General features: G+C 36.0%; 45 protein-coding genes, 3 tRNA genes and 7 pseudogenes (2 of these 55 only partly in view). 40 read left to right on the top strand and 15 right to left on the bottom strand.

Annotated features, from left to right (window positions below; genetic code table 11):
• Window positions 1-1,585: the 5' portion of a DNA mismatch repair endonuclease MutL gene (gene mutL, locus ACFIML_RS01550; RefSeq protein WP_375608065.1), read on the bottom strand. 269 nt of this gene lie to the left of the window's left edge; only the first 1,585 of its 1,854 coding nucleotides appear in the window; its start codon is at window positions 1,583-1,585; the stop codon falls past the left edge of the window.
• 278 nt (window positions 1,586-1,863) lie between these two features.
• Here mutL and ACFIML_RS01545 point away from each other — a divergent pair, with 278 nt between their 5' ends.
• Window positions 1,864-2,952: a 2'-deoxycytidine 5'-triphosphate deaminase gene (locus ACFIML_RS01545; protein WP_375607382.1), complete on the top strand. Its 1,089-nt coding sequence runs from the start codon at window positions 1,864-1,866 to the stop codon at window positions 2,950-2,952.
• A gap of 1,023 nt (window positions 2,953-3,975) precedes the next feature.
• A complete protein-coding gene (lldD, locus tag ACFIML_RS01540) occupies window positions 3,976-5,127 on the top strand; it encodes an FMN-dependent L-lactate dehydrogenase LldD (protein WP_375607383.1) in 1,152 nt (383 codons plus the stop codon).
• 1,070 nt (window positions 5,128-6,197) lie between these two features.
• On the opposite strand, the gene ACFIML_RS01535 is transcribed toward lldD, so the two are convergent.
• Window positions 6,198-6,320, bottom strand: a complete 123-nt coding sequence (locus ACFIML_RS01535) for a hypothetical protein (RefSeq protein WP_375607384.1) — start codon at window positions 6,318-6,320, stop codon at window positions 6,198-6,200.
• Between the two features lie 429 nt (window positions 6,321-6,749).
• On the opposite strand from ACFIML_RS01535, the gene ACFIML_RS01530 reads away from it, so the two are divergent.
• Both ACFIML_RS01530 and ACFIML_RS01525 read left to right on the top strand, forming a co-directional pair.
• Window positions 6,750-6,914 carry a hypothetical protein gene (locus ACFIML_RS01530; RefSeq protein WP_375607385.1) on the top strand — a complete coding sequence of 55 codons (165 nt, stop codon included), beginning with the start codon at window positions 6,750-6,752 and terminating at the stop codon, window positions 6,912-6,914.
• Window positions 6,915-7,214, top strand: a complete 300-nt coding sequence (locus ACFIML_RS01525; RefSeq protein ID WP_375615345.1) for a hypothetical protein — start codon at window positions 6,915-6,917, stop codon at window positions 7,212-7,214. It abuts the gene before it with no gap.
• A gap of 1,528 nt (window positions 7,215-8,742) precedes the next feature.
• Here the strand turns inward: ACFIML_RS01525 and ACFIML_RS01520 are convergent.
• From ACFIML_RS01520 to ACFIML_RS01510, 3 genes are read right to left on the bottom strand one after another with little or no spacing between them, the layout of a single operon-like run.
• The gene (locus tag ACFIML_RS01520; RefSeq protein WP_375607387.1) at window positions 8,743-8,958 is read right to left on the bottom strand and encodes a hypothetical protein; all 216 of its coding nucleotides are present in this window, start codon (window positions 8,956-8,958) and stop codon (window positions 8,743-8,745) included.
• Entirely contained in the window at window positions 8,891-9,118 is a 228-nt protein-coding gene (locus tag ACFIML_RS01515; RefSeq protein WP_375607388.1) for a hypothetical protein, read from the bottom strand. Before ACFIML_RS01515 ends, ACFIML_RS01520 begins: the two co-directional genes overlap by 68 nt.
• Window positions 9,115-9,777, bottom strand: coding sequence for a lysozyme (locus ACFIML_RS01510; protein WP_375607389.1), 663 nt, complete (start codon window positions 9,775-9,777; stop codon window positions 9,115-9,117). Before ACFIML_RS01510 ends, ACFIML_RS01515 begins: the two co-directional genes overlap by 4 nt.
• A gap of 1,031 nt (window positions 9,778-10,808) precedes the next feature.
• Here ACFIML_RS01510 and ACFIML_RS01505 point away from each other — a divergent pair.
• Window positions 10,809-11,009 (top strand): annotated as a pseudogene (locus tag ACFIML_RS01505) (helix-turn-helix transcriptional regulator).
• Between the two features lie 83 nt (window positions 11,010-11,092).
• Here the strand turns inward: ACFIML_RS01505 and ACFIML_RS01500 are convergent.
• Window positions 11,093-11,168 (bottom strand) — tRNA-Thr (locus ACFIML_RS01500).
• Window positions 11,169-11,624: 456 nt separating this feature from the next.
• Between ACFIML_RS01500 and ACFIML_RS01495 the strand changes: the two genes are divergently transcribed.
• Window positions 11,625-11,720 (top strand): SlyX family protein, encoded by a 96-nt coding sequence (locus ACFIML_RS01495; RefSeq protein ID WP_375610831.1) that lies wholly within the window; start codon window positions 11,625-11,627, stop codon window positions 11,718-11,720.
• A gap of 605 nt (window positions 11,721-12,325) precedes the next feature.
• Here ACFIML_RS01495 and ACFIML_RS01490 read toward each other — a convergent pair.
• Window positions 12,326-12,658, bottom strand: coding sequence for a hypothetical protein (locus ACFIML_RS01490; protein ID WP_375687212.1), 333 nt, complete (start codon window positions 12,656-12,658; stop codon window positions 12,326-12,328).
• A gap of 164 nt (window positions 12,659-12,822) precedes the next feature.
• Between ACFIML_RS01490 and ACFIML_RS01485 the strand changes: the two genes are divergently transcribed.
• The 5 genes from ACFIML_RS01485 to ACFIML_RS01465 all read left to right on the top strand — a co-directional run bounded on the left by ACFIML_RS01485 (window position 12,823) and on the right by ACFIML_RS01465 (window position 16,983).
• A complete protein-coding gene (locus ACFIML_RS01485) occupies window positions 12,823-14,250 on the top strand; it encodes an amino acid permease (RefSeq protein WP_375607397.1) in 1,428 nt (475 codons plus the stop codon).
• Between the two features lie 40 nt (window positions 14,251-14,290).
• A complete protein-coding gene (locus tag ACFIML_RS01480; RefSeq protein ID WP_375607391.1) occupies window positions 14,291-14,971 on the top strand; it encodes an energy-coupling factor ABC transporter ATP-binding protein in 681 nt (226 codons plus the stop codon).
• A complete protein-coding gene (locus ACFIML_RS01475) occupies window positions 14,968-15,624 on the top strand; it encodes an energy-coupling factor transporter transmembrane component T family protein (protein WP_375607392.1) in 657 nt (218 codons plus the stop codon). The genes ACFIML_RS01480 and ACFIML_RS01475 overlap by 4 nt, the downstream gene beginning before the upstream one ends.
• Window positions 15,621-16,178, top strand: a complete 558-nt coding sequence (locus ACFIML_RS01470) for a biotin transporter BioY (protein WP_375607393.1) — start codon at window positions 15,621-15,623, stop codon at window positions 16,176-16,178. The genes ACFIML_RS01475 and ACFIML_RS01470 overlap by 4 nt, the downstream gene beginning before the upstream one ends.
• Before the next feature lie 238 nt (window positions 16,179-16,416).
• Entirely contained in the window at window positions 16,417-16,983 is a 567-nt protein-coding gene (locus ACFIML_RS01465) for a biotin transporter BioY (RefSeq protein ID WP_375607394.1), read from the top strand.
• 27 nt (window positions 16,984-17,010) lie between these two features.
• On the opposite strand, the pseudogene ACFIML_RS01460 reads toward ACFIML_RS01465, so the two are convergent.
• Window positions 17,011-17,182: pseudogene (locus ACFIML_RS01460) on the bottom strand (single-stranded DNA-binding protein); the annotation flags it as partial.
• 727 nt (window positions 17,183-17,909) lie between these two features.
• On the opposite strand from ACFIML_RS01460, the pseudogene ACFIML_RS01455 reads away from it, so the two are divergent.
• A pseudogene (locus ACFIML_RS01455) lies at window positions 17,910-17,963 on the top strand (hypothetical protein); the annotation flags it as partial.
• A 619-nt stretch (window positions 17,964-18,582) separates the two neighbouring features.
• Here ACFIML_RS01455 and ACFIML_RS01450 read toward each other — a convergent pair.
• The 4 genes and pseudogenes from ACFIML_RS01450 to ACFIML_RS01435 all read right to left on the bottom strand — a co-directional run.
• Window positions 18,583-21,177 (bottom strand): annotated as a pseudogene (locus ACFIML_RS01450) (DEAD/DEAH box helicase family protein); the annotation flags it as partial.
• A 614-nt stretch (window positions 21,178-21,791) separates the two neighbouring features.
• Window positions 21,792-23,394 (bottom strand): annotated as a pseudogene (locus tag ACFIML_RS01445) (YfjI family protein).
• Between the two features lie 105 nt (window positions 23,395-23,499).
• Window positions 23,500-23,700, bottom strand: a complete 201-nt coding sequence (locus tag ACFIML_RS01440; protein ID WP_375687210.1) for a helix-turn-helix transcriptional regulator — start codon at window positions 23,698-23,700, stop codon at window positions 23,500-23,502.
• Between the two features lie 173 nt (window positions 23,701-23,873).
• Window positions 23,874-25,031, bottom strand: a pseudogene (locus tag ACFIML_RS01435) (tyrosine-type recombinase/integrase).
• Between the two features lie 172 nt (window positions 25,032-25,203).
• Here ACFIML_RS01435 and ACFIML_RS01430 point away from each other — a divergent pair.
• The 3 genes from ACFIML_RS01430 (at window position 25,204) to ACFIML_RS01420 (ending at window position 27,099) form a co-directional block, all read left to right on the top strand.
• Window positions 25,204-25,845 carry a hypothetical protein gene (locus tag ACFIML_RS01430; protein ID WP_375687208.1) on the top strand — a complete coding sequence of 214 codons (642 nt, stop codon included), beginning with the start codon at window positions 25,204-25,206 and terminating at the stop codon, window positions 25,843-25,845.
• A gap of 11 nt (window positions 25,846-25,856) precedes the next feature.
• The gene (locus ACFIML_RS01425; RefSeq protein ID WP_375687206.1) at window positions 25,857-26,672 is read left to right on the top strand and encodes an alanine-zipper protein; all 816 of its coding nucleotides are present in this window, start codon (window positions 25,857-25,859) and stop codon (window positions 26,670-26,672) included.
• 214 nt (window positions 26,673-26,886) lie between these two features.
• Window positions 26,887-27,099 carry a hypothetical protein gene (locus tag ACFIML_RS01420; protein WP_375606919.1) on the top strand — a complete coding sequence of 71 codons (213 nt, stop codon included), beginning with the start codon at window positions 26,887-26,889 and terminating at the stop codon, window positions 27,097-27,099.
• 394 nt (window positions 27,100-27,493) lie between these two features.
• On the opposite strand, the gene ACFIML_RS01415 is transcribed toward ACFIML_RS01420, so the two are convergent.
• Together ACFIML_RS01415 and ACFIML_RS01410 are read right to left on the bottom strand one after the other, a co-directional pair.
• On the bottom strand, window positions 27,494-28,123 hold the full coding sequence (locus tag ACFIML_RS01415; RefSeq protein ID WP_375687204.1) for a hypothetical protein: 630 nt from the start codon (window positions 28,121-28,123) through the stop codon (window positions 27,494-27,496).
• A 216-nt stretch (window positions 28,124-28,339) separates the two neighbouring features.
• Complete coding sequence (locus ACFIML_RS01410) at window positions 28,340-28,813, bottom strand: ATP-binding protein (RefSeq protein ID WP_375686551.1); 474 nt, start codon at window positions 28,811-28,813, stop codon at window positions 28,340-28,342.
• Window positions 28,814-29,080: 267 nt separating this feature from the next.
• Between ACFIML_RS01410 and ACFIML_RS01405 the strand changes: the two are divergent.
• Window positions 29,081-29,482: pseudogene (locus tag ACFIML_RS01405) on the top strand (XRE family transcriptional regulator).
• Between the two features lie 102 nt (window positions 29,483-29,584).
• Here the strand turns inward: ACFIML_RS01405 and ACFIML_RS01400 are convergent.
• A tRNA-Val gene (locus tag ACFIML_RS01400) sits at window positions 29,585-29,660 on the bottom strand.
• A gap of 174 nt (window positions 29,661-29,834) precedes the next feature.
• Between ACFIML_RS01400 and ACFIML_RS01395 the strand changes: the two genes are divergently transcribed.
• The 24 genes from ACFIML_RS01395 to ACFIML_RS01280 all read left to right on the top strand — a co-directional run.
• A tRNA-Asp gene (locus ACFIML_RS01395) sits at window positions 29,835-29,911 on the top strand.
• 300 nt (window positions 29,912-30,211) lie between these two features.
• Window positions 30,212-30,577 (top strand): NADH-quinone oxidoreductase subunit A, encoded by a 366-nt coding sequence (locus tag ACFIML_RS01390; protein WP_375606830.1) that lies wholly within the window; start codon window positions 30,212-30,214, stop codon window positions 30,575-30,577.
• On the top strand, window positions 30,568-31,149 hold the full coding sequence (locus ACFIML_RS01385; RefSeq protein ID WP_375606831.1) for a NuoB/complex I 20 kDa subunit family protein: 582 nt from the start codon (window positions 30,568-30,570) through the stop codon (window positions 31,147-31,149). Before ACFIML_RS01390 ends, ACFIML_RS01385 begins: the two co-directional genes overlap by 10 nt.
• A 17-nt stretch (window positions 31,150-31,166) precedes the next feature.
• Window positions 31,167-31,775: an NADH-quinone oxidoreductase subunit C gene (locus ACFIML_RS01380; protein ID WP_375606921.1), complete on the top strand. Its 609-nt coding sequence runs from the start codon at window positions 31,167-31,169 to the stop codon at window positions 31,773-31,775.
• Between the two features lie 120 nt (window positions 31,776-31,895).
• Window positions 31,896-33,086, top strand: a complete 1,191-nt coding sequence (locus ACFIML_RS01375) for an NADH-quinone oxidoreductase subunit D (RefSeq protein WP_375687202.1) — start codon at window positions 31,896-31,898, stop codon at window positions 33,084-33,086.
• Complete coding sequence (gene nuoE, locus ACFIML_RS01370; protein ID WP_375606833.1) at window positions 33,086-33,757, top strand: NADH-quinone oxidoreductase subunit NuoE; 672 nt, start codon at window positions 33,086-33,088, stop codon at window positions 33,755-33,757. The genes ACFIML_RS01375 and nuoE overlap by 1 nt, the downstream gene beginning before the upstream one ends.
• A gap of 143 nt (window positions 33,758-33,900) precedes the next feature.
• Entirely contained in the window at window positions 33,901-35,208 is a 1,308-nt protein-coding gene (nuoF, locus tag ACFIML_RS01365) for an NADH-quinone oxidoreductase subunit NuoF (protein ID WP_375606834.1), read from the top strand.
• Between the two features lie 63 nt (window positions 35,209-35,271).
• A complete protein-coding gene (gene nuoG, locus ACFIML_RS01360; protein ID WP_375686542.1) occupies window positions 35,272-37,341 on the top strand; it encodes an NADH-quinone oxidoreductase subunit NuoG in 2,070 nt (689 codons plus the stop codon).
• Window positions 37,342-37,363: 22 nt separating this feature from the next.
• The gene (nuoH, locus tag ACFIML_RS01355) at window positions 37,364-38,410 is read left to right on the top strand and encodes an NADH-quinone oxidoreductase subunit NuoH (RefSeq protein ID WP_375687222.1); all 1,047 of its coding nucleotides are present in this window, start codon (window positions 37,364-37,366) and stop codon (window positions 38,408-38,410) included.
• Between the two features lie 14 nt (window positions 38,411-38,424).
• A complete protein-coding gene (gene nuoI, locus ACFIML_RS01350) occupies window positions 38,425-38,916 on the top strand; it encodes an NADH-quinone oxidoreductase subunit NuoI (RefSeq protein ID WP_375606836.1) in 492 nt (163 codons plus the stop codon).
• 94 nt (window positions 38,917-39,010) lie between these two features.
• Window positions 39,011-39,631 (top strand): NADH-quinone oxidoreductase subunit J, encoded by a 621-nt coding sequence (locus tag ACFIML_RS01345; protein WP_375606837.1) that lies wholly within the window; start codon window positions 39,011-39,013, stop codon window positions 39,629-39,631.
• A gap of 14 nt (window positions 39,632-39,645) precedes the next feature.
• Window positions 39,646-39,954, top strand: a complete 309-nt coding sequence (gene nuoK, locus ACFIML_RS01340) for an NADH-quinone oxidoreductase subunit NuoK (protein ID WP_015856359.1) — start codon at window positions 39,646-39,648, stop codon at window positions 39,952-39,954.
• A 6-nt stretch (window positions 39,955-39,960) separates the two neighbouring features.
• Window positions 39,961-41,925, top strand: coding sequence for an NADH-quinone oxidoreductase subunit L (nuoL, locus tag ACFIML_RS01335; RefSeq protein ID WP_375606923.1), 1,965 nt, complete (start codon window positions 39,961-39,963; stop codon window positions 41,923-41,925).
• A complete protein-coding gene (locus ACFIML_RS01330; protein ID WP_375606838.1) occupies window positions 41,925-43,394 on the top strand; it encodes an NADH-quinone oxidoreductase subunit M in 1,470 nt (489 codons plus the stop codon). The genes nuoL and ACFIML_RS01330 overlap by 1 nt, the downstream gene beginning before the upstream one ends.
• Window positions 43,395-43,411: 17 nt before the next feature.
• Window positions 43,412-44,866, top strand: coding sequence for an NADH-quinone oxidoreductase subunit NuoN (gene nuoN, locus ACFIML_RS01325; protein WP_375687200.1), 1,455 nt, complete (start codon window positions 43,412-43,414; stop codon window positions 44,864-44,866).
• Between the two features lie 5 nt (window positions 44,867-44,871).
• Window positions 44,872-45,678 (top strand): biotin--[acetyl-CoA-carboxylase] ligase, encoded by an 807-nt coding sequence (locus ACFIML_RS01320; protein WP_375614585.1) that lies wholly within the window; start codon window positions 44,872-44,874, stop codon window positions 45,676-45,678.
• A 49-nt stretch (window positions 45,679-45,727) separates the two neighbouring features.
• On the top strand, window positions 45,728-47,404 hold the full coding sequence (locus tag ACFIML_RS01315; RefSeq protein ID WP_375606841.1) for a ribonuclease J: 1,677 nt from the start codon (window positions 45,728-45,730) through the stop codon (window positions 47,402-47,404).
• Between the two features lie 200 nt (window positions 47,405-47,604).
• A complete protein-coding gene (gene proS / locus ACFIML_RS01310; protein ID WP_375606842.1) occupies window positions 47,605-48,930 on the top strand; it encodes a proline--tRNA ligase in 1,326 nt (441 codons plus the stop codon).
• Window positions 48,931-48,941: 11 nt separating this feature from the next.
• Window positions 48,942-50,210: a lipoprotein-releasing ABC transporter permease subunit gene (locus ACFIML_RS01305; protein WP_375614586.1), complete on the top strand. Its 1,269-nt coding sequence runs from the start codon at window positions 48,942-48,944 to the stop codon at window positions 50,208-50,210.
• The gene (locus tag ACFIML_RS01300) at window positions 50,210-50,890 is read left to right on the top strand and encodes an ABC transporter ATP-binding protein (RefSeq protein WP_375606844.1); all 681 of its coding nucleotides are present in this window, start codon (window positions 50,210-50,212) and stop codon (window positions 50,888-50,890) included. Before ACFIML_RS01305 ends, ACFIML_RS01300 begins: the two co-directional genes overlap by 1 nt.
• A 65-nt stretch (window positions 50,891-50,955) precedes the next feature.
• A complete protein-coding gene (locus ACFIML_RS01295; protein ID WP_375606845.1) occupies window positions 50,956-51,243 on the top strand; it encodes a succinate dehydrogenase assembly factor 2 in 288 nt (95 codons plus the stop codon).
• A 5-nt stretch (window positions 51,244-51,248) separates the two neighbouring features.
• Window positions 51,249-54,749: a transcription-repair coupling factor gene (gene mfd / locus ACFIML_RS01290; protein ID WP_375687197.1), complete on the top strand. Its 3,501-nt coding sequence runs from the start codon at window positions 51,249-51,251 to the stop codon at window positions 54,747-54,749.
• Between the two features lie 264 nt (window positions 54,750-55,013).
• Window positions 55,014-55,598: a hypothetical protein gene (locus ACFIML_RS01285; RefSeq protein WP_375615190.1), complete on the top strand. Its 585-nt coding sequence runs from the start codon at window positions 55,014-55,016 to the stop codon at window positions 55,596-55,598.
• Between the two features lie 1,871 nt (window positions 55,599-57,469).
• On the top strand, window positions 57,470-57,671 hold the 5' end (the start) of the coding sequence (locus ACFIML_RS01280; protein WP_375610352.1) for an invasion associated locus B family protein. 410 nt of this gene lie beyond the right edge of the window; the window shows 202 of its 612 coding nt (coding positions 1-202); its start codon is at window positions 57,470-57,472; the stop codon falls past the right edge of the window.

Below are 57,671 nucleotides of genomic sequence, written 5' to 3'. Positions count from 1 at the left end.
TCTCTCCTAACATGGAAGGGGTTTCACGCACAACAATTGCTCCTGGTCCAAATGATTCTATTCCTAATCCAAATTTTTGCAAAGCATCTTTATGCGTTAAAAGGCATGTTGCATCCTCTTCAGAGAGTTCTACAATTTCAGGAATAAGTAATAACTGTGAAGGAAGTGGTTTGGAATAAAGTGCATTTTTGAGTGCTTCATAAACTAATCGTTCATGAGCTGCATGCTGATCGACAATGATCAAACTATCTTGTGTTTGGGCGATAATATAGTTTTTATGAATTTGTGCTCTGGCCGCTCCTAGTGGATAAGATAACTCTTCTGATGAAGGTATAGTGCTTGGAATGTATGCATCTCCACTTGGTATATTTAAGCCCTCCATAATAGGAGTAGCATCTTCTTTTAAATCAAAAGAGCTAGTAATATCTAGGGGTTTGTGAACCATTGAAGCGCTGGTAAAATGATGAGGCTGTGGGTTATAAGAAGAGAACAGGTGCGTGTTCTTAAAATTGCCTAATGGTTGTTGTGCCAATGGTTGTTGTGTTTGAAATGCAGTAAGCATTGCTTCAGAACGGGTTGAAGTTGGACGAATACCAGATTGCTGCAATGCTTCACGAATAGCTCCAACAATTAAACCACGAATTAATCCTGGATCACGGAATCGTACATCAGCTTTAGCTGGGTGAACATTAACATCTACTTCAGCAGGTGGGAGATCAATAAAAAGAATAGCGACAGGATAACGATCACGGGGCATAACATCAGCATAAGCACCTCGGAGTGCACTCCATAGAAATTTATCACGCACGGGACGCCCATTAACATAAGCAAATTGATGTAGGCTGTTATTTCGGTTAAAAGATGGCAAGCAAGCAAAACCCGTTAAGCGCACTGCTTCGCGTTCAGCATTCAGTGCAATGCTATTAGGGGCGAATTCCTTTCCCATAATTTGCGTAATACGTTGTAATTGTCCTTGAGTATTATTTTCTGTAGCAGACAGTTCTATAGAAGTTCTGTCTAGTCCTGAAAGAGAAAAGCGGATATGTGGAAATGCGATAGCAATTCGCTTAATCATGTCGCTAATAGCATTTGTTTCAGCCCGATCAGTTTTCATAAATTTTAATCGTGCCGGTGTGACAAAGAAAAGATCACGAACTTCAACAATTGTTCCAGGATTTGCAGCAGCTGGCTTGGGACCTACAATTTTTCCTGCAGTAACGGAAATTTCAGCAGCGCTCTCAGCATTTTTTGTTCGTGAAGTGAGTTTAAGTTTTGCAACAGAACCAATAGAGGGGAGGGCTTCTCCTCTAAACCCAAGGAAGCAGATATTGTGTACATCATCGGTAATCTTTGAGGTACAATGACGAGAAACTGCTAGAGTTAACTGATCTGCAGGAATCCCACAACCATTATCACTAACTTTGATAAAATTTTTTCCACCATTTGCTGTAATGATTTCAATGCGCGTTGCATCAGCATCAATAGCGTTTTCAACAAGTTCTTTGACAACATTTGCTGGTCGTTCAATAACTTCACCAGCGGCGATTTGATTAATAATATTTTCGCTAAGATGGCGTATAATCATAATAAATTCTAACAGGAATCTTAAGGGTTTATAAGAAATTATGATAACACCATTTGCGCGACATTCAAGAATAAGAGAGCATGAAAATATTATTTTTACAATACCTCTTGTTTACTTTTAAAGAGAGGCAAAATGTTCTTCATTATTCAAAGTATTTTATTTTATGTTAACAAATCAGTTTGAAAAAACAAAAAAATAGTTTTTATCACCTTAAAAATGGCTTGCACCAACGGATCATCTGGGTCAAAAAGAAATACAGTAAAAAGGGAAGGCAATATATGGCGCGTATAAGCGGTATTTTAGCAGATAGTGATATACAAGCTTTGATTGATAATAACTTTCTCAAGGCTCAGTATCCATTTGATAGATCTCAAATACAACCAGCAAGCCTTGATCTTCGTTTAGGGGAGAAAGCTTATCGTATACGTGCTTCTTTTATGCCGGGTTCTGATGCAAAAGTTTTGGATAAGCTTGAACGGTTAAAGTTGCATGAGTTTGATTTACAAGACGGAGCCGTTTTAGAAACGGGGTGTGTTTATATTGTTCCTCTTTTGGAAACTTTAGCTTTACCAGAATTTTTATCTGCTGTTGCCAATCCCAAAAGTTCTACGGGGCGGTTAGATGTTTTTACACGTGTCATTACGGATAATGCTCAGGAATTTGATAAAATTTGTGCTGGTTATCATGGTCCACTTTATTTGGAAGTTAGTCCACGAACATTTCCAATTTTGGTGCGTACTGGCTCACATTTATCACAGCTTCGGTTTAGAAAAGGGCAAAGTTATTTAAATGAAATTGAGTTGCACACTTTGCAAAGGCAAGAAACACTGATATCGGAGGATCTTCCTAATATTAGTGCTGATGGTATTGGACTTTCTATTAATTTAAAGGGAGATGAAAACGGGCTTATAGGTTATCGTGGTAAACATCATACAAGCGTTATTGATATTGATAAACGCGCCGTTGCTCACGTTTTAGATTTTTGGGAACCTCTTTTTGATCGAGATCACAGAGAGCTAGTTCTTGATCCTGATGAGTTTTACATTTTAGTTTCACGAGAGTCTGTTCATGTGCCTCCGCTTTATGCCGCAGAAATGACTCCTTTTGATCCTTTAGTTGGTGAGTTTAGGGTGCACTATGCAGGCTTTTTTGATCCAGGATTTGGGCATATGGAAGCGGGTGGAAAAGGAGCAAGAGCGGTTTTAGAAGTGCGAAGCCATGAAGTTCCTTTTATCTTAGAGCATGGCCAAATGATTGGTCGTTTGGTCTATGAACATATGCTTAATCGGCCCTCAACCCTTTATGGACATGATGTTGGATCACATTATCAAGCACAGGGTTTAAAGTTGTCTAAGCATTTTAAATGAGTTGGAAACCACAAATTTTGATAACATGTACGCAGGAAATATATTGTGAATAAAAGAAAAGTTTTTGTTCTTTAAAAAACCGGCGCCATGCATTTTCCAAGATTAGGGCTTTGTATTTGAGAGGATATGAGAGGCATTTTTATTTCTTTTTTCAAGAGATTCTATCTATACGAACTCCATTTATGATTGTGCAAAAGAATAGTTTTGATTATTTCATCATGACAAAATTTACAATGAAAGAAATTTACTATATTCAATATGTTATTCATATTTACTATTATAATAAATCAATAGGTTACTAAAATTCAATAGAGCTAATAAATAAATTTTTAATCCAGTTTAGTAACAATTATTTTCAATAAACATTGTTCTAATTTTAGTAACTCATTTATAGCCTCAAGATATAATATTGCTAGAAAATTATTCAATTAAATATGAATAGTTTCTATTGGTATGAACATTAAAAGTTTTTATGCTTTATGTGCATTAGGCACTATATATTTTTATAAACTTTTATGAATAAGTAAAATATCTCAATTTTGAATATTGATATACGAAGATTTCTGCATGTATGCGACAGCTTTATTTCCAGTATTAATAAAGGATTTTTTCATCTTTTGGGGGGGGATGATTTATACTTAATGACACTCTATATTCTTAATAACTGATAATGTAAGGATCTTTGGGGAGAGACGCGACTTTAAATTATAACTAATTAAGCTACGGAGCAATCGCTTTCGAAGAGGGATTGCTTTAAAGAGAGTATAACATTTTAATTGCACATGAAGAATATATGAGTAGATACGTTATTAATGATACTTCATACTGTGAGATTTTAAATTTGGATAAGAGCAATAAAGACGTTGTTTTTATCAATTAGTTTTTTTAGAAAGTTGCAGTCTCTGTTGCTTCTATCTATTCAATAGAGTGCTTTGGGAGAATAGCGAATAGGTAGGTACATGGATTCGCTTTTATGCGTTTTAGGATGTTTTCTCTTTTCATTTAGGAATAATGGTGCCATCAATGATTATTTCTTCAACACTTGATTATCGTAAGGCAGCAAAGCGTCGTCTTCCTCCCTTTCTTTTTCACTATATTGATGGTGGGGCTTATGCTGAAGAAACGATGCGACGTAATTGTACAGATCTTCAAGCACTTGCACTGCGTCAAAGGATTCTATGCCACGTTGGTGAAGTTGATCTTTCAATCAAGCTTTTTGATCAGACACTTGGTCTACCGATTGTGCTCGCACCTGTTGGGCTAACGGGCATGTATGCACGTCGTGGAGAGGTAAAAGCAGCGCGTGCTGCAGTGGCAAAAGGGATTCCTTTTACACTATCCTCTGTTTCAGTTTGTCCTATTGCGGAAGTGCAAGAAGCGATTGGAGGTGCATTTTGGTTTCAACTTTATGTTCTCAAAGATCGCGGTTTCATGCGTGATGCACTAGAACGGGCTTGGTTGGCTGGTGTACGCACGTTGGTTTTTACAGTTGATATGCCAATTCCTGGTGCACGTTATCGTGATGCGCATTCGGGTATGTCTGGTCCTTATGCTGGTTTACGTCGTTTTTTACAAGCTTTGACTCATCCATATTGGGCTTGGAACGTTGGTGTTATGGGGCGCCCTCATGATCTTGGAAATGTTTCCATTTATCTCAAAAAGAAGATTGCATTGGATGATTATGTTGGTTGGCTTGGTGCAAATTTTGATCCCTCAATTGGTTGGCATGATCTACAATGGATTCGCGATTTTTGGAAAGGAAAAATGATTTTGAAAGGTATTCTTGATCCAGAAGATGCGCGAGAAGCCGTACGATTTGGTGCTGATGGTATTGTTGTTTCCAATCACGGTGGACGCCAGCTTGATGGTGTATTATCAACAGCACGAGCGTTGCCTGAAATTGCAGATGCTGTAAAGGATCATTTGACTATTTTAGCGGATTCTGGTGTTCGTTCTGGTCTTGATGTTGTACGCATGATAGCACAAGGTGCGGATGCTGTTATGATTGGCCGTGCTTTTGTTTATGCGCTTGCAGCAGCAGGTAAGAAAGGTGTTATGCATCTCCTTGATCTTTTTGCCAATGAAATGCGGGTAGCTATGACACTGACTGGTACTCAGACAATCAAAGATATTACACGCAAGAGTTTAGTAAATATAGATGTTTTTAAGCAATGAAAGAAATATGTTATACTTCTTTCAGAAAAAGAAAGTATTTTTATAGAGGAGCATAATTATATATTTTAAAAATATGTTGACAGTTAAAGTTAAATAGAAAATATCAATAAGCTCCTCTATAAAATCACAGAAAATACTCAGTAACTACAGTAATATTAAATATTAATAATAATAAACACGAAAAAAAACAATAATAACATTGCATACATATTTTATTTACTTTATTAAAAGCTCATTCTACGGATAAAAAGGAACAAGCGCTGATATTAAAGGTAAAACAACTGTTGATATAGAAAAAGTAGCTATAAATAATGCTGTGAGCATTTTTCCCTCCTGTATATAAAAAAACATTAAAATATAATATATTAATTACTTCTTTTCCACATTGGCATAAAACGTAAATTTATAAAATCCATTTAGTTTTATTTTAATATAGAATAATATTAGTTATTGTATATAAATAAAACTACCAAAAATGTCAATATGTATTTATTTTAATCTATAATTATAATAAAAATGTATCTAATAAATAATATTTCTATAATCTATATATTATTTATATTAAGTTCATTGGATAATATATTATATGGATATGATATTGTTTTTATGGAGTACGTTTTTAAGCAATGAAAAAATATCCGTACTATCTTTAAAAAAGCTCGTTTACTGAGAGAAAAACTGCGTGAATTAATGTGCTTTTCTTTCTTATTTTCTTGCATCCTCAATGATTTATGATGTTTTTGAACTGGCGAGCATATTAGGAAGCAGTTGAATATTTTTTGTATAGTATGTCATTTCTAACACTATTTATGCGTCCTCGATTGATTTTATAACTTGTTAAAATATCCAGTTCGTTTTTATTGCAGATGGGGATGGTGGGGGGCTTAATGATACAAATTGGCATAGAATGTTTTGTTCCATAAGCGATTTAACAATTGCATCTCCAAGTTTCTCCTTTGATACTATGCTCTTCACAGACAACAACAGATTGGTGAGATTGGCATAACTCTAGCACTGATCTATTATCTCAAAGTTGAATTGTTGGCACACTTGTAAGCGTTGGGATAACTTCATGTTTTTTGAAGCTCTTCAGCAACATCAAGACAAATCTGAACAGTTTCTTCAGTAGCAGGTAAGAGAACATCTTTTCCTTTTTTAAACAGAAGTTTTGCTGATATCAATTTTTGAAGCATTTTTATGAATATTCATAACAGAACGCTTTCCTAAACCTATATAAATGGGTACAAGATTACTTAGAGTAGAAAGAATTACAGTTTCCATTTGATCGAATTACTACTCATAAGTAATTGGATAATATTTACTTTATCGCTGAATAAAAAAGAAAAGTTTTTCTCTCTTTAAATAGAGGATGGATTGTTATCTAGCCAATCGGGATAGTTTGCGAGAAATTTGTTCGATGCAAAACGACTTAACATTGCAGTTACTTTTTATCATTTGAAGCTGTGAAAAGAAGGCTAGATAGATGAAAGAATGTAAAAAATGATGGATACATTTTAAGATAAAAAATTATAATTTTGTTAATTCCACACAAGTTGCTGCTGATATTGGTGACAAAAGAAATTCGATCAAAAAAATATCAAAATTATTTGAGGACATTCCTCATGGCATGTAGACTAAACCTTTTTGTTGGTATGAGTGATATTTTCTTTGAACAAAAATTGATTCTATCCCCTGAAATCAGCAATAATCTCTCAGGTTATGTCGTAAACTTTTTAGGGATGTTACAACGCCACTATCGTCCTTTTGTAAAAATGTTAGCATTTTAGATGAGCAGTTGTGAGGAATTTCAACGTTTAATACAGCAAGATCCAGAAACTCTCACGGATTTAGAATGGGCTTCAAGATTTTTATATTTACAGCGATTAAGTTTTAGAGGGAATGTAAATCGTACGATGAGAGTAGAAACCCATCGTAGCGCGCGGGGGCTTAAGCTCTTCCAATTTGAAGGCGTGCTAAAACTTATTTTCCACTGTTTAGCAGGTGTTAGCATTGAACATTTAGACTGGTCTTATTTTATTGTGCGTTATGATCGCCTAAAAATCTTGTTTTATCTTTCACCACTTTAATTGTGGTTTTGAGGGTTATTAAAGAAAAGATTTTTATAAGTGGAAGGATTATCAGCCGATGTCTAAGCTGCTTGTATAAATTAAAAGGGAGTTTTTTGTCTTTAAACAATATGCTAGAAATTCAAAAAACTTTAGTTAACTTCATAAAAGAGGTTACACCATCTTATACAGACTGCTCTGCAAATAACACAATTTCTGGTAAGGAATGTGGCATCACCAATTTTGATTTCTAGAAAAGAAACAATACGTATTAAATAGTCTTTAACTTGCAGACTTTTTGAGAATCCTTTCAGAATCTTTTGAAAAAAGTGAACTGATAGAAGATATTTCTATCAAAATATAAAAACTTTTCTAACAAGTTAGGAATAAATCTAGAAATATATATTAAATATAAAAACAGTGCGATATGCAGGATGTCTGGGCTTTAGAAATAAGAATCAAAGCGTATAAAGATGCATAGAGGTGAGATTGAGACATATCATTTTTATGATTCAATAAAAAATAAAAATTAAAGAAAAAATTCTATATCAAAAATTTAAGGTGGTTTAAAAGGTGGACGGGCAATGCATGGAAGGATGAGTGAGAAGGTGAATTAGGGGAGAGTGATTTATAGATTATCAGTATCTTTATAAAAGTATCTTCTCAAGATAAATATTGGGATGAAATAAGATTGTGGTTGAATGTTCGAAAAGATAATACGCGCTCTTAACTTTTCCGTTATACACATCACAATAAACGCCGTGAAAGAAACGGTCCTATTACAAACTTTCTCTAAAAGCAGTACATGAGTTTGCAAGATATTACAGTAATATTTTAAAAGAAGGATTTTATTTCAGGAAAAAATTATCTTAAAATAGTAAAGCAATATTTTTCAAGAAATTGCTAGGCAACTTTTGAAAGTAAAAAAGCTAAGTTAAAAAATAAAAGCAAAAATGGTTGTTGGTTTTCTCAATTGGAGTTGCATGTCATTTCCCATATAGGGAATTTACCTATAGAAAAATTAACAGCCAAGATCATTCACAATGTTTTCCCGCCACTTTAGCATGAAAAAGCAGATAAAGTGCGAAAGTATTTTCCTTATCGTCAACATCATTATTATAATTAGGAAGCTGAAGCAACGTCATTTACAAATCACATAAAAGCCTTACCATTATTCATTATATAGCTCCATAGATTGCTTTTCTTCAAGCATGCAAGCTTCTAGATGTTATTTTTGTTGAAAACAGAACCTTTGTGTATGATCAGTTCTTTGAACGACGATAGTAGTGCAATCCATAAAATCTTTTCTCATCTTCTTTTGATAGGATAACAAAGATGCCCATAGAATACATCAATAGACTCAATCATTTTACACAAACATAATCTGTTGAATCCTTTCGCTTCAACTCAGACATCTCCGTTACTCTAATAAAATCCAATCGATCACCAGAGTGTTTTAACCTTTTAAGTTCTTTTACTTTTAGTCTGAATATATCCACCTTTTTCAAATCGTTTCATTAATTAATGTTTCAGAGGAGTTGTATCTTTATCACTTTATTTTCCGTTTATCTCTCCAACCACATAAACGTTCACCTTGTTCGTTATGTTTTAAAATATCTCTCGCCAAATTTGAACTAATGACATTGATATCTTGTCGATTCAAATAAATTGGCAGCCATCCAATACAAGAAGTTCGTTCATTCGTCGCGCAACCAGCTAGAAAGCTTAGTGCGCACATCAGCATCACTTTTCTTATTAATTTCATTTTCTACCTCAAGCCGTGTTGTCGCTATCTTGAAATCTTCTTTTGTTTGCTTTTGCTTCTCAATTTTTTTCCCAAGAAAAAAGGCTTTGACTAAAGCTATAAGAAAAGCTGCTATGAGCGCTGACGTCATTGTCAGATATTTTTTTATCCATAAAATCATAGGCGGTGTTCCTGAAAACGTTTAGCAATGTATATCATAGCTGTACAAGCAGCTAAAACCATAATGCCTGCTAGAACCCATTGAACAGGACCATTTCCTGCAAAAAGACCTCCAAGCCCTGAAAAAGAACCTATGATTGGTGCAAGAGCTTCTACTTTGCAAATACCTGTTACACCTTCTGGTTCTACTACATGATAATTGGGGGCAACATGAGCTCCTTTTGCCCACAATCCTGCTTCGGTTGCTCGGCGATTGACAAGACCTTGGATACGTTTTCCTCCCACTCTTGTCCATTTTTGCAATTCGGTTGGTATCGCTTCATATTCACCTTTATTAAGCTTTTTTAAAAGTGTAGAACTGCGAAATGCTGTGATTCCTACATTATAGCAAAATGATACTAATGCCGCGAATTGTTCATCGTTTAAAGGAACGGTAACGGCTTTTTCAACAACAGCTTCATACTCCCTCAAGTCCTGACGAAGGATTTTTTCAGCTTCTTTTTCCGTAATTTGCATATCTTTGTGAACGCTTGGAGCACCAGCAGCACTTGTATGTCCATAACCAATTGTCCAGACACCACCAGAATCTTCATAAGCTGATAAACGCAAGCCTTCCAATTGCTTAATCAATACAAGCCCTTCTTTTGATATTTTTCGCATTATTTTTACCTATAAAAAACTACACAAAGCAGGATATGAATTAAAAACTTACATCTACTCATTTTTAAGAACAGAACAGCGAAAGGGCATAATAAATTCAAAACATCCATAGTGAATTATTTTAAGATCCATATCATTTTTTGAATAAAGATTATGCTAAATACTATTCATTTTTCAGTAATTGATCTCCATCTAAAGACAATAACTTTATAATAATTCCATTTATAATCAGATAGATTTCACTCATAAATTCTTACAGTTGATCTAGAATGATTTAGAAGAACTTTACTTGAAAAAACTTCAATAATTCCGATGACAAAAAGCACTTTTAATAAAAAATAAGAGACATAATAATTAATGAAATAATTAGGTGTTGATTTTTAAGTAATTTCAAAAGTCATAAATTGCACCACAGAATTTTTTTTATAAAAACAAAAAAACATTATAATTTAACATTATATATCTAAAAATTATCTTAGAATCAATAAAGCGTATACATAACGTGTTATACATATTTAATAAAAAAATCTATAGTTAAATTAACTATTCTTTGTTTTTTCCCCTAATTGCTTAATTCCATTAAAAAGTACCTTTACGAAGGATTTTAAATAAACTGTTACATAACAACATAATGGATATTTCTCCTCTCTTACAGTCTGTTTCCAACTGAAACAATATATTAGTGGAGCATATTCAATATATAGACCAATGGTATTTGATAGTTTTTTTAAGAATATTGTACTGTAATAATTTTGAACAAGTAGTTCGGTTTCATATATTTTCTTTTTCATATGAAGCATTTGGTGGGGCGTTTGGGGTTGGGTCCAATGGTGTCATCTTTGTCTGGTGTTGTATTGGCTACGTTTCCAGCAGCCTCTTAAACAAATCAATCAAGCTATTGAAATCTTTTTAGAGGCAATAGCACAAGAGACACAAAAGATTTTGACAAAAAGCTGCTTGAAAATATAGGAAGTTCTCTCCTCATAGCATCCCAGCCCATTTACATAACATAAAAAATAAAAAGGCAATGGATGATATTTGATGATGGCAATAGATATGTAACAATCCATGAGTGTGCACAGCTTTTTAGTATATCCACAACAACGATTCGCAATTAGATGCTTCAGAGGGGGCCGGAGCCATATAAGCTAGGGTGAGCAGTGAGGTGGAGAAAGAAAGAGGTTTTAGCATTTACTCCAGAGAAAAATACGGAGCAAATAACAACAGATTAGATAAAATTGTATAAATCCTAGAAGGTGGTCTTTAAACAGATAGTTAAATAAAAAATATATATATTTCAACACCTTAAGAAAGGTGGTGCCGCATGCCGGATTCGAACCAGCGACCCCATCATTACGAATGATGTGCTCTACCAACTGAGCTAATGCGGCATAGGTTTGTAAGTCAATGAGACAAAACTAATTTGAGGGTAATAGCTAAAAGTACGTATAAAAGCAAGAATGCATTTTTTCAATAATTTATACATATGATAATAATTTGAAGGAGAAGTATGTAAAAGTCAGAGAAAAGTATTCTTTGACCTTAATGCTATAAAATGCTTTCCAATTTACGATAGCACTTAAATTAAGAAGCTGGGAATGTAGATCTTTAGAATGAAAAATGGTGTTAAGATAACTTAATCAAGATAAAAAACTTTTCTGATTTTTAAGAAAGAAATTTGTTGCATAGAGTGATTGGGAAAATAAAGATCATCATAAACCTTTTATAATGTGCAAATAGATGAGTAGAATTAGTTGAAAAGTTACTTCTCATTTTTATGGGAAGAAGAAGGGAGGAAGATTAATAACATTAATCACGTTTTTTTTATTTAAGGGGAAGTAAAAATCATGTCGGATGAAGATCGGCTGATAGAACTAGAAATGAAGCTAGCTTACCAAGAAAAATTCATTGAGGAACTTTCTCGAGAGGTAACTAATCAATGAAAAAGTTTGGATGAGATATCTAAAAAGTTGATATTTTAGCGAGACGATTTTCAGATTTAAAAGAACAGAGTGTTACTGAAGCTGTTATCTTACCATTTTCTCAATAGGGAGAAGGTGCGAAATATTTTTTATCACAATTGCAATTATTTACAGATGAGTTTTTATTTCACGCATTTTGTTAGACTTGTAGAATAATTTTTATAAGCTTCTTCATTAATTTTAATAAGTTCTAATCTTATAAGGAGTGCTGATATTAGAAGACGTTTTTTATATGGGGTTTTTAGTACGAAAATTAAGAAAAGTTTTTGTAGAGTATAAAGAAGCAGCCGTAGAAGAATATATGAACTGCAATATTTTAAGTTTTTTCTGTACAGAGTTTTCTTATAGGTGGGAGGTAGATTTATTCGCTAATTTTTTAAAATTGATACAAATAAAGTGATGTTATCGTTATCTATAGAAATCATAAGTGAGCGCCTATATTTATAATAAAGCGTTTTAATTTGTTCTGATGATCAAGTGATTTTCAGTTGTTTTAATAGAGTGAGGGGGGTTAAGCAACATCGATTATGTTATAGTACACAGAGCTCTAGAAGTTTTTTTCAAGATCAAATGGACTCTTTATTATATGATGTTTTGTGAAAAGGCTTTTGTTTTTCGTAATTTAAGATACAAAATACTATTGCTAAAGCCCCAAAGATAGACCATGCGGGTAAATAAGTAAGAGTAATGCAAATTGAGGACAGAAAATCAGGCATTACCTTGCATAGAGATTGATTAAGGTGATAGATATCTGTTTGCAGAAGGTTTGTTAAAATTTTATTAAAGGGGGTTGTTGTCCAATGTGATGTGATTACAGAGTGTGCGTTATCAATGACCAATGCTATAATGGTTAGTGTAACGAAAATGAAGGACATTAATTTAAATAAAGGGTGGAGCATATTTTTTCTTAAAACTTCAACGGGACATACGTATAATGCACAAAAAAATAAGGAGTTGCATTATGATAAGAAAATAAGTTTACGTTTGTTTTGTGTTTTTTGAAAGAGGTGCCTAATTTTTCAATAAAAGTTGAGGTTAAGTTCAACAAAAGTAGTGAGGCATGATGTCTGAAAAAAAGCACGAGGAATTGAAGCGTAGCCTTCAAAATCGCCATATTCAAATGATTGCTTTGGGTGGCGTTATTGGGACAGGACTTTTTTATGGGTCAACCGAGGCAATTCAATTAGCTGGTCCCTCAGTTATTTTATCTTATCTTGTCGGCGGGCTTATTATGTATTTCATTATGCGAATGCTTGGTGAAATGTCAGTAGAAGAACCGTCTTCAGGAGCATTTAGTTTTTTTGCTTATAAATATTGGGGGAGATTAGCTGGTTTCATAACAGGTTGGAATTATTGGTTTCTTTATATTCTTGTGAGCATGGCTGAACTTACAGTGATAGGGTTTTACCTTGATCATTGGACTTTGATTGATCATTGGAAGACATCTTTCATTGTTCTTTTATTTGTTACATTTGTTAATTTGTTTAATGTTCGTTTTTATGGAGAATTTGAATTTGCTTGCGCTTTGATCAAAGTGGCTGCTGTTATTGGTATGATTATTTTTGGAATTTTTCTCATTGTCACTGGACTAGGGGAAAATCAAGCGAATATTCATTATCTTTGGGACCATGGCGGTTTTTTTCCTTATGGAGCAGTAGGGGTTGTTTTAGCAACTTCTGTAGTAATGTTTTCTTTTGGAGGAACGGAGCTTATTGGTATTGCTGCTGGAGAGGCATCTAATCCACAAAAAACAATTCCAGCGGCTATTCGTCAAGTTATGTGGAGGATTATAATTTTTTATATTGGTTCTATCAGTGTTATTATGATAATCAGCCCTTGGAATATGATTGGAAAAAAAGGTAGTCCTTTTGTCACAATTTTCGAGACTATAGGAATTCCTGCTGCTGGTCATATTTTGAATTTTGTGGTGATTATGGCTGCTATTTCTGTTTACAATAGTGGCATTTATTCTAATGGCCGTATGCTTTATAGTTTAGCTGTACAAAAAAATGCACCACATATTTTTAGTAAACTGAGTGCTGCTCGTGTTCCTTATATTGCTATCCTTTTTTCATCATTATGTACGGCGTTGATTGTCGTTGTTAATGCTCTTGTTCCTGATAATAGTTTCATGCGGATCATGGCTCTTGCAACTGCAGCAGCAGTGATTACTTGGGCTATTATTGTTATTGTTCATTTGAAATTTCGCAATGCCCATAAGAACAGAAAGGGCGATTTTATTTATGCGTTTGGTTTATATCCTTACGCTAACTATCTTTGCCTCTGCTTTCTTGCTTTATTATTTTGCATTATGTTTGTCAGTGGTTTTGGGAAAAATGGATTGATGACTCGACTTTTTGATATGATAGGAATAAGCTTGCCTTTTCTTGAAGCATATATTCCTGTACAGATGCCTGATATGAGTTTGGCAGTCATTATTATTCCTCTATGGTGCTTGTTATTACTTTTAGGTTATAAACTGAAACGATAGAGAAAGAAGAGCTAATAAAAGGGATTGATTGGAATAAGCCTTGGGGATTATAAAATTTGATGAGGTAACACAAGTTTTTGGTGATTTGTGTGTTTTAAGAAATATTACTGTACAGCTTACCGAAAGACGAATTGCTATTATAGGTGCGAATGGTTCTGGAAAAAGTACATTTGTTCGCCTTATTAATGGGCTCCAATTACCATCTCATGGCTGTGTAAGCGTTGATGGGCTTGATACAAAACGCGACGCAAAAGCAGTAAAGCGTAAAGTTGGATTTGTTTTTCAGAATCCCGATAATCAGATTGTTTTACCATTAGTTGAAGAGGACTTATCCTTTGGTCTCAAAAATTTAAAGCTTAATAAAGATGAAATTAAGGAGCGTGTAGATGAAATTTTACAGCGCTATGAACTTCAAGATTTCAGAAATCACGCTGTCCATTTATTAAGTGGTGGGCAAAAACAACTCGTTGCTATTTCCAGTGTAGTTGCAATGAAACCAGACTACATTATTTTTGATGAGCCGACGACATTACTTGATTTGCGAAATAAGCATCGCGTTACGCAAGTGATAGAAGAATTACCACAAACGGCAATAGTTGTATCGCATGATTTAGAGTTTTTGAAAAAGTTTGATAGAGTGCTGGTTTTTGATAAGGGGGATATAGCAATTGATGATGTACCTTTTGTTGCTATAAAGGAGTATATAAGAAGAATGTCATGATCGGTTTATATATTCCGAGGGATACATTTATTCATAGGTTAAGTCCTGGAGTTAAGTTATTATTTCTTACGGCCTGTGGAACTTTTATAATAATGGTTTCTTCCATAGCGCTTCTTGGGTTATTTCTATTGTTGGTCATCTTATTCTATAGAGTCGCCAAGATCCCTTTCAAAACTGTGATAAAGCAATTTAAATCGATGGGATTGCTTTTAGTTCTTCTATTTGTATTTCAAACTATTTTTAGCGGTTGGCTTACGGGGGTTGAGGTCATATTACGTCTTGTTATCCTCTTTTCTTTATCATCAGTTATTTCATTCACAACAAAAGTTTCAGATATGGTAGATGCAATTGAAGCAGGCCTCCAGCCCTTTCGTTGTTTTGGTATAAATCCATCAAAAGTGAGTATGGTTATCTCTATGGCGATCAGGTTTATTCCTCTTTTGAGTGAAAAGTTTAATGAGGTACATGAAGCACAGCAAGCAAGGGGACTTAATACTAACATTGTCGCTCTTGCGATACCTTTAATTATACGGACTATAAGAATGGCTTCAGAAGTGGCTGAAGCATTGGAAGCGCGTTCTTATGATGCTGATACTATTGATACAGCATCTCATAATAATAAAAGTTTTTATAATAAAAGAAGAATCAAATGAATACAAAAGATTTAGTTTATATTGCTTTATTTGCCGCTATTTATGCTATTTTGGGCCTTTTCCCTTCTATTTATCTTCCTTTTCTTCTAGGGGTGCCTATTACAGCTCAATCGATGGGACCGATGCTAGCAGGGTCTATACTTGGGGCAAAAAGGGGTGCTTTAGCGTCACTCCTTTTTCTTGTTCTTGTTGCGATTGGATTACCTCTGTTGCCTGGTGGTCGTGGTGGAATAAGTGTCTTTTCAGGAATTGCAAGTGGTTATTTAATAGGTTTTCCATTTGCCGCATTTTTTATTGGTTTAATGGTAGAGTTGTTTTGGCAGCGGTTAAATTTTATAACATTATTTATAATAAATACTTTTGGTGGCATTGGGATAGTTTATTCTTTTGGTGTTCCATGGACAGCGTATATGACCAAAGTTTCTTTACTGAAGGTTTTAATGGCTTCATCAGTTTTTTTGATAGGCGATTGTTTAAAAGTGTTGATTGCATCCTTTATTGCACTCGCGATTAAAAGATCTGTTCCTCTAATTCATTCAAAGCATAATAACTAAAATAAATGCATTATATAATATTCATATATCACTATTATTGAATTTAACTATAGTAATTTATGATGTAATTAAAAATTGTAGAATCTAATATGATTCATATAAGTGATATTATTAAAATAAATTATTATAGTATTTTTCTCTATATCTAAGGTATTTAAAGTGTACTTTTATAAATCTGATACTTTTTATTAATTGTACAACAATAACGAAAGATTTTCCCTAGTGAAGGAATAATTCAGTGAATACAAAAGATTTGGTTTATATTGCTTTATTTGCCGCTATTTACGCTGTTTTGAGTCTTTTCCCTCCTATTTATCTTCCTTTTTTGCTGGGTGTCCCTATTACAGCTCAGTCTATGGCTCCGATGTTAGCAGGATCTATACTTGGAGCGAAAAGGGGAGCTTTAGCATCACTTCTTTTCCTAGTTCTTATTGCGATTGGGTTACCTCTATTGCCTAGTGGTCGTGGTGGAATTAGTGTTTTTTCAGGAGTTACGAGTGGTTATCTGATTAGTTTTCCATTTGCTGCATTTTTTATTGGCTTTATGGTAGAATTGCTTTGGCAGCGGTTAAATTTTATAATATTATTTATGATAAATATTGTGGGTGGCATTGGGATAGTTTATTCTTTTGGAATACCATGGGTAGCTTATATGACACAGGTCCCTTTGCTGACAGTTTTAATAAGTTCATTAGGTTTTTTGGTTAGTGGTTTCTTGAAAGTGCTGATTGCATCCTTTGTAGCGTTGACCATAAAAAAAACCGTTCCTCTCATTCATTCGAAAAAAGGGGCAGTTCTGTACTGAAGAACAAATTTTTCCAAATTTCTGTAGATTAAAAAGCACCACGGAATACCATTTTGTTTTGTCTACTTTTTTATTGGTATTTTTATCTGCATAGCTCTCAGAGGTAGCCATACGAAAATTGAATGTTTAGGCACCAAAATTCCTTTTTGCTTTCAGGAGCAGCTCCCAAATAGCCAATTAATATCGTTTTATTTAGCATGCTTGTAAGTTTTATTCGATTTGCATATTATATGCATAAAGCCATAGAATAATTTATTATTTTTTTATATTTTTAGTTAATTAATCACTAATTTTTAAAGTATTAAATTATATTAATTGTACCAAAACATGGATAATTAAGTGTTTATCTAGAACTCTTGATGTATATAATACCCTTATAAATGTATTAATATAAGGTATAAAAATGAGATTTGAATGGGATGATGCTAAAACAAAAAGTAATCTTAGAAAGAATCATGTAAAGTTTTGAAATATCTGCATATGTTTTTTCTGATCCATTCTCCATGGCTAACCAAGACCGTATTGAAAATAGAGAGTATGGTTAGCAAGTTTTAGTGCTTGTGGAGGTTTTTATTACTATTCGTAGCGCATACTGTCCATGACAATAAAGATGGTATAGAGGTAATGCGTATTATTTCAGCTCGACGAGCCAATTTGAAAGAGAGGAAACGTTATAAAGAAGAAAGTTCGTTATGAAATTGAGGTAGGTAACTTATCAGCTTTGACAGATAAACAGAGACTTGAAATTGATAAATTGGCTGTAATGTCGGATAGTGCAATTGATCATAGAGATATTCCGTCACTCAATGATGTGTTCTGGAAAAACGCCGTTTTCAATCCATTCTATAAACCACCCAAAACTGTCACAACAGTGCGAGTGGATTCAGATGTGCTAGCGTGACTTTAAAAGTCAAGGGAAAGGATATCAAATGCGGATTAACGCCATTTTACGTGATGGCATGCTTCGTTTAATGTTTTAATTTTTCCTCCACTTAAAAGCAGGGAAAGGGAGTCATACTCTGAAAATCTAAGCAGCTTTCACTGCAGAGTTCTCTAAAACTCGTATTGCTTCTGCAATTAAAATTTTATAGCTTTAATTCTCAGCTAAACGATTCTAAATAATGAAATATATTTTGGATACACTACCTTCTCATAACCACTAAGATAACTTTGGCAGCACCTACTATCTGATAAGATTATAGACATTGTAATTATGTTAACTTTATGAATACCCTTAACTTCCTTTCTTATAAATATAGAATAGATCCAGCCCCAGAATTAGTTAATAACAGTGGTGCTGATAAATTTTTAGAGGAAGGAACGTACTATTTTAACCGTGATAATCAATGTGCTACCTTAGTAATCGAAAAGTTTTCTGTGAACTCAAAGATCTGCTATTGGATTTATGTTTTAACGGGAGAAAATAGCCCTTATAATCCTGAAATAATTGATTCTGAAAACGACTTTCAGAATATTCCTAACCCACGTCCTAGAAAATATATTGAACAAAATAAGCAATATTTTGGAGTTTTGATTCCTGTAGAGTTCACTCTTTTTTCTTCAAATAAAGAGTTAAATAAATTCTTGCAGCTACACTACAAAAAAACTTTCATAAAGGTTTATAATAAGATTCTGTTTTGCATGAGTTTCGGTAATCTCTGCTGTACAGAACGTGACGCTTTTGTAAAATTTATCAAGATCTTTCGTTTTCTCTTCGATATTGGTTTTATCAAGTTCTGTTAAGATTTTTTCCATTGCTTGCGAAATGGCATTGTTTTGGACAAATTCATTGCCCTCAAACAAAGCTTCAAACACGGGACGCGTGACAAGATGTTGTGCTAACATCTCAATCGCTTCCTCTTGTTTTATTTCACTGTTTAAGTTGTTCTTTAATTCCTTATGAAATGCATCAAAAGCTTCACTGTTTTCATCAGAAAGCAAGTTTTGGAGATGCGTGATATGGTTTTGTGCAATCTCAGCAACATTGCCCGCCCAATTTTCCCAATAATCCGCAATAGCAAATTTCTTCGCAAGAAGGGTTTTCAAAGCATTGGGAAACTCTTTATAAAAAGGTAATCTTCCTGTTACGCTATGAATAGTTTGTGGTTCATGAGCGGCTTTTCCAATCTCAAGATCCATATGTTCTGATTTTTCATGGATATGAAGTTTATCCTCAACCGCGGTCATGCTCTCTAAGGCTCTAATCTCCAAAACATCACTAACGTCTTGCCCTAAAATCATCTGGTTAAGGGTGATTTCAAAATTCTCATCATGAGCAAGCAAAGCATTGATCACTTGCCAGACAACACTGTATCTTTTGTTGTATTTTAAAGCCTGTTCAGCAGAAACTCCAGCAGGGATCCCAACGGGTAAAATGATATAGCCTGTTTTCTTATTTGGAGCACGACGCATGATACGCCCTACCGCCTGTATCACATCCACATGACTTTTACGCGGGTGTAAAAACATGATGGCATCAAGAGCAGGGACATCAATCCCTTCAGACAGACACCGAACATTGCTTAAGATCCGACAAACATTTTGCCCCGCATCTTCTTTAAGCCAATCCAATTCCTCATTGCGTTTTTTGACGCTTTGCGTTCCGTCAATATGTCTTACTTCACAGTTTAGAAAGGGAACCGTTTGAAGGAAATCATCAATATGAGATTTGATAATTTTATTGAAAAGCTTTGTTATATATTGAGAGGTTTTGATATCTTTGCAAAAAGCTAAAGCACATTGCATGGGCTCTGTATCATCATCATCAACAGCGGCTTGCTTATCTATTTTGGTAAGTGCTCTATAACAGCCAATAATTTTTGCCGCATCATCTAAATCAATTTCACGGTTTTCATTGACAATAATCTCCTGTATGGCTGGTGTGATATAGGTTTCATTAATACCCAAGACCACAATCTTGTAAGGAGTTAACAGTTCATTATCGACAGATTCCGCGAAGGTATAATGATGAAGTTGTTTTCCAAAAAGCGTTTCGTCGTTCATAGATGCGAGAACGGCATTAATCTCATCAGTGCGCCTTTTAGCAGTGTCACTAAAGATTTTAGGCGTTGCTGTCATATACAGACGTTTTTTGCCCCGAATGATGCTGTTATCGTGAACCTTGATAAAGTCAGATTCATTGTCTTCACTTCCCAATGAAGCCCCCGTCGTACGGTGTGCTTCATCACAAATGATTAAATCAAATTCGGGTAAACCATGCTCTTTTTGCGCATCCGAAATCACTTGGATAGAATGGTAAGTTGAAAAGACCACCGTCATTGCGTCTACTAGGTTTCCACGCGCTTCTTTAGCAAGGGCTTGTGCATCCGTGGTAGCAGGGAGAACAAGATCTGATGTTGCCATGCCAACAATATCATCTTGGTTTTTACGACGCTTACCCACTTGTGTATCTGAACATACCGCAAAGGAACGCAAGGGCACTTCTGTATCAAGGGTCCATTCACGGATTGTTTGTGACATCAAAGCAAGGGAGGGTACCAGAAACAACACACGCTTGCCAGTTCCTGCTATGTGTTCTGCTATATTAAGGCTAGTGAACGTTTTGCCTGTTCCACATGCCATAATCAGCTTGCCACGGTCTGCTTCTTGCAAACCTTCACAGACTTTCTCAAGAGCTTCTTTTTGATGATCTAAAAGCTTTTTTTTAGGTTGCTCTTTAAGGGTAGCTTCACCTTTTTCTTTATAAGCCCCCCAATCAATTTGACTGTTTTCTAAATCAAACAGATTAATCTGTTGAATACGAACCTCTTGACCATCACAAGTCAGTTCAACATTGTCACTCCAATCTGTTTCGGTGCTATCAACTAGTATGCGACGGGTGAAGATCTTTTTGCCCGAGGCAGCGATAAAACTATCAATATCTTCTTTTTTTATTATGTGAGAAGCATCATAGCATTTACATTGAATAGCCGCATAGCCCCCTTCATTACGGATTGTGGCGACCAGATCAATGCCAATATCAGTTCCATCTTCATCATGCTCCTTAGCCTATTCCAAATAAGTCTGAACCTTTTCGTATTCTTGCTTTTGAAGCCGGTCGTTTGTCAAATAAGCCATGACAAGGTTTTCAAACATGGTTCCTAATTCACGGGGTGATTTAGCTCGTTGACGATAATATTCTAAGAGAGAGCGTAAAGTGACGTGTTCATTATCAGACTTAATAGATTGCAGTATATTGTAATAAAAATCCCTTGCCTTATGATATGATTAATAATCATCAAAAGAATCAAAACGAATTCAATTAAATGCATTTAAAGCAAATAACGATAAAAATGGGAAAAAACTGCTAAAAAAAGCCGATATTTTTTCAAAAGGGTTTTTAAAGATACTTATCCACAGCCCATGACATGGGATAAGATCAGCAAAGTAGTGAAATCTGCTATTCGTTTTATGGAAAAAAGACAAATGAAGCATGTGCTTTTAAAATATCAGAATGATTATTTTGATATGTTTTATGAGTCACTAAAATAATCTAATTTGTCAGTTCAATTTACGAACACAAACTGACGAGTTTTATTCAACTTACATCATTGGTTATCTTTAAAGATTGTACTCTTGATATGAGTTATGGTTTTAAAATGCTAACCTATTGAAATATAATGTTTTTAATTTTTCTCATTAAAAAAAATAATAGAGGGTCTAAAAGGAACTGACAGCACTGACACACTGGACAAAACTCTTCCTATAAGGTCACTCAGATCATTATCTTTGGAGAAAAATTTCTTGATGAGAATGCCATTAAAAAGAGTTTTGCCTCTTTGAGTAGAAAGTTTTTAAAAGAGGTTTCTTTATTGTTTTATGCTGTTGTTTTTGATTAAAGGATTCCATTCATAATAGGCGCTAGGGTGTCCACTTGTCTGATGTGTTATAAACTTTTTTCGAAGATGATTTGAACAGCATAAAAGCTCTAAAGCTTGCGTGACAGCTTCCTTGTCTTTTAAAGAACGCCAACAGCGTCTATAGATATCTCTTGCTGTAAATATATCGGGCAAATGATCACAACGCTCGACAATCAATTTTGCACGCTCTGCTGTTAATGTATCATGGGCCGCATAAAGACGTTTGGCATGACTTAACAAATATTTTTCCCAATACAAGGCTCTTTCAAGGGCATTTCTATTGATTTCAAAACGCCCACCATCAGCCAGTTCAAAAATCAACGCAAGGCTTGCTATGGTCTTTGGCATTTTTAAAAGATGCGATTGTAAGCTTTCTGAGTAACTACCTCCTTTTGCCTCTTTATGAAGATGCTCTAACCATTCATAAAACTTCTCTTGTGCTTCAGCAGAAAAACGCATGATCAGCGGCTGTTCGGGAGACCCTAAGCGTTTATCACGAAAAGAACGAAAAAAACCTTGATAACTTTCCCATGCCTTTTGATTGGGAGGTCTATCAACCCATAACTGCTCTTGTCGTTCATCGGGAAAGTCAGCATTTGAAACCGTTGCATAAGACCATCATCGTTTATTCCACGGTGTATTGCTTGAATAAGGGGAATAAGGCGTGAAGGTTGAATGCCTCCAATCATGGATAAGGTGACATGGGGGATAAAAATGGTTCCACGCTCTATACGGTCATAAGTAAATTGATCATCGCCATTAAAAGCTGTTAAATAAAAGGCGCGGTCTGATTGATATTCCTTTCTTTCTAGATTGGCTAAAAAGCCAGCCAATTCATCACGCACCATTAAGAGACCACGGGGGTTTTCTTTTAAGAGTTCCCCAAGCTTTTCAACAGTCACATCATTGACCATAAAACGAGAGACATCATCATCATGCACATTGTCTTTAGAGAGCGTTTCATACAAAAGAGCACGGGCTGTTTCACACTCTCCTTTTCTTATCGCTTTATTGGCTTGTCTTTCCTTTTCTCGTTTGTCTAAAGTTTCAAGTCTCTCTTCAATTTCTTGTTTTTCTTTCTGTTTTAACCAGTCTTTATACCATTCTTTTTGAAGGCGAGTGATAGGCGCTAAAGCGGCTTTCATGGCTGGTGTTTTGAATGTTGACGATTGACCAATCAGAGCCCCCCAGAGATTAGGCACCACAATCCAATCATCATATTGTTTTGGAGCGATACGCACACCATTACCAATGACAGCAGCCAAGGCACAGAGAGCAGAGACAGCAATAAAATCCATAGGGGCTTGTTGACGCTCTGAAACGTCATAAACATAATCCATGAATGGCATGGGGAGTTGTAATGGGTCAAAAGGCTCGACGGGTAAAAGGCCGCCGTGATAGGCTTTAATTTCCCCCAACCATTTTGTTGCAATGCTTGCTTATAAGGAATGGCTTCTAAACAAGTCTTATCATTTAAAGAGCCATTATCGTTATCATTGCATGAAACATTTTGATTGTTGGTATCGACAATATCGTTTTTATTCTCTCTCATTTATTTACACCTTTCAGTATCAAAACATCATTGAAATCTAGACCGTAGGGGGCTTGCATGATAAAAACCTCAAAGCCTTGTCCGTCCTTACGTGACAAGGTTTTTTTATGCCGCGTCGTTATAACGTTGCTGTTTCGCTTGCTCGATTACATTCAAAAGATTCGATTGTAACCAACGAGATAAAAAACCAAATTTTAAGGGTTTTGGTAAAGAGCCATTGGTAACATGACGGCGGAAAGTTGAGACACTCATATGAAGCAATTTTGCACTTTCACGGTCTGTTAAAAGAATATCATTTTCGGTCATTTTAAAATCCTTTCACGATAAAAATGGTAACAAATCATAAGTATTTATTAAGCACATTTTTGTTTATTTTTGAAGGTGTTTTATTTATAGAAAACAATATATTATCATATAAATTCTCATGTGATAAATTATGACTCTTATTGAGAAAGAATGAGAGAGAAGAGAGATAAAGTTTAAGATTGACCAGTGACATAAGCCGCCCATTTATCCATATAAACGCGGCGCTGTTCTAAATAGTCAGTACGACGATAGGCACGTTCTACTTTACCGCCGACCGTATGAGCTAAAATAGTTTCAGCAACCTCATAGGAGGCATCGGTTGTTTCAGCAAGCCAATTGCGTAAACTAGAGCGAAAGCCATGCGGGCAGGCTTCAAGGTTATTGTCTCTCATATACTTTGACATACACGTATCATTAAGAGGCCCCAGACTTCTTACAGAGAAAAAGAAATCGTTGCGAGAAAGCGAGCGCGCTTGTTTTAAAATGTCTAATGCCTCTGTTGATAAGGGCACACGAAATTCTGTTGTAGCATCACGCTTTCCTTTCATATTTTCAGCAGGAATAGTCCATATATCCCCATCAACTTGATCCTTATGAATATGACGTAAAACGCCTGTCAGAATAAGCAAACGCGAAGCCAGTTGTGTCATAGTTATTTTTTGACAAAGTGTTTTATAAAAAGCCGGCACATCTCTCCAATCCATGGCTGGTCTATTAATAACCTTATGACGTTGTTTGCCTAAGAGCGCGCGTGCTTTTTCTACTGCTTGTAAATCAACATCCAAACCTAATGCAGCCGCATGTTTGAGACAAAGATTAAGACGATTAAGAGCTCTATAAGCAGTTCCAGCTTTTGTATGCCAAATAGGAGCAATAACATTGCGTATTTCTGTTTGCGTAATCTCAGAAACGGGTAAACACCCTAATTTAGGGAGAATATGAAGTTGTAAAGGCGAAAACCAATCCCCATTTTTACCATCCCCTTTTAATTCAGCTTTACGACTTTCAAAAGTCTCTAAAGCAATATCTTTTAAGTAATGAAGATTGCTTATTGCTTCACGCTTTTGTTTCTCACGTTCTTTAATAGGATCACGACCTTCGTACAAAACAGAACGCCATTGGTTTGCCAATTCACGCTCTTTTTTAAAGAAACATCTCTCAAAGAGCACCCAATCCCATTTCACGACGGCGCTCGTGAAGGGTATACCGTAAAATCCATTAAGCACCTCCATCTTTACGCTTGTGAAGAAGCAGGCCGGCGCGCCATCATTATATTTGCCAGCCCCCAATGTTGCGACAGATCTTGCATTAAGACGGTTCATAAGAGCCATTTTAAAATCCTTTCTTATACAAATTTGATCCACACACTCATCCCGCTTGTGACGTGCAAAGGTGTGGTTTTGATTGATTCAAGATAAGCAGACTTAAAATGAGAGAATCTTGCGTTATTCAAGACTCTCATTCAACATACAAAACAGTGAATTATCATTATAATTAAATGCGTTGTTACAATCAGAGACAGCGGTAAGCACGTCAGAAGAGGCAAAGGCTCTTTCAGAACAGACAAAGGATGCGTGTGATGAAGTTAAAGCATCCGTTTCCTCTGTTAAGATAGTTGCAGAAGCGGTTCAGAAGAAATCAGAGGAAGCCGAGAGAGTTGCACAGACAAGTAAGAGAGTCTGTGGAGAAGCCAAGCAACTTGCAACAGAAGCTAAAGACACTTCCACTAATGCGCTTACCTCAGTCAATGATGTCAAGAATATTTCAGAAGAAGTGAAAGGTATTGCAGAAACGGCATTATCGACCGCTACCACAGCTAAACAGACAGGTGATGAGATCGGGCAAAAAGCTTTAGAAGCGTTAACGAAGTCGAGTGAATCTAAGAGTTTAGCAGAAACAGCTCATAGCACAGCAGTAAGTTCACAGCAGACAGCCGCTGATGCAAAAGCGAAAGCCGAAAGTGTAGAGACAGTTGCTAATGCAGCGAAAACCACAGCAGAAGAAGCCAAGAGTGTAGCGGATAGAGCAACAGCGACGGCTCATCAAGCTCAACAGGATGCAGAGGAGGCTACAAAATTAGCTTCTGAAGCGAAAGTGGTAGCAGAGTCTGCGGCGCGCGTTCAGGAGAGACGGCAGGGCAGGTGAGTGGGGAAGCGGTGAAGGGCATAGCACAAGAGGCGAAGCGTAAAGCGGAAGAAGCAGAAAGAATTGCACAAGAATCTAAAGATGCTTTGGATGATGTAAAGCAAGTAGCTGGTCGTGCGAAGTCGACAGCAGAAGAGGCAAAAAAGGTTTCTGAAAGCGCCCAGAAGAAGGCAGTACAGGTAGAGACAGTAGCGGATGAAGCCGAAAAAATAGCTAAAGAAGCCAAACAGACAGCAGGTTATGCCAAACATGATGCGGAGCAAGCCCGTAGTCAGGCAGAAAAGGCAGGAAAAACAGCGAATGAAGCGTGGAGTAAAGCTTATGACGCGAATGAAACAGCCAATAACGCTAAGACTATAGCAAGATTAGCAGAAATGGCAGGCGAAGAAGCAAAGAAAATAGCGGAGAAAGCCGATGACCGAGCGTATGAAGCCAAGAATGAAGTAGAAAAAGCCAAGAAAAAAGCCGAGTCGGCAGATTCACAAGCCTATCAAGCCAAGAGCGAAGCCGAAAAAGCCAAAGAAGTAGCCGATAGAGCGAAAAGGACAGCAGAAGAAGCCAAAAAAACAGCCGATACGACGAAACAAGAGCTTGGAGGGATCAAGAATTCCCTAGCAACGGCAACAACAGCCCATACAGTAGCTTCACAGGCAAAAGCGCTAGCGGAAGAGGTAAACAATTTACTGAAACAGTCCAATTTAACGGTTTTTTCAATTTCCACACCGTTTCTTGTAGCGACAGGGAAAAAACAACTCACATTGAAGAAAGGAACGCGTATAACCTTGGCAAGAAAAACAAACGGCAAAAGCAAACAGAGCATGCTTTAAAGACAGCAACAACCCGTTTTGAGGTAGAAAATGAAGTTAATCGAAAAAGTGATGTTGGTGTGCGCTCTGAACTTTCTCCTTGGGGGGCGCAACAAATAGGTCTATTTTTTGTGGTGGCTGGTTGCCCATTTATTTGGATAATAAGGATGTTGAGGTCATCAGTTCCAACCTTGCAAGAGATATTTTGAAGCATAACAAGCAGAGGCACATTTATGTGGTTGGAAAGATGGTCAAGAAACGAAGCAGCAAAGATAAAGATCTTATCCTTCACGAGATGATAGAGACCTATCAAGGCTTAAAGATGATGTCACGCATCATGAAGTGGTTATTACTGATTATATTTGTGTTTATTCTCGATATTGCACGCCTTATAGATGCGCTAGATAATATCTTCTCACATTTAAAACAGTGTTTTTCAAAGAATTGAAGAACAGAATACTTGACTGTCTTGCTTTGATCGATGATGTAACAAATCTTTTTTAATAATATCCATAAAAGTTCTATTTCTTGCTTTTATATTCCCAATAACAGCACTTGGAGATATAACTTGTACAAATGCATTACCCCTAGAAAGACTTTCCTAATAACATTTTCCTTCTTGAGAAAAAACTTCTATGAAATGATTTGTATCAAGCAATGTATATGCAAAATCATCATCTATTTCAGCTATTAAATATAAATATATCTCATTAACACCATATGCTTTAAGGAATCTGGCATAATTACTTAATTCTGCAACGCCTGAATTTTTGTAATCTGCCGTGGGCTTTTTTAATTCTATTAAGACAACACGTTTTTTTCTTCAGAGTCGAAATAGATAGCTATATCAGATCGGCTACATAATTCTGTTTTTTTCTTTCAGAATTAATAGATAACGAATCAACATTTGAAAGAAGTTCTTGTATTGTTTTCTCACTTTGTAAATGGTTATAACTCATAAATTTATCAGCTGTTTTTCCTTGGTGAATAAATAAATTATGAATGTCTTTTTCTAAAGTTTTTGGTGTTAATAATTTAGAGAATTGATTCAAAATATCATCTCGGAACTGAATGTATTGTGTTAATTCTAAACTAGCAATTTTTTGTGCTTTTTGAATATTTTTTTCCGCGTTTTCAATAAATGAATTTTCTTTGAAGACGCCCCCAATTACATCTTTTGTATCTAGGAAGTCTACTAAATAAGGATATTCTTCAGCAATTTTTTTGAGAAGAGTGCTCTTTTTTTTCTTTAATTTCCGGAAATTGGCTGTTAATATTTTATTTAAAGTGTTTTTTAACGTTTGATTGATATCATCCCAAGTTAGTTGGGTTTCTAAGTCAGGATCTATTTTATTAATTTCAAACTCATTCCTTTCGTCGTTAACATACTTATCCAAAATAGGCGATTCTAATAAAAATATCATCATCACATTGTTTATTGGATTGATATTTATAAACTTTGAAAAAGGCATAACAGTACGATTATTAGCACAATAGTAAGCCTCTACTTTAGTTTTAGAATTTGTGTTCTCTTCAAAATAATAAGAAAGGCTGAAGGGAATATTTGAAAGACCGATTTTGAGAGTTTTATTTTCTAAGTAAGGTAAATCTTGCGTATTGATTGTTCTTTTCTCTAAGCTTTCTACATTATGTACATAAAAGTTAATTTGGATATTCTCATCTTTCTTTTAAAAAAGTAAAGGAAGAAGATGATAGTAAATTTCATTATGAACTAGGTTTATATCTAACACATTTTGTTTATAAGATCCTTCAAAAGATAAATGTGTATTCCACCATTTATCTTTTTCGCCATTTTCTTTTTTAAAAGAATCTTGTGTAAACTGTGGAGTGAAATTCAGTGAAATTTGAGCATGATGTTCATCTTTGCTAAAAATAATGATTTTAACTTCTTCGAATATTTTCAAGTAAGTAATACGTCTAACCCCTTTACATCCTTCTTGAATTTTATAATCACTTTTATAAGTAGAGAAAGATTTGATATTCTCTTTTGTAAATCCATCTCCATTATCAAAAACACTTATAGAAAAAATTGGTTGATTCTCCCACAAATCTGCATTGCCATAAAGTTGGAATAAAATATCAATTTTTGTTGCATGAGCTTGTATAGAGTTAACGATAGATTCCTTAAGAACTGTAACGATATTCGTTTATGAAGAAAGATCGCGGATTATAGCATTAAGCTTGACAAGCATAAGTACACCAATATATTTTATTTATATATCTCGTTGTAATATTTAAATTTTATAATGATATTAAACACACTATTCCTGATGAAAAGTTAATAATTTTTCACCATAAGGGATATTGTATATGCTTGATAACGGTTTTTGTATAGAGATATTGGACAAGATCTCCACACACTAAAAATAAAGACTAACCAAAATTTGAAAAACTTTATTAGAATCAGAATAAAATACTTATTCTTTCTAAAGGATTTTTTAAATGTTACCCCCTTTGGTAAAACTTTATGCAAACTTCGTATTGATCACTCAGAACCCCTCTTAGATATGGCTAAGAAATTAGATATATCTGTATCATTTTTATCTTCTGTAGAAATTGGCAAAAAATCTGTTCCTGTAGGACTGGAGGAAAAGATAATTGAACTCTATGCTTTAGATTAAGAGAAGGCTTTACTCTTAAGAAAAGAAGCTTATGTTTGACGCAAAAGTTTTACAATCAAGACTTCTGATCCGTTGAGGCGTGAAGCTGTTGGTGAGTTTGCTAGAAATTTAGAGAATTTTTCACAACAAAACTTAGCAGAATTAAAAGATGTTCTTGAGAAAGTTTGCAAAAAAAGAGGCGTTCTATAGAGATAGGTTGAAAAATCCTATTCCCCTAACTTTATTTAGGCATCCCTTATCTTTAAAAAAATATATGAAGAATCAAAAATTTAATAGGAATATAAAACAGAATGGTGGGCGATGAGAGACTCGAACTCCCGACATCCTCGGTGTAAACGAGGCGCTCTACCAGCTGAGCTAATCGCCCAATGCAATGATCAGCAATTGAATGGAGACTATTTAAGGAAGAATTTTTCTAAACGCAAGAATAAAGATGAGATTTGATAATTTTTTTTAAAAATGCATAATCCTTCTTGACATAAACGCATGAACCCCTTACACGACCGCTTGTACCAAATTAATATTGGTTCGAAAAAAATGCGCGGGTGTAGCTCAGTTGGTTAGAGTGCTGGCCTGTCACGCCGGAGGTCGCGGGTTCGAGCCCCGTCACTCGCGCCATTTCATGATTCCTTATGAAATTTCCTTTATTAAAATATCCATATGCTATGAGTAATGTGGTGGAGTATTTGATTGGGGAATAAATATATTTTTTCTTTCTTTTTATATGGTTTATAAGATATAGGGCTTGCGTCTTTCTTTGCTCTGCGTTACCTATGCCGATAAGAAAAGTATCGCTCTGTATGCCTTTGAAGCAGTATGAATAGAGTTAATAGAGCGATTGTTAAATTTGTCTGTTTGGTCTCGCAATATTGAATCATTGTGTTAAACTCAGGCATTTCGTTATGATGGAAGAGGGTTATGGCTTATTTATTGAGCTCTTATTTACCGGTCTTGATCTTTATTATTGTTTCGGCAGTTATTGCTGGAGCTCTATTGATTATGCCTTACATTGTAGCATATCGTTCCCCCGATCCTGAAAAGTTATCGGCTTATGAATGTGGGTTTAATTCATTTAGTGATGCTCGCATGAAGTTTGATATTCGTTTCTATTTGGTATCAATTTTATTTATTATTTTTGATCTTGAAGTTGCTTTTCTTTTTCCTTGGGCTGTTTCATTCGAATCAATAGGTATGTTTGGCTTTTGGTCGATGATTGTGTTTTTAGCGATTTTGACTATTGGATTTATATATGAATGGAAAAAAGGAGCCCTTGAATGGAATTAAGATCTAATAATTCAACGATTGAGGCTCCAAAACCAAAAGGAATCATTGATCCAAATACTGGTGGGCTAATAGGATCTGACGATAAGTTTTTTCGTGATATCAATGCTGAATTATCAGATAAGGGGTTTTTAGTTACCTCGGCAGATGCTTTGATTACTTGGGCACGTACCGGTTCTTTAATGTGGATGAGTTTTGGTTTGGCTTGTTGTGCTATCGAAATGATGCAATGCTCAATGCCTCATTATGATAATGAGCGTTTTGGATATGCACCACGAGCTTCACCCCGCCAGTCAGATGTGATGGTGGTGGCAGGTACTCTAACAAATAAGATGGCTCCTGCTTTAAGAAAAGTGTATGATCAGATGCCAGAGCCGCGTTATGTGATTTCTATGGGATCATGTGCAAATGGTGGGGGATATTATCATTATTCCTATTCAGTGGTGCGTGGCTGTGATCGTATTGTGCCTGTCGATATTTATGTTCCAGGGTGTCCACCGACAGCAGAGGCATTATTATACGGCATATTATTGTTACAGAAAAAAATCCGTCGTACCGGATCCATAGAGCGATAGAGAGTTTTCTTGTCATGATGAATGAATCATTGGTTGAACTTGCGGCTTATTTGGAAAATAAGTTAGGAAATAAGCTTGAAGAGACTGTTCTTGCTTTTGGTGAATTGACTATTGTGGCACGTCTTGATGCAATTATCGATGTCTTAATGTTTGTTCGTGATGATTCTCGCTGTCAATTTATTAATCTCACAGACATTAGTGGTGTGGATTATCCTTCCCGCGATAAGCGCTTTGATGTTTCTTACCAATTATTATCCCCTCGTGAGAATTTACGCTTACGTGTAAAAGTTCGTACGGATGAAAATACTCCCGTTGCTTCAGCTTGTACGGTTTATCCTGGTGCAGAGTGGTATGAACGTGAAACGTATGATATGTATGGGATTTTATTTTCAGGACATCCGGATTTAAGACGGATTTTAACAGATTATGGTTTTGAAGGATATCCTTTACGTAAAGACTTTCCTGTGACAGGATTTGTTGAATGCCGTTATGATAATGAAGCAAAGAGGGTGATTTATGAGCCTGTTGTTTTGCGCCAAGAGATGCGTAATTTTGATTTTCTTTCTCCTTGGGAAGGAGGACAATATATTTTACCATGTGATGAAAAAGCAGACAGTAAAAAATGATATTGGTTTTGATAAGGCGTTCTATTAGAATAGCATATTTTTAAAATAATTAATGTTTTTAATATGATAGATTTTTTTAATATTTGATATGAAGTTTTTAAAAAAAGCAAGGGGTTGATTGTGGCTGAGGTCAATGTTCGAAACTTTAATATCAATTTTGGTCCGCAGCATCCTGCCGCGCATGGGGTTTTGCGCATGGTTCTGGAGCTGGACGGTGAAGTTGTTGAGCGTGTAGATCCACATATTGGGTTGTTGCATCGCGGTACTGAAAAATTAATGGAAACAAAGACTTATCTCCAAGCGGGTCCTTATCTAGATCGTTTGGATTATGTTGCTCCTATGAATCAGGAACATGCTTTTGTTCTTGCTATTGAAAAGTTATTAGATATAAAAGTTCCTAAAAGAGGGCAATTAATACGTGTTTTGTTTTCTGAAATTGGGCGTATTCTTAATCATTTGCTTAATGTAACGACACAGGCAATGGATGTTGGTGCTTTAACACCACCGCTTTGGGGATTTGAGCAACGTGAAAGATTGATGATTTTTTATGAGCGTGCCTGTGGTGCTCGTCTTCATGCAAATTATTTTCGCCCCGGTGGCGTGCATCAAGATTTACCAGAATCTTTAGTTGAGGATATTGGTGATTTTATTGATCCATTTCTTGTTTCTCTCGGAAAACTTGATGCGCTTGTGACCCCAAATCGAATTTTTAAGCAGCGTAATGTGGATATTGGCGTTGTAAGTATTGATGAAGCTTGGGTACGCGGTTTTTCTGGGGTTATGATTCGTGGAGCTGGTGTTCCATGGGATTTGCGTAAAAGTCAGCCTTATGAATGTTACGATGAAATGGAATTCGATATTCCTATAGGTAAAAATAGTGATTGTTATGATCGCTATCTTATTCGTATGGAAGAAATGCGTCAATCAGCGAAAATTATGCGTCAATGCGTAGAACGGTTACTGGGGACTGAAAAGAATGGACCAGTTTCGAGTTTGGATCGCAAAATTGTACCACCAAAGCGGAGCGAAATGAAAAGCTCAATGGAGGCACTGATTCATCACTTTAAACTCTATACGGAAGGGTTTCACACGCCCCCTGGAGAAGTGTATGTTGCTGTAGAGGCTCCAAAGGGTGAGTTTGGTGTTTATCTTGTTTCTGATGGAACCAATAAGCCTTATCGTGTCAAGTTGCGTGCTCCTGGATTTGCTCATCTCCAAGCTATGGATTTTTTAACTCGAGGCCATATGTTGGCGGATGCTACAGCTATTTTGGGTTCGATTGATATTGTTTTTGGGGAGGTTGATCGCTAATGTCCGTACGCCGTCTTGCAGATGATATCTATCAGCCCGCAGAGTTTTCTTTTACAAAAGAAAATCAAATATGGGTAAAAAATACTATAGAAAAGTATCCTGTCGGGCGTGAGCAATCAGCTGTCATTCCATTATTAATGCGTGCACAAGAGCAAGATGGTTGGGTGACACGTGCTGCAATTGAACATATCGCTCAAATTCTTTCTATGGCATATATCCGTGTCTTAGAAGTTGCTACTTTTTATACTCAGTTTCAGCTTAAGCCTGTTGGAACAAAAGCGCATATTCAAGTTTGTGGGACAACGCCTTGTATGTTACGTGGTTCTGATGAATTGATTAAAGTTTGTCAGAAAAAAATTCATCATGAGCCTTTTACAACCAATCAGGATGGAACATTGTCATGGGAAGAGGTGGAGTGTCTTGGTGCTTGTGTTAATGCTCCCATGGTTATGATTTTTAAAGATACTTACGAAGATCTTACAGCGGAACGCCTTGAAGAGATTATCGATGCATTTGAGGCGGGAAAGGGTCCTGAGATAGCTGTTGGTCCGCAAAATAGTCGTAAATCGTCGGAGCCAATTAGTGGTTTAACATCTCTTCTTGATGATGAAGAAAAAAGTAAATCTCTCAAGGGATCAAAGAAAAAGGATAATAAGGGAATGGAATCTTAGTAAAAATTTTTTTGAAAAGATATTCCATTATGTCACTCATTTATAACAACATTTGATTAAAAGTAGAAAGTTTCAAGAGTTTTTTTAAATTGCATTTGAGGAAAAGCTAAAAATGCTACGGGCAATAGAAAAAAAGGTGGGGTATGCTAGCTGATAAAGATCGTATCTTCACCAATATTTATGGTTTAAAAGACAAATCATTAAAGGCTGCGATGTCGCGTGGACATTGGAATGGTCTGAAAGGGATTATTGACAAAGGTCGTGACTGGATTATTGATGAGGTGAAGGCGTCGGGTTTACGCGGTCGTGGTGGTGCTGGTTTTCCTACCGGAATGAAATGGTCTTTTATGCCAAAGCAGAGTGATGGGCGTCCTCATTATTTGGTTGTCAATGCTGATGAATCAGAGCCTGGGACATGTAAAGACCGTGATATTTTACGGCATGATCCCCATACTTTGATTGAAGGATGTGCAATCGCTACTTTTGCTATGGGAGCCAATGTTGCTTTTATTTATATTCGTGGTGAATATATTCGTGAGCGTGAAGCGCTACAGGCTGCCGTTGATGAATGTTATGATGCAGGTTTGCTTGGCAAAAAAACAAAATATGGGCATGCTTGCGATATTATCATTCATCATGGAGCCGGTGCTTATATTTGTGGTGAAGAAACGGCCCTTCTTGAAAGTCTTGAGGGAAAAAAGGGACAACCTCGGCTTAAACCACCATTTCCTGCTAATATGGGGATTTATGGCTGTCCAACAACAGTCAACAATGTAGAGTCCATTGCCGTTGTTCCAACAATTTTGCGGCGGGGAGCTTCCTGGTTTTCATCAATTGGGCGGGCGAATAATGTTGGCACAAAATTATTTATGGTTTCAGGGCATGTTAACGCCCCTTGTACATTTGAAGACGCTCTTGGTGTTTCATTCCGTGAATTAATTGAAAAACATACGGGTGGTATTCGTGGTGGATGGAATAATCTTTTAGCAGTTATTCCAGGGGGGGCTTCTTGTCCAGTCGTCCGTGGTGAGGATATGATCGATGCGATTATGGATTTTGATGGGATGCGAGATGTCGGGTCTTCTTTTGGCACAGGGGGAATGATTGTTATGGATAAATCAACCGATATTATCAAAGCAATTTGGCGTATAGCTGTTTTTTTTAAGCACGAGAGTTGTGGTCAGTGTACACCGTGTCGTGAGGGGACGGGTTGGATGATGCGTCTTTTAGGACGTATGGTTGAGGGAAGAGCGCAAAAACGCGAGATTGATCTTTTATTTGAGGTTTCTCAACAAGTTGAAGGGCATACTATCTGTGCTCTTGGCGATGCTGCAGCGTGGCCTGTACAAGGGCTGATTCGTAATTTCCGTCCAGAAATTGAACGTAGAATTGATGAATATACGCGAAATGTCGTCCAAAGAAAAAATATTGCTTTGGAAGTCGTGGGATAGAAAATTTTTTAAAGAGCAACCGAATGCAAATTTTAAGTGGATTATCCGCAGGTTGGATGGGTGATGATAAATATCAAAGTTGATGGCAAAGAGATTGAAGTTCCTGATTACTACACGCTGCTTCAGGCTGCCGAGGCAGCTGGGGCAGAAATACCACGTTTTTGTTTTCATGAATCTTTGTCAATTGCTGGAAATTGTCGCATGTGTTTGGTTGAGGTTAAGGGTGGTCCTCCAAAACCTCAGGCTTCTTGTGCTATGGGGGTTCGTGATTTACGGTTAGGACCTAACGGTGAAGCGCCTGAGATTTTTACCAATACGGAGATGGTAAAAAAAGCACGTGAAGGTGTTATGGAATTTCTTCTCATTAATCATCCTTTGGATTGTCCAGTATGTGATCAAGGGGGAGAATGTGATCTTCAAGATCAAGCAATGCTTTATGGGCGAGATTGTTCTCGTTATACAGAAAATAAACGTGCTGTAGAAGATAAATATATTGGACCTCTTGTCAAAACTGTTATGACACGGTGTATTCATTGTACACGGTGTGTTCGTTTTACAACGGAAGTTGCAGGTATTTCTGAGCTTGGTTTGATCGGTCGTGGTGAAGATGCTGAAATTACGACGTATCTTGAAAAAGCTATGACATCTGAATTACAGGGAAATGTTATTGATCTTTGTCCTGTAGGGGCTTTAACCTCAAAACCTTATGCATTTCATGCCCGTCCGTGGGAATTGGTCAAAACGGAATCGATTGATGTGATGGATGCGCTTGGTAGTGCTATCCGTATTGATAGCCGCGGTCGTGAAGTTATGCGGATTATGCCGCGCACGAATGAAGATGTAAATGAGGAATGGATCTCTGATAAAACGCGTTTTATTTGGGATGGATTACGGACTCAGCGGCTTGATAGGCCATATGTACGCAAAGATGGAAAGCTTCAACCTGTCAGTTGGACAGAAGCTTTTGCAAAAATTAAAATGGTGATCTCTAAAATTTTTCCAGAAAAAATTGGAGCCATTGCTGGAGATCTTGCTTCTGTTGAAGAAATGTATGCCCTTAAGGCATTATTGAGTTCGTTGGGCTCAACGCTCTTTGATTGTCGCCAAAGAGGGGTTGCTTTATCGCCTGAGTTTGGGCGTTCGAGTTATATTTTTAATCCTACAATTGCAGGTATTGAACAGGCTGATGCTCTGCTTATTGTGGGATCTAATCCACGTCATGAAGCGGCTGTTTTAAATGCACGCATTTTAAAGCGCCAACGAATAGGAAATTTTCCTATTGCATTAATTGGAGAGAAAGTTGATTTACGTTATCCTTATTCTTACCTTGGATCTGGAAGTGATACATTAACGACACTTATTCGGGGAGAGGATGCTTTTTTAAATGTCTTAAGAGAAGCAAAGAGGCCCCTTATTCTTATTGGAGAGGGAGCAATTTCAGGAAATGAAGGTTTACCTGTTTTAAAAAATCTTGCTAAATTAGCGGATGATATAGGTGCTCTTAGTGAGACATGGAATGGATTTGGAGTTCTTCATAATGCAGCATCAACTGTTGGAGGGTTGGATATAGGCTTTACTTCTAAGCTTGGGGTTGCCAATATTCTAAAAACCTGTGAAATTTTATTTCTACTTGGTGCTGATGAAGTAGAATTAGCTGATACAAAAGCTTTTATAGTTTATATTGGTAGCCATGGTGACAATGGTGCGCATGCTGCTGATGTTATTTTGCCTGCATCTGCTTATACTGAAAAATCAGGGCTTTATGTAAATACAGAAGGGCGTGTTCAAATGACAAATCGGGCTGGTTTTGCTCCAGGTGAAGCAAAAGAAGATTGGGCTATTTTGCGTGCTTTATCGGATGTTTTAGGACAAAGGCTTCCTTTTGATTCTCTTTCTCAATTAAGACAATATTTGTTTAATGATTATCCACATCTTTGTGCCGTTGATGATATAGTGCCTTCTGATATAAGTAATCTTAAGGTGCTTGGTTCAAAAATGGTTTCTCTAGAGAGTCAAACATTTACTTCTATGATTAAAGACTTTTATTTGACAAATCCGATAGCACGTGCTTCTGCCGTTATGGCTGAATGTTCATCTCTTGCAAAAAACCGTGTTACGCAAACTGTAGAGTAAAGGCAAAGGAAAAGGAATAATGATGTATGATTTCTTTATGACTTGGCTGTTGCCATTACTTATTATCGTTGGAAAAACACTGCTTCTTTTAGTCGTTCTTTTGATCTTAGTTGCTTATCTTCTTTACGCAGATAGAAAAATTTGGGCAGCGGTACAATTGCGTCGTGGACCAAACGTTGTTGGCCCATGGGGTTTGTTACAGTCTTTTGCAGATTTAATTAAATTTGTTGTTAAGGAGCCTATTATCCCTGCAGGTGCAAATAAGGGTGTTTTTCTTTTAGCTCCTTTTGTTTCAGCGACACTTGCTTTATCAACTTGGGCTGTTATTCCTGTCAATGAGGGCTGGGAGGTTGCAAAGATTAATGTTGGCTTGCTTTATATTTTAGCCATTTCATCTCTTGAAGTTTATGGTGTTATTATGGGGGGATGGGCATCAAATTCAAAATATCCTTTCTTAGGAGCTCTTCGTTCGGCGGCACAAATGGTTTCTTATGAAGTTTCCATTGGTTTTGTGCTTGTGAGTGTTATTTTAATAAGTGGTTCGTTAGATCTCACAACGATTGTTTTTAAACAAACGCACGGGCTTGGTACAACTCTTGGTCTTCCTTTTAACAGTTTTCTCGATTGGAATTGGTTGGTCCTTTTTCCAATGTTTATTATATTTTTTATTTCTGCGCTTGCAGAGACAAACCGTCCTCCGTTCGATTTGGTGGAAGCAGAATCTGAACTTGTTGCTGGTCATATGGTTGAATATTCTTCAACGCCTTACATGCTCTTCTTTCTAGGTGAATATGTTGCGATTGTTTTAATGTGCGCATTAACAACCATTCTATTTCTGGGCGGTTGGCTGCCTCCTTTAGATGTTTGGTGGCTTAATTGGGTTCCTGGTATCATTTGGTTTGTTTTAAAAGTCTGTTTTGTATTTTTTTGGTTTGCTATGGTTAAAGCTTTTGTTCCACGTTATCGCTATGATCAGCTCATGCGGCTTGGTTGGAAGGTTTTTCTTCCTCTCTCACTAGCAATGGTTGTGATAACTGCTGCTTTTTTAAAATTTACGGATTTCGTTTAAGAGGAGATTTTACGATGTCAGGTTTCATTCAGGCGGCAAAGTCACTTCTTCTATTGGAATTCGTGAGTGCTTTTTTCTTAGCTATGCGTCAATTTTTTTCACCAAAGCCCACAATTAATTATCCTTATGAAAAAGGTTTTGTATCTGGCCGTTTCCGTGGTGAGCATGCATTGCGTCGCTATCCAAATGGTGAAGAACGGTGTATTGCTTGTAAATTATGTGAAGCAATTTGCCCTGCACAAGCGATTACAATTGAAGCAGGTCCGCGACGTAATGATGGTACACGGAGAACTGTCCGTTATGATATCGATATGGTTAAGTGTATCTACTGCGGTTTTTGTCAAGAAGCGTGTCCGGTAGAAGCTATTGTTGAGGGACCAAATTTTGAATTTGCAACAGAAACACGTGAAGAACTCTATTATGATAAAGAAAAACTTTTAATGAATGGAGATCGTTGGGAGCGAGAAATTGCTCGAAATATATTGATGGATGCACCTTATCGTTAAGTGTATCATTAAATGAGGTGTCGGATAGTTTTCCGATAAATTGTAATCTGGTATGAAGTTTATACCAATTGTTTGAATAATTAAGGAGAAGCCTATGCTAACAGATCTAGCGGCGGCATTTTTCTATTTGTTTGCTTTTATTATGCTAACAAGTGCAGTTATTGTTATTACAGCACGCAATCCAGTGCATTCTGTTTTGTTTTTAATCCTCGCATTTTTTAATGCTGCGGCTTTATTTTTACTTGCAGGAGCAGAGTTTTTAGGACTTATTCTGCTTGTTGTTTATGTTGGAGCTGTCGCTGTTTTATTTTTATTTGTCGTTATGATGCTTGATGTCGATTTTGCTGAGTTAAAGAGTGGAACTCTTCGGTATGCTCCTATTGGAGCTTTTATTGGCGTTATTATCGCTGTAGAATTGATTGTTGTTTTTGTAAGTAGCTATTTTTCTCCAGTCTTGAGAGCGCATGTTACGCAACCAATGCCTGATTTAGCGCAGCGAACAAATACACAGGCATTAGGAGATATTCTCTATACGGATTATGTTTTCTATTTTCAAATTGCTGGAATAATTTTATTGGTTGCAATGATTGGTGCTATTGTTTTAACACTTCGTCATAAATTAGGAGTAAAGAGGCAATCTATTGCAGAGCAAGTTTCTAGAACGGTAGAAAGTGCCATTGAAATCAAGCAAGTTGAATCAGGAAAAGGTATTTAAGGGGGGCTATATAGATGTATATTGATATTACGCATTATCTCACAGTTTCTGCTTTGATGTTTACAATTGGTATTGCTGGAATTTTTCTCAACAGAAAAAATGTGATTATTATCTTGATGTCTATTGAGCTTATATTACTCTCAGTTAATCTTAATTTTGTTGCATTTTCAGCGTTTCTTCATGATCTCGTTGGGCAGATATTTGCTCTATTTGTCTTAACCGTAGCAGCTGCTGAAGCTGCCATTGGTTTAGCAATTCTTGTCGTTTTTTTCCGTAATCGTGGTTCCATTGCGGTTGAAGATGTTAATGTAATGAAAGGCTAACCAGTGATGTATTATACGATTGTCTTTCTTCCGCTTTTGGGTTTTCTCATTGCTGCACTAGGTGGGAAAACGATAGGAGATCGTGCGAGTGAATTAATAACATGTAGCTTTATGGTGATTGTTGCCATATTGTCGTGGGTGGCTTTTTTTAGTATTGCACTTGGTCATACTCCAGTGATTGATGTATTGGTACTACATTGGATGACTGTTGGTGACTTAAGCTTTAACTGGGCTTTACATATTGATACATTAACAGCAGTCATGCTTATTGTTGTAAACAGTGTTTCGGCATTAGTGCATATTTATTCAATTGGTTATATGCATCATGACCCCTCAAGGTCACGTTTTTTTTCTTATCTTTCTTTGTTTACATTTATGATGCTTATGTTAGTGACCTCCAATAATTTGATCCAAATGTTTTTTGGATGGGAAGGTGTAGGACTTGCTTCTTATCTGTTAATTGGTTTTTGGTTTCAACGCGATTCTGCTAATAAGGCTGCAATGAAAGCTTTTGTCGTCAATCGTGTTGGAGACTTTGGTTTTCTTTTAGGAATATTTAGTATTTTTGTTTTATTTCAATCGGTTGATTTTAGCTCTATTTTTGCAAAAGCTGCAAACAATAGCTTTATACAAAATATGACATTTTTAGGTTGGCAGTTTGATGGACAGATGGCAATTACCATTACATGTCTTTTATTATTTATTGGTGCGATGGGAAAATCCGCACAATTTCTTTTACATACTTGGCTTCCTGATGCAATGGAAGGGCCAACCCCTGTATCAGCACTTATTCATGCAGCGACAATGGTAACGGCTGGTGTTTTTATGGTTGCGCGTATGTCGCCAATTTTTGAACTTTCTTCAACTGCTTTGACAGTGATTATTATTATTGGAGCAACAACGGCATTTTTTGCAGCAACTGTGGGGTTAGTGCAGAATGATATTAAGCGTGTTATTGCTTATTCTACATGTTCTCAACTTGGTTATATGTTTGTTGCATTAGGTGTTGGAGCTTATGGAGCTGCTGTCTTTCATCTTTTTACGCATGCTTTTTTTAAAGCCTTATTGTTTCTTGGGGCGGGCTCTGTCATTCATGCTGTATCTGATGAACAAGATATGCGAAAAATGGGCGGGTTACGCAAACATATAAAGGTCACCTATTGGATGATGATGGTCGGGACCATTGCATTGACCGGTGTTGGCGTTCCTGGAACACTTTTCGGGACTGCTGGTTTTTTCTCAAAAGATGCGATTATAGAGTCTGCTTTTGCATCCCATAATATTGCTTCAGGATATGCTTTTTATCTTCTTGTTTTTGCAGCCTTATTAACAAGCTTTTATTCATGGCGGCTTATCTTTATGACGTTCCATGGAAAACCACGAGCAACTGTTGATGTTATGCATCATGTACATGAATCGCCCCCAGTGATGTTGATCCCTCTCTTTATTTTATCTATTGGAGCAATATTTGCTGGTGTTATTTTCCAACCTTATTTTTTTGGTGATTTATACGATACTTTTTGGAAGGGAGCATTGTTTACAAGCAGCCACAATCATATCCTTCATGATGCCCACCATGTTTTTAATTGGGTAAAATGGTCGCCTTTTATAGCAATGATTCTTGGGTTTATGTTGGCTTATTTATTTTATATTGCGGCTCCCTCTCTTCCCAAGAAAATGGCGCGTATTATGCCAGGAGTGTATCACTTTCTTTACCAAAAGTGGTATTTCGATCAATTATATAACTTTTTATTTGTTCGTCCTACCTTTAGAATTGGTTCTTTTCTTTGGAAAGTGGGAGACGGTAAGATTATTGATGGTCTAGGTCCCAATGGTATTGCAGCGCGTGTTGTTGATATTACAAATAGAGTTGTTCGAATGCAAACAGGCTATCTTTACCACTATGCATTTGCAATGCTTATCGGCGTTGCATTGCTCATTACATGGATGATGATCGGGGGCGTAAACTAATGACCGATTGGCCTATTCTTTCTACGGTTACATTTTTGCCGCTTGTTGGTGTTCTTCTGATTTTGTTTATCAAAGATGATAGTGAAGTAGCACGCCATAATATACGTAATGTTGCATTTTTTACGACTCTATTTGTTTTTATTATTTCTTTAATTATTTGGATAGGATTTGATTCTAGCAACCAAAATTTTCAAATGGTTGAAAAATCCAGTTGGTTAGGGGGTGGTATTAGCTATCATATGGGGGTCGATGGTATTTCTATTCTTTTTGTTGTTCTCTCGGCTTTTCTTTTGCCTTTCTGTATTTTAGCAAGTTGGGAGAATGTTAAAGAGAGATTAAAAGCCTATATGATTGCGTTTCTTCTTCTAGAAGTTGCGATTATTGGTGTTTTTTGTGCTCTTGATGCAATGCTATTCTATGTTTTTTTTGAAGGCAGCCTCATTCCAATGTTTATCATTATAGGTGTATGGGGAGGAGCACGTCGTGTTTATGCAAGTATAAAGTTTTTCTTATATACTTTACTTGGTTCAGTGCTTATGCTGGTTGCTCTTATGGTTATGTATTGGGAGGCTGGGACACTTGATATACCAACTTTACTCAATTATCAGTTTCCTGTTCATATGCAAATATGGTTGTGGCTTGCATTTTTTGCTTCTTTCGCAGTTAAAATGCCAATGTGGCCAGTTCATACATGGCTCCCTGATGCTCACGTAGAAGCACCGACGGCGGGTTCTGTTATTTTAGCTGGTGTCTTACTTAAATTAGGTGGGTATGGTTTTCTTCGTTTTTCTTTACCAATGTTTCCTATCGCTTCAGCAGATTTTGCGCCTTTTGTTTTCACATTATCGCTTATCGCTATTATTTATACATCACTGGTTGCACTTGTTCAAAGTGACATCAAAAAACTTATTGCATATTCCTCAATAGCGCATATGGGATATGTAACGATGGGTATTTTTGCTGCGAATGAACAGGGGATACAAGGGGCTATTTATCAGATGCTATCCCATGGAATTGTTTCAGCAGCATTGTTTCTTTGTGTTGGTGTTATCTATGATCGCTTGCATACACGTGAAATTTCAGCGTTTGGTGGTTTAGTGAATAATATGCCTAAATATGCTGTTGTTTTCTTAATTTTCACCATGGCAAATGTTGGTTTGCCTGGAAGCTCAGGGTTTTTGGGTGAATTTTTAACCTTAATAGGTGTTTTTCAAGTAAATAAATTGGTTGTTGTTTTAGCAACAACAGGTGTTATCTTATCGGCAGCCTATGCTCTTTATCTTTATCGGCGTGTGATTTTTGGTTCCTTGGATAAAGAGAATTTAAAAGTATTAATAGATCTTTCTTTAAGAGAAAAATTCCTCCTTTATCCAATGGTTATTCTTACAATATTCTTTGGTATCTATCCAACGCCTATTCTTAAGGCAACGGCGTTTTCCGTAGAAACCCTCATCAATAAACTGCACTAGATAAGGGAAGAATGCACATGCAAACTGAAATAATAGCGCAATTAGTCTTAATTCTTCCAGAGCTTTTAATTGCATTAGGAGCTATCGTGCTGCTTATGATTGGTGTTTATTCCAATACACGTGCTTCTTTAACAGTGACAGGTTTAGCCATAGCACTTCTTGTGGCAACCATTGTTATTCTTATAGTTTTTCCGGAAAATGGCTCATTTCAAACCAATGCGCTCGTTATCGATTCCTTTAGTCGTTATATGAAAATTTTAATGCTTATTGGTGCACTCTTTTCTCTTATCATGTCTGTTGGTTTTGCCAATGCACAAAAGTTTAATATATTTGAGTTTCCAGTGCTTGTTCTTTTAGCAACCCTTGGAATGATGTTTATGATTTCAGCGGGTAATATGCTGTCGCTTTATATGGGGTTAGAATTGCAATCTTTAGCTTTATATGTTTTAGCAGCGATTAATCGTAATAATGTGAAATCTTCTGAAGCCGGTATAAAATACTTTGTTTTAGGAGCATTATCTTCAGGGTTGCTTCTTTATGGTATTTCTTTGCTTTATGGTTTTACCGGTCAAATTGGTTTTCACGAAATTGCTCTTGCTTTAAAAGGCAAGAATGTACAATTAGGGGTTATTTTTGGAATTGTCTTTATTTTAGCTGGTTTGGCTTTCAAAATTTCTGCTGTTCCGTTTCATATGTGGACACCTGATGTTTATGAAGGAGCGCCCACACCGATTACAGCATTTTTTGCTGGTGCCCCTAAAGTCGCTGCAATGGCTTTAATCATCCGTATTATTGTGGTGACCTTTATTCCCCTAGGACGTGTTGATAACGTGATGCCTGCATGGCAACAAATTTTGGTGTTCATGGCAATTGCATCAATGATACTGGGTGCTTTTGCTGCAATCGGTCAGAATAATATTAAGCGCTTAATGGCTTATTCGTCGATCAGTCATATGGGTTATGCACTTGTTGGTTTATCTGCTGGAGATATGCTTGGGATAAAAAGCGTTATCCTTTATATGACTATTTATCTTGGAATGACGCTTGGTTCATTTGCCTTTATTCTTGGAATGCGCTCTCAGAATGGAAATGTTGAAAATATTTATGATCTTTCAGGGTTAGCAAAGACGAATCCGTTTATGGCTGTTGTGATGACAATACAGCTTTTTTCTTTAGCAAGCATACCTCCTATGGCTGGTTTTTTTGGAAAGTGGTATACATTTTCTGCTGCTGTCCACGCTGGACTTACGCCACTTGCTGTCGTTGGGATGATAGCGTCTGTAGTTGGGGCTTTTTACTATTTGCGAGTCATTAAAATTATGTGGTTTGATGATGCAAAAGCGCATTTTGTTGCTTTATCGAAAGAGCTTCAATTTTGTCTTGGTCTTTCTGTATTCTTTATTTTATTTTACGCGCTTTTTGGAGTTTGGTTCGCTGAGCTAGCAGAAAAAGCAGCAACAGCATTGTTTTAACGAATATGGTTTATACTTTATCAGATTTTGCACAAAAACAGGGATACACTGTTGAAGCATACGATAGTGTTGATTCAACAAATCTCATTGCGCAACGAAAAGCGCAAAGTGGTCATCAAGGTAATCTTTGGATTGTTGCACAAGAACAATTACAGGGAAGAGCGAGAAGAGGGAGAACTTGGTCTAGTCCTAAAGGGAACCTTTATTCTAGTCTTTTGTTAATTGAGGATATTGTGCATCAAACTGCTGCTCAACTTGGTTTTGTTGCTGGAGTAAGTGTAGCAGAGGCAATAAAACAATTTATAAAAGATGAAAAGCAAACAAACAATATTGTGAGCTTAAAATGGCCAAACGATATTTTGCTCAGAGGTGTGAAAAGCTCTGGAATTTTGCTCGAGATTTTAAAATTGCCATCACAACAATATGCATTGGTTATTGGTATTGGAATAAATGTGAAATATAATTATGAAAACGCACTCTATCCCACTTCAAGTTTAAAGAATATTGGTTTGCATATTGAAGCAGAACAGTTATTTACGGTTCTGACGGAGTTTTTTTCTAAAAACTATCTCCTTTGGAAACAATCAGGAGGACGCAATATAATTCGCGAAAAGTGGCTTTTATACTCTGCTCATCTTGGGCAACATGTCAAAATAATCAATGATGAAAAAGTCATCGAAGGTATTTTTGATGGTCTTGATAGTGATTTTAACTGCATCATAAAACAAAATAATGGTCAAACAGCCATTATAACAGCTGGGGATGTTCATTTTGGTTCAGCTGCTTCTGCTCATGCAAATCGTATTAATTGATAAAGTTTTATTTCATCATCAGATTATCTTAATGATTTAGGAGATGTTTATGGTTGCGGCCAACGAGAATGAATTTGTTTTTTTACCTTTAGGAGGAGTAGGTGAAATAGGGATGAATCTCGCTGCTTATGGATTTGGTCCTGAAAATTTTCGTGAATGGTTGCTTGTTGATATGGGAGTTAGTTTTGCTGGACCTGAATTACCGGGAGCAGATCTTGTTTTGCCTGATATTCGTTTTCTAGAAAGTGAAAAACACAATATTCATGGTCTTGTTTTAACACATGCTCATGAAGATCATTATGGGGCCGTTCTTGATTTATGGCCAAAGTTACAGGTTCCAATTTACTGTACGCCTTTTACGGCAGGATTATTGGAAAGTAAAAGGCAAGCAGATTTTGAATCTCAAAAAATTTCACTCAATATTTTTCAAGCTGGTGATTGTTTTCAGGTAGGTTCCTTTGCTGTAGAGGCTATAGCCGTTAACCATTCAATACCAGAAGCTGTCTCTTTAGCAATTACAACCTCTTTGGGGACTGTGATTCATACTGGTGATTGGAAAATCGATCATACCCCTTCACTCGGGGCTGTAACCGATGAAAAAAGATTTCGTGCTTTAGGCAAAAAAGGTGTTTTAGCATTACTTTGTGATTCCACAAATGCGTGTCGGGATGGTATATCTCCATCAGAGCAGCAGGTTCAAACCAGTCTTTCTGAAATTATTTTGAAAGCTAAAGGGCGCGTTGCGATAGCAACTTTTGCTTCTAATATTGGTCGGATACGTTCTATTGCTCTTGCCGCTGAAGCTTCTGGGCGTAAGGTACTTGTCATTGGGCGTTCCCTTAAGCGAAGTATTATGGTTGCACAAGAGCTTGGTTATATGAATGGTTTAGCGCCATTTGTAACAGAAGATGATTATGGTTACATCCCGCGAAAAGATCTTGTTTTAATCGTCACAGGAAGCCAAGGTGAGCCGTGTGCTGCTTTGGCTAAACTTTCACGTGATGGAATGAGGAATATTGCACTCTCCGCTGGTGATACCGTTATTTATTCATCACGAAGTATTCCAGGAAACGAAAAATCTATTCTTGAGGTACAAAATCGTTTCATTGATTTGGGTATTGAAATTATTACGAATGAAGATGCTCTTGTTCATGTTTCAGGTCATCCCCGTCGTTCAGAACTTTTACAGATGTATGATTGGATAAAGCCACAGATACTTGTTCCTGTACATGGGGAAGCAATGCATCTTAAGACTCACGCAACTTTAGCCCGTCAAGCAGGTATTCAAACTGTTATGGATATCAGAAATGGCTATATGTTACGTCTCGCACCAAAGCCTGTAAAAGTTGTTGATCAAGTTCCTGTTGGACGTATCTATAAGGATGGTTGCCTAATTGGGGATGAAGATGAATTAGGGATTCGTGAACGCCGCAAACTCAGTTATGCTGGTCATGTTACTATTTCTCTCCATATAAATAATAAGTATGAATTATTGGGGGATATCGGTCTATCAACATTCGGGTTACCTGAAAATAATGGAAAAGGGGAGAGTTTGAAAGATATTCTTTTAGATATTGTAGAAAATACAGTTTATAACATCCCACGGCTAAAACGGAACAATAATGAACTTATTCGAGAGGCAACACGACGTGCAGTAAGAGCAGCTGTTCATGAGATTTGGCAAAAAAAACCTATCTGTACAGTTTTTTTGCATCGGTCAAAATAAAGAATTTTCCTATTACGTTATTTAAAGAGAAAAGCATTTTTATTTTATTGCTAAATAAGAAAAATAGAGAATAGAGCACAATAAATTTTGAAACAATAAGATCGTTATATTTGCAAGTATTCAGAATGCGGCTATAGATGAATGGAGGGTGTGTTAAATTGTTTCAATATGGTAGATCTGATTAGGAGTTAATTATTTCAATGCGTCTTTCTCAATATTTCCTTCCCCTGTTAAAAGAGAATCCTAAAGAAGCAGAAATTGTTTCTCATCGTTTTATGTTGCGTGCTGGGATGATTCGACAGCAAACATCAGGAATTTATTCTTGGCTTCCTTTGGGAAAAAAAGTGCTTGATAAAGTTTGTAAAATTATTCGTGAGGAGCAAGAACGCGCTGGTGCAATAGAAGTATTGATGCCTACAATTCAATCTGCTGATCTTTGGCGTGAAAGCGGTCGCTATGATGATTATGGTTTGGAAATGCTCCGCATTAAAGATCGTCAAAAACGTGATTTACTTTATGGTCCAACCAATGAAGAGATGGTAACAGATATTTTTCGCTCTTATGTTCGTTCTTATAAAGATCTTCCGCTTAATTTGTATCATATTCAATGGAAATTTCGTGATGAAATTCGTCCACGTTTTGGTGTGATGCGGGCACGAGAATTTTTAATGAAAGATGCTTATTCTTTTGATCTTGATTATGAAGGTTCTAAAACATCTTATAACCGTATGTTTGTTGCTTATTTACGCACTTTTTTTCGTCTTGGTTTAAAAGCAATTCCCATGCGTGCTGACACAGGTCCCATTGGGGGGGAGCTCAGTCATGAATTTATCATTTTGGCTGAAACGGGAGAGAGCGCTATCTTCTGTGATAGACAATTTCTTGAACTTACCGTTCCCCATAGTTCAATCGATTTCAGTGATAAAGCTGTTTTAGATGATATTGTTAAGCAATGGACATCTTTTTATGCAGCAACGGAAGAAATGCATGAGGAAGAGGAATGGGCTAAAATTTCTGAGAATAATCGTCTTTCAGCGCGTGGTATTGAGGTTGGGCATATTTTCCACTTTGGTACTAAATATTCCGCTCCAATGGGAGCAAAAGTTATGGGACAAGATGGAAAAGAGCATGTGGTCTCTATGGGATCTTATGGTATTGGGCCTTCGCGTCTTGTTGCGGCCGCTATTGAGGCTTCTCATGATGAAAATGGTATTATTTGGCCAAAGTCGATGGCACCGTTCGATTTTGGGATTATCAATATGAAGCCCGATGATGAAAAATGCACACAGGCATGTGAGTTTCTCTATCAGGGATTAAAGAAGGTTGGTTTTGATCCGTTATTAGATGATAGAAATGAACGTCCTGGATCAAAATTTGCAACAATGGATTTGATTGGTTTGCCAACGCAAATCATTGTTGGTCCTAACAGCATTGCACAAAATGAAGTTGAAATTAAAGATCGCAAAACAGGTGTAAAAAAATCTCTAAAGGTTGAAGATGTACTCAGCCAACTTTCTATAATTTAATAGGAAATATTATGAAGAGGCTGAAAAACAAATGCTTTTCATCTTATGAGTGGATGATCGCTTTTCGTTATATGATTCCGAATAAAAAACATGTCGTTGCCTCTGTTATTTCAATTATTTCTCTTATTGGGATTATGTTGGGCGTATTTGCTCTGGTTGTTGTTATGGCGGTGATGAATGGCTTTCGTACAGAACTTCTCAATCGTATTCTTGGTATGAATGGACATCTTATTGTTCAAACAGTTGATTCTGGTTTTTCTGATTATAAGACTCTTATTTCTTCTTTAGAAACTACAAACGGTGTGAAGTTTGCTTTACCTGTTATTGAAGGTCAAGCGCTTGTTCAAGGTGAAGTTCAAGGTGGCTCTGGCGCGTTAGTTCGTGGTATGCGCAAACAAGATCTAGAAAAGCTTAAAACAGTCTCTCAAAACATTAAATTAGGATCGATTTCTCGGTTTGATCAACAAGAAGGTGTTGCAATTGGAAGTGGCTTAGCAGAAAAATTAGGACTGACAGTTGGAAGAGATATTCGTATTATTACTCCAGATGGTGATGAGACTCCTTTTGGCGTTACTCCGCGCGTGAAAGCTTATAAAGTCGTTGCTATTTTTGAAGTTGGTATGTCTGAATATGATTCAATATTTATCTTTATGCCTCTTCATGAAGCACAAATGTTTTTTAATTTAGGAGATAAGGTTCAGTCTTTAGAGTTATTTCTAAATAATCCTGATGCAGTTGATCAAATAAAACCCGTTGTAGAAAAAGCAGTTGATCAACAGGTTTATTTAATTGATTGGCGTACACGCAATCAGGCTTTTTTTTCAGCTTTACAAATTGAACGAAATGTTATGTTTTTTATTCTTTCTCTGATCGTTCTTGTTGCTGCTTTAAATATTATTTCAGGGCTGATTATGCTTGTAAAAGATAAAAGTCATGATATTGCAATTTTACGCACGATGGGGGCGCAACAGAGCGCGATTTTGCGTATATTTATCATTACAGGAATGATGATTGGTTTTATTGGAACGATATTGGGGTTAGTTTTAGGTGTTATCGCGACCGCGAATATTAATCATATACAAGATTTTATATCTTGGTTATTTAATGTTGACGTTTTTAATCCTCAACTTTATTTTTTAACAAAATTGCCTGCACAAATTGAGTGGAGACAGACCGTCTTGGTTGCTATGATGGCTTTATTTTTGTCGTTTCTTGCTGCTCTCATTCCGGCATGGCGAGCTGCTAAGCTAGATCCCGTACAAGCTTTGAGGTATGAATAATGACAGCTATTTTAGAGCTTGTAGAGATTGAAAGACGCTTTTTCGAGGGGCATAAGCCGCTCATTGTTTTAGATAAAGCGAATTTTATTCTTAATCGTGGAGAGCTTGTCGCACTTGTTGCACCATCTGGTGCTGGAAAATCAACACTTCTTCATATTGCTGGATTATTAGAAAAACCAACCGCTGGTGATGTGATGTTACGGGGTGTTTCTTGTGCAAAGCGTTCTGATAGTGAGCGAACAGCTATAAGACGAAATGATATTGGTTTTGTTTATCAATTTCATCATTTACTTCCAGAGTTTACGGCGTTAGAAAATGTCATGATACCGCAAATGATAGCAGGATTAAAAAAATCCATAGCAGAAGATCGTGCGCGAAAATTATTAACGTATCTGCGTATTTCTCATCGTGCTAACCATCGTCCCTCAGAGTTATCGGGAGGAGAACAACAACGTGTTGCTATTGCACGTGCAGTAGCAAATGGCCCTTCGGTTCTTTTGGCTGATGAACCTACAGGAAATCTTGATCCAGTAACTTCAGCTTATGTCTTTCAAGCTTTATCTATCCTTGTTCGTCAGTCTGGTCTTTCTGCTCTTATTGCAACACATAATTACGCTTTGGCTAAGCAAATGCATCGTCGAATTACACTTAAAGAACAAAAAATTATAGAACTTCCTTAAAGCAATGTATAAAATTTATACGAATAATTGAATAGTTTATATTACTTTATTCAAGGAGATTTTTTATGACAGTTTTTGCCGTTGACAAAAATCAATTAGATGCTCGTCGTCGTCGATTGATTTTTCGTGCATGGCATCGCGGTATTCGTGAAATGGATCTCATTTTTGGACATTATGTTGATGCTCATATCATTGAGATGAATGATAAAACGCTCTCTGAGCTTGAGTATATTATGTCTTTTGATGATCGTGATTTACTCACATGGATTACTGGAGAAATTTTGCCCCCCTCTGAAGTTGATAGTCCACTTTTCCGTGATATTGCCAATTATCGTACTTGCTTAAGTTATTAATCCCGATGCCTATATTTAAAAAAATTGTTATTCCCAAAAATAATTCTGTTCGTATGATTTTAGATGGCGTTACTGATGGATTTGAAGCCTTTGCGCTTGCTAAATTAAGTTCAGAAATTGCACAAGGTAAACCGCTCATCTATGTTATCCGTGACGGAACAAAAATTGCGCATTTACAACAAGTTTTAAATTTTATTGAACCCAATTTACCCGTACTTCAATTTCCTGCATGGGATTGTTTGCCTTATGATCGTGTGTCACCAGGAATTGCTGTTATGGCACGTCGACTATCAACATTGGCACACATAGCAAATTTACGGAAAGATCCACATCCTGCAATTATATTAACAACAGCAAATGCAATTATGCAAAAGTTGCCTCCTCGTGAAATGATAGAAGCTCAGCTTATTCACGCATGTGTTGGCCAACGCAATAACATGGGAAATCTTATTCAATTCCTAGAAACCAATGGTTTTGAACGCGTTACAGTTGTCCGTGATGTTGGTGAGTTTGCTGTAAGAGGAGGAATACTTGATATCTTTTCTCCGATGGATGTTGAACCTTTACGCCTTGATTTTTTTGGAGATACCCTAGAAAGTATCCGCGTATTTGATCCAGAAAGTCAAAGGACAACACGTCAAAAAACTGAACTTTTATTACAGGCAATGAGTGAGGTTGTTCTTACACCAGAACGAATCAGCCGATTTAAAAGCAATTATACCCGTACATTTGGTGTATCACAAAAAAATAACATGCTTTATGAAGCAATTGCTCAAGGACGGCGTTTTGCCGGTATGGAACATTGGCTTCCTTTTTTTTATGAAAACCTTGACACTTTTTTTGACCATTGTGGCAACCTACCGCTTGTTTTTGAGCATCTTATAGAAGAAGTTTTCATTGAGCGCTATCGCCTTATTGAAGACTATTATAATGCGCGTAAAGAGCGCGAAAATGATAAAGAAATTTCTACTTCTTATCATCCAATAGACCCTAGTCTTCTTTATTTAACGCCAGAGCGTGTTTTGGAATGTGTGCAACAATCTTCACAGCGTATTGATTTTTCACCTTTTAATATTCCACAAAGTTTGGAACAAACAGTTATTCACACCAATGTTAAACAGGGATATGATTTTGTAAAAGAGCGTAATGCGCAAGAAAAAAATGTTTTTTCAAATGTTATTGATCATATCGCCTCTTTACGCACTGCTGGCAAAAAAGTACTTTTAGCGTGTTGGAGTGAAGGGTCTCTCAATCGTTTGATACAAGTTCTTGATGAGCATGGATTGAAAAAAATAGATGTTGTAAAATCCTTGCAAACTGTCAAAGCAACACCACGAGATCATATATTAGCAGCTGTTATCATGATAGAACATGGTTTTGAGGCTGAAGATTTAGCTATTATAGCAGAGCAGGATATCCTAGGTGATCGCTTCATCAGATCACCAAAGCGGCGTAAGAATAATACAAATTTTATTTCTGAAATTTCTGCTTTAAATTCTGGTGATATTGTTGTGCATATCGACCATGGTATTGGCCAATTTGTTGGTCTTAAAACCATCACAACCACTGGAATTTTACGAGATTGCCTTGAAATTAAATATGCTGGAGGAGATCTCCTCTTTTTACCTGTTGAAAATATTGAGCTTCTCTCACGTTATGGCTCAGAAGGAACAGAGGTAACTTTAGATAAATTAGGGGGTGTTGCTTGGCAAGCACGTAAAGCGCGGCTTAAAAAACATTTATTGGAAATGGCAGGGCAATTAATCCGTATAGCTGCAGAGCGTATGACTCGTGCTGCGCCTGCTTTACTTCCACCAATTGGACCATTTGATGAGTTTGTTGCTTGCTTTCCCTATGAAGAAACGGAAGATCAAATGAATGCAATTGATGCTGTTCTGGATGATCTAGCCTCAGGCAAGCCGATGGATCGCTTGATATGCGGTGATGTTGGTTTTGGAAAAACTGAAGTAGCCATTCGAAGTGCTTTTGTTGCAGCATTAAATGGATATCAGGTTGCGGTTGTTGTACCAACAACTTTGCTTTCACGTCAACATTACAAAACATTTATTTCGCGTTTTCAAGGATTACCAGTTAAAATTGGACATGCTTCGAGGCTTGTAAAAGCGAAAGAACTTGCACGAGTAAAAAAAGGTGTTTCAGATGGTACAATCGATATTGTCATTGGAACCCATGCATTATTAAGTGGTGCAGTTAATTTTTTACGGTTAGGCCTTCTTATCATTGATGAGGAACAGCATTTTGGTGTCAAACACAAAGAGCGTTTAAAAGAGCTTAAAAGTGATATTCATGTTCTCACACTTTCAGCAACTCCCATACCACGCACTTTAGGGTTAGCTTTATCGGGTGTACGTGAACTTTCATTGATAACAACCCCCCCCATTGATAGAATGGCGGTTCGTACTTTTATTTCACCATTTGATGCACTTGTTATACGAGAGACCCTGCTTCGAGAATATTATCGTGGTGGACAAAGTTTCTATGTTTGTCCTCGTATTTCTGATCTGGCTTTTGTAGAAGAATATCTCAAAACACATGTGCCAGAACTGAAATTCGTTGTGGCTCATGGACAAATGCCGGCTGGACAACTTGATGATATCATGAATGCATTTTATGATGGGCAATATGATGTGCTACTCTCAACAACCATTATTGAATCGGGGCTTGATATTCCAACAGCCAATACTCTAATTGTGCATCGTGCTGAGATGTTTGGCCTTTCTGCTCTTTATCAGTTACGTGGTAGGGTAGGGCGTTCAAAACAACGTGCTTATGCTCTCTTTACATTTCCTGCTGGTAAAGTCTTAACAGCTGCTGCCGATCGCCGTCTTAAAGTTTTACAATCTCTTGACACTTTAGGGGCTGGTTTTCAATTGGCAAGCCATGACATGGATATCCGCGGTTCAGGCAATTTTTTAGGTGAAGAGCAATCGGGGCATATCAAAGAAGTTGGATTTGAACTCTATCAAAAAATGCTTGAAGAAGCTATTGCTGAATTAAAAGATGGAGAGCTAAATGAAGATAAGCAATGGTCTCCTCAAATTTCTCTTGGTACAACAGTGATGATACCAGAAAGTTTCGTGCCTGACTTATCATTACGTATGGGACTTTATCGTCGTTTAACAGAACTTGATGATTTAGAACAAATTGATGAATTTGCAGCGGAGTTAATTGATCGCTTTGGTCCTTTACCCATTGAGGTTCAACACCTTCTTAAAGTCTTTTATATCAAAACATTGTGTCGAAAAGCGCATGTAGAGAAATTAGATACAGGACCAAAGGGGATTGTTATACAGTTTCGTAATAACTATTTCGCAAATAGTGTTGCTCTTGTTCAGTGGGTTGGAAAACAAGGTTCGATGGCAAAAATTCGTCCAGATCAAAGTATCGCTCTTATTCGTGATTGGTCCACAGCGGATGAAAGGCTTGTTGGAGCAGCGAATATTATGACACAGCTTGTCGAAATGGCAGAACAACATTCTGTTTAAAAAATATCTTTATTATTTCAGAACTATTACTTATTTTTATAAAATTCTTATATAAAAACAATTATTTATTGATTTTATATAAGAATAAAATTTAAGTTTATAATAAAGAACCATTTATATATTTATTTGGTTTTTATTATACACGTATTGATATAATTAAGAAAATAGATTAGATTGTTTAACTCCAATAAATAGCACTTATCATATAATAAGCTAATAAGCTTTTGTAAATTTTTTAGAAAGAAAAAATTTGGTAAAGATAACATGCTTTCTTCATTACAAAAGTGTCTAACTATCGTTTTTTTATTACTCACTTTGATATATGGCGTAAAAAACGCTCACGCTGAGTTATCTTCTGATGAACAATACCAACATTTAAAAAACAAAAGAAAGAATATTAAAGAGAGCATACAATTTATTGAAGAAAGTATGTCTCATTTGAACATTTGGGAAAAAAATATTTCTAAAGCAGAGTACTATGAGCGTTTGCAGGAACGGAATAAGCTATACAAAAAACTGAAAACTCTGAAGAATGAATATTATAATCTTGGTTCGAAATTACAGGATCTAGCTGAAAAAAAACAAAAAATTATCTTTAGAATACATATAGCGAGAGAGTACGAAGTAGGGGAGTATGAAGAAAAGTTGATTAAAACAAAAGATTATTTAAAAAAAACTCAAATGTTTAATGAATGGGGAATGAATGAGAAAAGTGGAGGTGATGATGAGATAATGAAAAATTATCTCATGTTTATTATTGCTTGCAACACGTTAGCGGATATATTGCAGAGTGATATAGGTGCTATTTTGCGCAAAGATTTTGATTGGAAAGATAAAGATTTTAGTTAGGCTAAAGGCGCAAATAATTCAATAAGTCCTAGTTTAGTCAGGGATATTAAAGAATTACTAACAGATGGCTCTTATAGTTATGAAAAACAAATATTTGACGATATAAAAAATAGTCTTACAAAAGATAATTGGTTTGTTAAAAATGCACCTGAGCTTTGTAGAACGATTAAAGAAGTACATAATATAATGCTGCCAAACAAGAAAAAGAATATTATAGATCGTATGCGTTCTCATGTTAAAGAATTATTCAATTAAAAAGTATTGTTTGATTTATGTTGAATTATATTCAAAATAGAAAAATACTTAATTTTTCTTAACAGTATAATTTAGAAAATTCATAAAAAATAATGCCATAAGAATATCCAATTAAAAATTTTCTCATATAAATACAGATAAATTAAGATTATATAATAAATAATATTTAAAATATATTAGTAAAATATATTTTAATTTTTTGTTTTTAATATTAATTTATAATAAAGTAATTTTATGTATTAAGATATTATATATTGTTATTATCATATAAGATTTAATATATATTAAATAATAAACTCATATATCTTTTTTATGTTTTCTTTTTATGCATAATTTTTTGTGTTTGTAGTTTTTTATTTTTATCTGATTAATTATTTTAATGACGATACATCTCATATCATAAATCTTGTTTCATTAATACGATAAGAGAAATATTTATAGCTCTAAGTTGTGTTATATACAGAAACAAAATGATATTTTGAATTCATTTTTTTAAAAACTTAAATCATTAACGATTTATATCTTTGATGTTGTGAAAGATGAAAAGAATTTACAATTTAGCAGCTTCTTTTATTTGAGAAATAACTTAAAATAAATTGATAAAAGCTATATTTTTATTCACGTTGTAAAGCTGAGAGATGATATTTGTACAGAGGTACAATAATGGGTGTTTAATATATGAGCATAAATTTATTATGGCTTTGGGCACGTAAGATAATTCATAGGGGGTATTTTTATTCTTTTGTTTAGTAGTTTTATCTATAAAACTAATTCCGCTTATGATGTACAAGTGGAGAAATTTTATTGATTCAATAATAAGAGAGATTCGCGCTATTAGGATCTTTCACACAATATAGAAAAAAGATAAATTATTATTATAAATTAATATGTTATTATATTTTAAGGAAGTTTATTATAAATAAAATATTTTCAGTAGTCATAGATTTTTTCTCTAAGAAAATGTGTTGTTTAATTAAGAAAAAGCGCTTCTTTAGTAGCGTATTTTTAAACTAAACTGTTTAGTTAAACGCTATAGAATATAAAATTTTTTATTACAAAAGCGTATCACCATTGTTTTGTAAACAAGGGCAGAAATTTTAGACAATCAGTGGTTTAATTCATTAAATGTTTCAATAATATCATAGATGATTTTGTTTTTGTGTATCATACAAGGCACATAAGGAAAACAGTAAAATTTATCTGATATTTTGGAGCTTCATGCATTGCAACACCTGTTTCTAAGGTTCTATGAGCTTAACACGAAGAGTAATAAATGTAAAAAGTTTAATTAATAAGTTTTTTAGAGTAGTATTAGAGTTTATTTTAATTAATATTGCAATATTGATTCGTTTGTGTAATCTTAGTTTAAATGCACAGAGGTGTTTTATGGATAGATTGCATCAAATACCAATGTGATGAAGAGGGGAAATGATATGAGTGTATAAAATTAGAATGGCTCGTCGTATTTTTTCTCTAAATTTGACTTTTTTTTTTATATTGAAGTAAAAATAGTAAAATTAATTGTTATTTCATTATAAGTTAATAAATTAAGTTGGAATTATATTTAATATTTTTTTGAAGTTACTTAAAAGCGCGTTGAAAGGATTAACTTAATCATGTCGCATAAAAATGTTTATTCTGCTGTTTCAGTATTAGTTGGAGCCGCTGCCCTTTTTCTTATAGCTGGTATTTCTGCAAATGCGCAAACTTTATCACAAGGTTGGTACAAAGTTTGCAGTAAGCAGCATGATGTTGATATTTGTAATACAATGAATACTGTATTATCGAATACGGGACAACCTTTAACGGCTTTTAATC

This window comes from Bartonella sp. AC62GZZY, from assembly GCF_042196525.1.
Taxonomy (GTDB): Bacteria; Pseudomonadota; Alphaproteobacteria; order Rhizobiales; family Rhizobiaceae; genus Bartonella.
This window is presented reverse-complemented; position numbering and strand designations above follow the sequence as displayed.

Bases quoted from the DNA above. Each gene is read 5' to 3' on its own strand.
- ACFIML_RS01545 (WP_375607382.1), top strand. From the start codon at position 1,864: ATGGCGCGTATAAGCGGTATTTTAGCAGATAGTGATATACAAGCTTTG.
- lldD (WP_375607383.1), top strand. From the start codon at position 3,976: ATGATTATTTCTTCAACACTTGATTATCGTAAGGCAGCAAAGCGTCGT.
- ACFIML_RS01535 (WP_375607384.1), bottom strand. From the start codon at position 6,320: ATGCTTCAAAAATTGATATCAGCAAAACTTCTGTTTAAAAAAGGAAAA.
- ACFIML_RS01530 (WP_375607385.1), top strand. From the start codon at position 6,750: ATGGCATGTAGACTAAACCTTTTTGTTGGTATGAGTGATATTTTCTTT.
- ACFIML_RS01525 (WP_375615345.1), top strand. From the start codon at position 6,915: ATGAGCAGTTGTGAGGAATTTCAACGTTTAATACAGCAAGATCCAGAA.
- ACFIML_RS01520 (WP_375607387.1), bottom strand. From the start codon at position 8,958: ATGAAATTAATAAGAAAAGTGATGCTGATGTGCGCACTAAGCTTTCTA.
- ACFIML_RS01515 (WP_375607388.1), bottom strand. From the start codon at position 9,118: ATGATTTTATGGATAAAAAAATATCTGACAATGACGTCAGCGCTCATA.
- ACFIML_RS01510 (WP_375607389.1), bottom strand. From the start codon at position 9,777: ATGCGAAAAATATCAAAAGAAGGGCTTGTATTGATTAAGCAATTGGAA.
- ACFIML_RS01495 (WP_375610831.1), top strand. From the start codon at position 11,625: ATGTCGGATGAAGATCGGCTGATAGAACTAGAAATGAAGCTAGCTTAC.
- ACFIML_RS01490 (WP_375687212.1), bottom strand. From the start codon at position 12,658: ATGCTCCACCCTTTATTTAAATTAATGTCCTTCATTTTCGTTACACTA.
- ACFIML_RS01485 (WP_375607397.1), top strand. From the start codon at position 12,823: ATGTCTGAAAAAAAGCACGAGGAATTGAAGCGTAGCCTTCAAAATCGC.
- ACFIML_RS01475 (WP_375607392.1), top strand. From the start codon at position 14,968: ATGATCGGTTTATATATTCCGAGGGATACATTTATTCATAGGTTAAGT.
- ACFIML_RS01470 (WP_375607393.1), top strand. From the start codon at position 15,621: ATGAATACAAAAGATTTAGTTTATATTGCTTTATTTGCCGCTATTTAT.
- ACFIML_RS01440 (WP_375687210.1), bottom strand. From the start codon at position 23,700: ATGACCGAAAATGATATTCTTTTAACAGACCGTGAAAGTGCAAAATTG.
- ACFIML_RS01415 (WP_375687204.1), bottom strand. From the start codon at position 28,123: ATGCCTTTTTCAAAGTTTATAAATATCAATCCAATAAACAATGTGATG.
- ACFIML_RS01390 (WP_375606830.1), top strand. From the start codon at position 30,212: ATGGCTTATTTATTGAGCTCTTATTTACCGGTCTTGATCTTTATTATT.
- ACFIML_RS01385 (WP_375606831.1), top strand. From the start codon at position 30,568: ATGGAATTAAGATCTAATAATTCAACGATTGAGGCTCCAAAACCAAAA.
- ACFIML_RS01380 (WP_375606921.1), top strand. From the start codon at position 31,167: ATGAATGAATCATTGGTTGAACTTGCGGCTTATTTGGAAAATAAGTTA.
- nuoE (WP_375606833.1), top strand. From the start codon at position 33,086: ATGTCCGTACGCCGTCTTGCAGATGATATCTATCAGCCCGCAGAGTTT.
- nuoF (WP_375606834.1), top strand. From the start codon at position 33,901: ATGCTAGCTGATAAAGATCGTATCTTCACCAATATTTATGGTTTAAAA.
- nuoG (WP_375686542.1), top strand. From the start codon at position 35,272: ATGATAAATATCAAAGTTGATGGCAAAGAGATTGAAGTTCCTGATTAC.
- nuoH (WP_375687222.1), top strand. From the start codon at position 37,364: ATGTATGATTTCTTTATGACTTGGCTGTTGCCATTACTTATTATCGTT.
- nuoI (WP_375606836.1), top strand. From the start codon at position 38,425: ATGTCAGGTTTCATTCAGGCGGCAAAGTCACTTCTTCTATTGGAATTC.
- ACFIML_RS01345 (WP_375606837.1), top strand. From the start codon at position 39,011: ATGCTAACAGATCTAGCGGCGGCATTTTTCTATTTGTTTGCTTTTATT.
- nuoK (WP_015856359.1), top strand. From the start codon at position 39,646: ATGTATATTGATATTACGCATTATCTCACAGTTTCTGCTTTGATGTTT.
- nuoL (WP_375606923.1), top strand. From the start codon at position 39,961: ATGTATTATACGATTGTCTTTCTTCCGCTTTTGGGTTTTCTCATTGCT.
- ACFIML_RS01330 (WP_375606838.1), top strand. From the start codon at position 41,925: ATGACCGATTGGCCTATTCTTTCTACGGTTACATTTTTGCCGCTTGTT.
- nuoN (WP_375687200.1), top strand. From the start codon at position 43,412: ATGCAAACTGAAATAATAGCGCAATTAGTCTTAATTCTTCCAGAGCTT.
- ACFIML_RS01320 (WP_375614585.1), top strand. From the start codon at position 44,872: ATGGTTTATACTTTATCAGATTTTGCACAAAAACAGGGATACACTGTT.
- ACFIML_RS01315 (WP_375606841.1), top strand. From the start codon at position 45,728: ATGGTTGCGGCCAACGAGAATGAATTTGTTTTTTTACCTTTAGGAGGA.
- proS (WP_375606842.1), top strand. From the start codon at position 47,605: ATGCGTCTTTCTCAATATTTCCTTCCCCTGTTAAAAGAGAATCCTAAA.
- ACFIML_RS01305 (WP_375614586.1), top strand. From the start codon at position 48,942: ATGAAGAGGCTGAAAAACAAATGCTTTTCATCTTATGAGTGGATGATC.
- ACFIML_RS01300 (WP_375606844.1), top strand. From the start codon at position 50,210: ATGACAGCTATTTTAGAGCTTGTAGAGATTGAAAGACGCTTTTTCGAG.
- ACFIML_RS01295 (WP_375606845.1), top strand. From the start codon at position 50,956: ATGACAGTTTTTGCCGTTGACAAAAATCAATTAGATGCTCGTCGTCGT.
- mfd (WP_375687197.1), top strand. From the start codon at position 51,249: ATGCCTATATTTAAAAAAATTGTTATTCCCAAAAATAATTCTGTTCGT.
- ACFIML_RS01285 (WP_375615190.1), top strand. From the start codon at position 55,014: ATGCTTTCTTCATTACAAAAGTGTCTAACTATCGTTTTTTTATTACTC.